Raw genomic sequence first — 56,998 nt, forward strand, 5'->3', positions numbered from 1 at the left:
CGGAGTCTCTGTTGATGTCCTTTCCTCCAGGTACTTAGATGTTTCAGTTCCCTGGGTTTGCTTGAAACCTCCTATGTATTCAGAAGTCTCATACCTTCTCTTGATAACCGGAAATCCAAAACCTCTTCGATCGAAATCTAAAGGTCTGGCTTCTCACATTATCTGATCGAACCCCACACCGATGTCTTTCGACAAAGGTCTTGGAGTTCCGGCTATCGAAGGTGGGTTTCCCCATTCGGAAATCCATGGATCAAAGCTTCTTCGCAGCTCCCCACGGCTTATCGCAGCGTAGCACGTCCTTCATCGCCTCTCAGCGCCAAGGCATCCACCGAACACCCTTAAGGCACTTGATTGCTCTCATTATCAATGTCCACACACTCGGCAGAATGTTGTCTGCAGAATTACCTTGCGGCACGCGCCCTCGATGAACGCTATCTGCAGCCGGACAATGATTAGAAAGACCAGCTTGCTTCGTAAGATCGTTCCGATAGCGAGGCGGTCAAGCTTCGCTAAAAGGATCATTTACAACTTGCTCGTCTCTCAGAAGCAACCCGAGGGCTGCCTTTGAAAGGCGCGCAAGCGCCGAAATGATCCGGAGATAATGGAGTACCGCGCAGATATTCTCTGCACGATCCAACTCGGATCGATCTCCTCTTTACAATGTCAGAAAACACGCAGCTCACTGTCCATCCGGACTAGCAAGTGCGAAGTGATGTTTCGCGGACGATTTTGGTGCAAGCTGCGCCGGCAATCAAACCATCTGGTGGAGCCAGACGGGATCGAACCGACGACCTCATGCTTGCAAAGCACGCGCTCTCCCAGCTGAGCTATGGCCCCGTAACCAGAAGACGAATGCTCACTCGATGAGTGTGGTGGGCCTGGGAAGACTTGAACTTCCGACCTCACGCTTATCAAGCGCGCGCTCTAACCAACTGAGCTACAAGCCCCTAACGCATATCCAGTCAAGGACCAGGGATCTGCAAGGTTGCAGCCCCAGCGCGTGTTCGTCCGCGAAGAAAGAGAAACGTAGACGGCGAAATCCCGCCAATGCAGCTCAACGATCCTGACGACCGTTGGCCACTGATGTTTCTAAAACGGTTCGATAGAAGCAAGCTTCTGAAGAACCATCCTTAGAAAGGAGGTGATCCAGCCGCAGGTTCCCCTACGGCTACCTTGTTACGACTTCACCCCAGTCGCTGACCCTACCGTGGTTAGCTGCCTCCCTTGCGGGTTAGCGCACTACCTTCAGGTAAAACCAACTCCCATGGTGTGACGGGCGGTGTGTACAAGGCCCGGGAACGTATTCACCGTGGCGTGCTGATCCACGATTACTAGCGATTCCAACTTCATGGGCTCGAGTTGCAGAGCCCAATCCGAACTGAGACGGCTTTTTGAGATTTGCGAAGGGTTGCCCCTTAGCGTCCCATTGTCACCGCCATTGTAGCACGTGTGTAGCCCAGCCCGTAAGGGCCATGAGGACTTGACGTCATCCCCACCTTCCTCGCGGCTTATCACCGGCAGTCTCCTTAGAGTGCTCAACTAAATGGTAGCAACTAAGGACGGGGGTTGCGCTCGTTGCGGGACTTAACCCAACATCTCACGACACGAGCTGACGACAGCCATGCAGCACCTGTGTTCCAGGCTCCGAAGAGAAGGTCACATCTCTGCGACCGGTCCTGGACATGTCAAGGGCTGGTAAGGTTCTGCGCGTTGCGTCGAATTAAACCACATGCTCCACCGCTTGTGCGGGCCCCCGTCAATTCCTTTGAGTTTTAATCTTGCGACCGTACTCCCCAGGCGGAATGCTTAAAGCGTTAGCTGCGCCACTAGTGAGTAAACCCACTAACGGCTGGCATTCATCGTTTACGGCGTGGACTACCAGGGTATCTAATCCTGTTTGCTCCCCACGCTTTCGTGCCTCAGCGTCAGTACCGGGCCAGTGAGCCGCCTTCGCCACTGGTGTTCTTGCGAATATCTACGAATTTCACCTCTACACTCGCAGTTCCACTCACCTCTCCCGGACTCAAGATCTTCAGTATCAAAGGCAGTTCTGGAGTTGAGCTCCAGGATTTCACCCCTGACTTAAAAACCCGCCTACGCACCCTTTACGCCCAGTGATTCCGAGCAACGCTAGCCCCCTTCGTATTACCGCGGCTGCTGGCACGAAGTTAGCCGGGGCTTATTCTTGCGGTACCGTCATTATCTTCCCGCACAAAAGAGCTTTACAACCCTAGGGCCTTCATCACTCACGCGGCATGGCTGGATCAGGGTTGCCCCCATTGTCCAATATTCCCCACTGCTGCCTCCCGTAGGAGTTTGGGCCGTGTCTCAGTCCCAATGTGGCTGATCATCCTCTCAGACCAGCTACTGATCGTCGCCTTGGTAGGCCATTACCCTACCAACTAGCTAATCAGACGCGGGCCAATCTCTCGGCGATAAATCTTTCCCCGTAAGGGCTTATCCGGTATTAGCACAAGTTTCCCTGTGTTGTTCCGAACCAAGAGGTATGTTCCCACGCGTTACTCACCCGTCTGCCGCTGACGCATTGCTGCGCCCGCTCGACTTGCATGTGTTAAGCCTGCCGCCAGCGTTCGCTCTGAGCCAGGATCAAACTCTCAAGTTGGACTTGAACTTTGAACCGGCTGATCACAACGTTTTGACGAGGTCCCACCATTTTCCGCCGACCGAAGTCGACGAGCTGCCCGCGATTCACATCGCTGGCAACGATGGTGTAACCTTAAAACGTGTACCGCCGAAGTCTTTCGTCCGGTCCCGATCCGAAAAGCCGAAGCTCTTCAAATGCGAGACCCGCAAGGACTCCGCCGTCCACGTTTCTCTTTCTTCATCTTCACTTGTCAAACAGCCCGGGACCATGTGGCCCCAACCTTCCAGAGTGGAAGGGTTCCGACACCCTTACCGGCGATGAATGAACTCCAATCGACTTACGTCGACTGTTGTGTCACTCAACAAGGTGAGGAGCATCAGTGGCGCGTTCGCTCGCCTTGGTCAGTGACCCGGCGGCGCCGCGCTCAGTGGTCGGGTTATAGGCTCCCCCGCTCGGGATTGTCAACGGCCATTGTCAACAAATCGTCGCACGGTGGATTGTTGAAAAAATTAACGTGTTTACAGTGGGTTAGAGAGGGCGGTGGCGCGCGGACCGAACCTGGGCGGTGAAAAAATCCAAAAAAAGTTTGGGTCTGAGGGGGCTCCGGAAGCGGCTTCTGGCGCCCCTCACGACAGGGCCCAGGCGCCGGCCCGTTCAGGAAACTTTTTCCATATTGGGCGCCGTACTAGAGCCACAATCCCGCGGCGTTCTGATAAGAGACAAGCTTGAATCGTTGGATGCCAGTGGGGGCTGCCGGCGATTTTGATGGGGTCACAGGAAGGCGATCTGACGATGACGCGGCCTTCCTTGGACATTCGAGAGACATCGAGAGACCTTTACCCGCTTAGCTGTTCGTAATTTCGGCCGGGCCCTCCATCGGGCCTTCTGAAGCGCGAACGCCTATGCGGCATGGCTTTTCCCGCGATCCCCCTTCAAGAGGGCGACCAGGGAGGAGCGCGAGACAAGGCATTTCGGGTCGTTGATTGGGGGACTTGGGTTGAACCACAGGACGTCACGCGGCGCTTACGGGCGTGAGACCGGGATCATCGATCTCGGCCACGAGCCGCCGCTGTCCGTCGATGGTTCGGAAGCCGCCGTCATCGACCGCCGTCGCGTCTCGGTGCAATGGTTCAGCGGCACAATTCTGACCGGACTCTGCGGCGCAGCCTTGATCGGCGGCGCCGTTTTCGCATCTCTGGACGGCGAAATGACCTTCGCCAAGGTGCCGGAACGGGTCGAGGGCGCGCTGCGCGGTGCGTTTGGCGCGGCCGATCGCGCCGCCACGCTGCACAAGAGCGACCGCCTGCCGCCGCCCAATGAATCCACGGCCTCGCGCAACATTATGCGCGTTTCCACCGTGGCCCGCGTCGGCAACCGCGACGTGATGCGCGTGCGTCCCTTCATCCGGATTGCCGGCAATTTGTCGATGACGACGAGCGACCTGTCGGCGAAGATTCCGCCGTTCAACGCGCAGCGCCTGCTCACCGATGTCGGCTCCGACCCGAAGGCCGCCGCCGACGATCCCAACAATCCCGAAGCCGTCGAGCCCGACGCCGAGGTCTCCTTCGTCACCAAGGACCTGTCGCCGGTGCTGCCGAAGGCCAAGATTTCCGCCGTGGTGGCGCTCGACGACATCCTGATGCGGGTGCGCGATGCCGCCAATTGGCGCGGCAATGGCGGGGTGCGTTACGCATCGCTCGCCAATGCCGCAGCCGACGTCTCCGGCGCGACCGGCCCGTCCGACATCAAGATGGCCTATGCCACCGAAGTGTCGCCGTCCGATCCCTATGCCGGCTTCGAGACGCGCGTGGTGCCGGAAAACGTCACGCTGCTGCCCAAGACCAAGGAGCAGATCACCGGCGGCAATCCCAATGGCGAGCGCGTTCACGTCGTCAAGAAGGGCGACTCGGTCTCCTCCGTGCTGCGCGATCTCGGCGCCACGCCGGACGAGATCAAGGCGATCGTCGCGACGCTCGGGCCGCGCGGCCGCGACGGCGGCCTGAAGGACGGCGAAAAGCTTCGCATCCTGATGGCGCCCTCAAGCCCCGGCGCCCGGCTCCAGCCCTACCGCGTCGTCGTCGCCAACGACACCATGGTCGAGGCAATCGCGGCATTGTCCGATCTCGGCAAATACGTCGCGGTCGACGTCTCCAGCATGAACACCGTCGCTGATGCCACGGCAAACGCCAACAGCGACGATGATGACGATGACGACGGCACCGGCGTGCGGCTCTACCAGAGCATTTACGAGACCGCGATGCGCAACAAAGTGCCGATGCCGGTCATCGACGACATGATCAAGATCTACTCCTACGACGTCGATTTCCAGCGCAAGGTGCAGCCGGGCGATTCCTTCGACGTGTTCTACGCCGGCGAGGACGAAGGCGTGACGGCGACCGAAAAGAACGACGTTCTGTTCGCGTCGCTCACGGTCGGCGGTGAGACCAAGAAATATTATCGCTACCAGAGCCCCGATGACGGCGTCGTCGACTACTATGACGAGACCGGCAAGAGCGCGAAAAAATTCCTGGTCAGGAAGCCCGTCAACAGCGCCATCATGCGCTCCGGCTTCGGCGGCCGCCGCCATCCGATCCTCGGCTATGTGAAGATGCACACCGGCGTCGATTGGGCCACCGCCTACGGCACGCCGATCTTCGCCGCCGGCAACGGCGTGATCGAGAAGGCCCAGCTCGAAGGCGGCTACGGCAAGTACGTCCGCATCAAGCACAACAACGGCTACGAGACCGCGTACGGCCACATGTCGGCCTTCGCCAAGGGCATGGAGCCGGGCAAGAAGGTGCGGCAGGGCCAGGTGATCGGCTTCGTCGGCTCGACCGGCCAGTCGACCGGCCCCCACGTCCATTACGAAATCCTGGTCAATGGCCGCTTCGTCGATCCGATGCGCGTGAAACTGCCGCGCGGCCGCTCGCTGGAAGGCCCGATGCTGACGGGCTTCGAGAAGGAGCGCGACCGCCTCGACGGCATGATGAGCGGCCGCAATGGCGCCATCGCCCGCATGTCGGACGCGACCGGCGGGCCGTTGCAGGTCACCAACCGGTAGTTTCTCAGATCAGACGACGTTGAAAGAAACGCCCCGGAGAGGCATGACCTCCCGGGGCGTTTTTCGTTTTGCAGTTAGCTCTACGTTCAGTTGAGCTTGCGCTTTGACACTGGCGCCTCGAACTGCGCGATTTCCGCGGTCTGCGGCGACTTGCCGTTGAAGGTCAGCACGTTGCCCTCGGACGAGATCGCAACCGTATCGCCGTCCCTGACGTCGCCGCCGAGGATCATCGCGGCGAGCGGATCCTGGACGTAGCGCTGGATCACCCGCTTCAGCGGCCTTGCGCCGTAGGCGGGATCCCAGCCCTTTTCCGCGAGCCAGTCGCGCGCCTTGCCATCCAGCGTCAGCACGATCTTGCGATCGGTCAGCAGCTTCTCGAGCCGTGCGAACTGGATCTCGACGATCCGGCCCATCTCGCTCTTCTGGAGACGATGGAACAGGATGATCTCGTCGACGCGGTTCAGGAACTCCGGCCTGAAATGCATCCGCACCATTCCCATCACCTGCTCGCGCACGGCTGACGTGTCTTCGCCTTCCGGTTGATTCACCAGAAACTCCGAACCGAGGTTCGATGTCATGATGATCAGCGTATTGCGGAAATCGACGGTACGGCCCTGACCATCGGTCAGGCGACCATCGTCGAGCACCTGCAACAGGACGTTGAACACATCCGGATGCGCCTTCTCGACTTCGTCGAACAGCACCACCTGGTAAGGCCGGCGCCGCACCGCCTCGGTCAGTGCGCCGCCCTCGTCATAGCCGACATAACCCGGAGGCGCGCCGATCAGCCGCGAGACCGAATGCTTCTCCATGTATTCGGACATGTCGAGGCGGACCATCGCGGTCTCGTCGTTGAAGAGGTACTCCGCCAAGGCTTTGGTCAGCTCGGTCTTGCCGACGCCGGTGGGCCCCAGGAACATGAACGAGCCCATCGGCCGGTTCGGGTCCTGGAGGCCTGCGCGCGAGCGGCGCACGGCGGTCGCGACCGCACGCACGGCCTCAGCCTGTCCGACGACACGGGTGCCGAGCTGCTCCTCCATCTTCAGGAGCTTCTCTTTCTCGCCTTCCAGCATCTTGTCGACGGGCACGCCGGTCCAGCGCGAGACCACCTGCGCGATGTGGTTGGCGGTGACCGCCTCCTCCATCATCTCGCCGGAGCCCTCACGCGCCTCGATGTCCGCAAGCTGCTTCTCGAGCTCCGGGATCCGGCCATAGGCCAGCTCGCCGGCGCGCTGGAATTCGCCGCGCCGCTGGGCATTGGCGAGATCGACACGCAAGCCATCGAGCTCCGCCTTCAGCTTCTGGGCGTCGGAGAGCTTGTTCTTCTCCGCGCTCCAGCGCGTCGTCAGCGCCGCCGACTTGTCCTCGAGGTCGGCAAGCTCCTTTTCCAGCGTCTGGAGACGGGACTTGGAGCCGAGATCGGTTTCCTTCTTCAACGCTTCCTGTTCGATCTTCAGCCGGATGATTTCCCGATCCATCGAATCGAGTTCCTCCGGCTTGGAATCGACCTGCATCTTCAACCGCGCGGCGGCCTCGTCCATGAGGTCGATCGCCTTGTCCGGCAGGAAGCGGTCAGTGATGTAGCGGTTGGACAGCGTCGTGGCCGCTACAAGCGCGGAATCGGTGATCCGCACGCCATGGTGCTGCTCGTACTTGTCTTTCAGCCCGCGCAGGATCGAGATGGTGTCCTCGACCGAGGGCTCGCTGACGAAGATCGGCTGGAACCGCCGCGCCAGCGCCGCATCCTTCTCGACATGCTTCCGGTACTCGTCGAGCGTGGTCGCGCCAACGCAATGCAATTCGCCGCGCGCAAGCGCCGGCTTGAGCAGGTTGGACGCGTCCATCGCGCCGTCGGCCTTGCCGGCGCCGATCAGCGTGTGCATCTCGTCGATGAACAGGATGATACCGCCTTCGGCAGAAGTTACCTCCTGCAACACGGCCTTCAGCCGCTCCTCGAATTCACCGCGGTATTTTGCACCCGCAATCAGCGCGCCAAGGTCGAGCGAGAGCAGCTTCTTGTCTTTGAGGCTTTCCGGCACGTCGCCATTAACGATGCGCAGCGCAAGGCCCTCGGCGATGGCCGTCTTGCCGACGCCGGGCTCGCCGATCAGGACAGGATTGTTCTTGGTCCGGCGCGACAGCACTTGAATCGTGCGGCGGATCTCTTCGTCGCGGCCGATGACCGGATCGAGCTTGCCGTCGCGCGCAGCCTGGGTCAGGTCGCGGGCGTATTTCTTCAGCGCGTCATAGGCGTTCTCGGCGGTCGCGGAGTCCGCGGTGCGGCCCTTGCGCAGCGCCTCGATCGCCGCATTGAGGTTTTGCGGGCTCACACCGGCCTTGCTCAGGATCGCGCCGGCGTCGCTGTTCTTTTCCAGCGCGAGGCCGAGCAGCAGCCGCTCGACGGTGACAAAGCTGTCGCCGGCCTTCTCGCCGGCCTTTTCGGCGGCGTCGAAGGTGCGGGCAAGCTCAGGCGCCAGATAGATCTGCCCGGCGCCACCGCCGGAGACCTTGGGAACCTTGTTCAGGGCGTCCTCGGTCGCTTTCAGAATTGCCCGGGAATTGCCGCCGGCGCGGTCGATCAGGCCGCCGGCCAGCCCCTCATTGTCGTCCAGCAGGACTTTCAGGAGGTGCAGGGTCGAAAACTGCTGGTGCCCCTCGCGCACCGCAAGCGACTGCGCGGACTGGATGAAGCCCCTGGAGCGTTCGGTATATTTGTCGATGTTCATGTCTTTTCTTTCCCTCGGCCTGCCCCTGGAGCCCTCTAAGGCACTCCAAATGGCATCTTCATTGGGTTTCCGCCGGCTGCATTGATGATCCTCAACACCGCAAGCGGTCGTTATCAGCCAGCGCTGGCGCCGGCCTGATCCTGATGTGGGAAGCGTGCCCTCGGACTGGAAGAGGCGCGATCACAAATTCGTGCGCGAAATGGCCGGCTTGGCGCGGCCCGGTCGAATCCCCTAAGTAACCTCATGACAGCCAGCCAGACCGCCGAAATCACCGGCATTTACCGCTACCCGATCAAGGGCCTGACGCCGGAGCCCCTACCCCGAATTCCCTTGCGGCGAGGCGAGACCCTGCCCGCCGACCGCCGCTACGCCATCGAGAACGGCCCAAGCGGGTTCGACCCCGAAGAGCCCCAGTGGAAACCAAAAATCCAGTTTCTGATGCTGGCGCGCAATGAGCGGCTGGCTTCCCTCGACAGCCGGTTCGAGGAGGCGACCAACCGCCTGACCATCCGCAGGGACGGCCAGATCGTCGCCAGCGGCGATCTCGAGACCGCCGCCGGGCGCGCCGCCATCGAGGGCTACTTCACGGAGAATTTTCAGCCGGAGCTGAAAGGGCCGCCGAAGGTGCTGTCCGGCCGCGACCACAGCTTCTCCGACGTCGCCCGCAAGGTCGTGTCGATCATCAATCTCAACAGCGTCCGCGCCATCGAGACCATGCTTGGCGGGACCGCCGTGCATCCGCTGCGCTTCCGCGCCAATCTGTACGTCAAGGGCTGGCCGGCCTGGTCCGAGCTCGACCGCGTCGGCCAGACACTCGCGATCGGGCAGGCTCGACTGAAGGTGGTCAAGCGCATCGTCCGCTGCCCAGCCGTCAACGTCGATCCGGAGACCGCAGCGCGCGATCTCGAAATCCCGCCGACGCTCTCGCGCAATCTCGGCCACATGGATTGCGGCATCTATGCCGAGGTGATCGCCGACGGCGAGATCGGTGTGGGTGACGCGATCGCGGTGGAAGAGCCGACGCTGGTGTGACGGGTCGCTGGCGCGACAACCTCCGTCATTGCGAGGAGCGAAGCGACGAAGCAATCCAGACTATTTCCGCGGAGGGATTCTGGATTGCTTCGCTTCGCTCGTAATGACGAGGCTGCGTCCTCAGTTCGGCATCACATACGCATAGATCCGGCCGCGCGATATCGGCGCCTCGCGGACGCGGTTGCCGTTGTTGCCGGAGATCATGATCGGATTTCCCTGGGCGTCGATGCCGGTGATGATGCCGACATGGCCGCCGCCGCGCCGCCCCATCACCGCGATGGCGCCGACCTGCGGACCGGAGACGCGCGTGCCGTAACGCGCGAACGAGCTCGCCATGTCGGAGCCGGTGCCCTGATGACCGGTATGCTGAAGCACCATGTTCATGAAGCGCGCGCACCACAGGCTGCCGCGACCGGTCGGATTGCCACCGACATAGCGGCGCGCCTCGGAGACGAGGCCCGACCCGCCGCCGAAGCCGCCGCTCATGCTCGCACCGCTCGCACTGGCGTTCGGATCATAGCTGGCCTGGGTGTCGGCAAAGCCACTCGCCTGCAACTGCGCCGCACTGCGCTCGAAGCGCGAACTGCGGGCATGGTGGCGATAATGATGATGTCTGGCGTGATGCACGTAAGCGTGCCGCTCGGCGCTATGACGATGATGTGGCCGCGCTGAGGCCGGAGAAACGAACACGGCGACCGCCGCGAAGAAGAGCGCCAGCGCGACAACACAACGCGACAGGCGAGACGCAAACAACTCGAACATTCTTCATCCTTCGTTACACCCCACTTCCCAGTCGGCCCGTGCACAGCCGACATCGATCAGGCCGTTAAGCCCCCCGATGTGGCGAGAAAAAGACACCACGTCGGCGAATAGCTGCGATGATTTTGTGTCGGTGCTGGTCCGATGCTGCCGCATTGCGAACAACAGCGTTAACTGCGATCCTGCAAAGGCGGCTTGAAGAGAGGGAAACAGTTAATGCCCCACGCCACGACCAGGGACGAGGTCCGCATCTATTTCGAGGAAGCGGGTCAGGGAACGCCGATTATTTTTCTGCACGAATTCGCAGCCGACTACACCAATTGGGAGCCGCAGATGCGCTATTTTTCGCGCGGCCACCGTTGCATCACCTATTCGGCACGCGGCTACACGCCGTCGGATGTGCCTGATGGCGAGGTCTACAGCTACACGCATTTCTACACCGACGCGCTCGCCGTGCTCGATCATCTCAAGATCGATCGCGCCCATCTCGTCGGTCTCTCGATGGGTGCCTATTCATCGCTCCAGATCGGATTGAACGCGCCGCGGCGTGCGCTGTCGATGACGCTCGCCGGCGTCGGCTCAGGCTCCGAGCTCGAGACTCTCGACGCCTGGCGCAAGCAGTGCCGCGCCAATGCCGACCAGTTCGAGACGCTCGGCTCCGCCGAGGTGGCAAAGGTCACGCGCGAGGCGCCGAGCCGGATTCCCTTCCTGGTGAAAGACCCGCGCGGCCACGCCGATTTCTACGCCGCGCTGGCGCGGCATGATTCAAAAGGATCGGCGAACACGATGCGCGGCTTCCAGGGCGGCCGCCCCTCGATCTACAATTTGACGGACGCTATCAAGAAGGCCTCCACGCCGGCGCTGATCATCTGCGGCGACGAGGACGATCCGTGTGTCGGGGCGAGCCTGTTTCTGAAGAAGCACCTGCCGGCGGCGGGGCTCGCGATGTTCCCGAAGTCGGGCCATGTGCTCAATCTGGAAGAGCCCGCGCTGTTCAACGCGACGGTGGAGCGGTTCGTGACGCTGGTGGAAGCGGGGCGCTGGCCCGTGCGCGATCCGCGGTCGCTGGCGGCGCATTAAAGCGACGGCGCCACCACATACTCCGTTATTGTGAGCGCAGCGAAGCAATCCAGAATCTTTCCGCGGAGGGATCCTGGATTGCTTCGCTGCGCTCGCAATGACGAAGGATAGACACAGCTCCTCATCTTGAGGAGCAATGACGAGAAACTATTTCCCCTGCCCGCGCGTGAGCAGAAACACTCCCTGCTCGCCGAACAGATTCCAAACCCACCACGGCATCCGCAGCCGCAGCGGGCGGCCGTAGAGATCGAGCGCTTCGGCGCGCTCCATCTTGACGCCGATGGCGTCGCAGAGCTCGATGAAATCCTTGATGGTGCAGAAATGGATGTTGGCGGTGTCGTACCAGCTTGCCGGCAGATTCTCCGTGCGCGGCATGTGGCCGCCGATCAGCAGCTGGAGCCGCATCTTCCAGAAGCCGAAATTCGGGAACGACACGATCGCGCGCCGGCCGATGCGCAGCAGATTCTCCAGCACGACCTTGGGCTGGCGCGTCGCCTGCAGCGTTTGCGACAGGATCACGTAGTCGAAGGCATCGTCGGGATAGTTGACGAGGTCGGTGTCGGCATCGCCTTGCACCACCGCGAGGCCTTTGGCCACGCAGCGGTTGACGCCCTCGCGCGACAGCTCGATGCCGCGCCCGTCGATGCCGCGAGTCTCCAGCAGCTGAAGCAGATCGCCGTCACCACAGCCGACGTCGAGCACTTTCGAGCCCGGCTTGACCATCTCGGCGACCAGCAGATGGTCGGCGCGAAAATGACCGGACTGTTCCGATGCAACACCGCCCAGCGGCAGCACTTCCTGTACAGACATCGCTAGCCGTCCTCGTTAGTCATTCTTGGCGGTGAGCCCGCGCGCCTTGCCGGCCGATTGCAGGAACGCGCGGGAGATATCGAAGAATTCCGGCACGTCGAGCAGGAAGGCGTCGTGGCCGCGGTCGGTCTCGATCTCGGCAAACGACACCCGCGCGCTCGACGCGTTCAGCGCATGCACCAGCGCGCGCGATTCCGAGGTCGGGAACAGCCAGTCGCTGGTGAAGGAGACCACGCAGAAGCGGGTCTGGATGCCAGCGAACGCCTTTGCCAGCACGCCGCCATGGTCCCCGGCGATGTCGAAATAATCCATCGCGCGGGTCAGATAGAGATAGGTGTTGGCGTCGAAGCGCTCGACAAAGGACGAGCCCTGGTAGCGCAAATAGCTCTCGACCTGGAAGTCGGCGTCGAATGAGAAGGTCGGCAGCTCGCGGTCCTGCATGCGCCGTCCAAACTTGCGATGCAGCGCGGCGTCCGAGAGATAGGTGATATGCCCGGCCATCCGCGCCACCGCGAGGCCGCGATGCGGATGCGTCGCCTGATCGACATAGCGCCCGCCGTGCCAATCCGGATCGGCCATCACCGCCTGCCGCCCGAGCTCGTGGAACGCGATGTTCTGCGCCGAATGGCGCGTGCTGCACGCGGTCGGAAGCGCAGAGAACACGCGATGCGGATAGGCCGCGGTCCATTGCAGCACCTGCATGCCGCCCATCGAGCCCCCGACGACGCAGAGCAACGTGTCGATGCCAAGGCGATCGAGCAGCATGGCCTGCGCGCGCACCATGTCGGGGATCGTAATGATCGGGAAATCCAGTCCCCACACCTTGCCGGTCGCCGGATTGGTCGAGGCCGGGCCGGTCGAGCCCATGCAGCCGCCGATCACGTTCGAGCAGATGATGAAATACTTCTCGGTATCGAGCGGGCGGCCGGGGCCGACCATGATTTCCCACCAACCCGGCTTGCCGGTCAGCGGATGCACATTGGCGACGTGCTGGTCGAGCGTCAGCGCATGGCAGATCATGATCGCGTTGGAGCGATCGGCGTTGAGTTCGCCGTAGGTCTGGTAGGCGATCTGGAACGGGGTGAGATCGATGCCGCAATCGAGCCGCAGCGGCTGATCGGCGCCGAAATGCGCGACCGGCGAGCTCGGATGATCCACCTCATGCGACCGGTCGTCGGCACTGATCGCGGGACTCGGAATCGACTTGACGCCAACCATCTCTGACCATCGTCCTGTTTGCGATCGGACTTTCAGACCGCTACTGACATCAGGCCACAAAAAACCCGGCCTGAACGATAGGTTCGGCCGGGATCGAAAACGTCCCCGGCCTGTTTAGCGAGTTTTTTAACGTGGCTGCAAGCCGGCCGGCTCAAATGACCACGGAACAGGCAAATTCTACTGGCTCAGGCTGTTTTCGTCAAGCCACGGTCCGGATTGACCAAATTCGCCCCCGCGCTGCCAGCCGAAACGGCCTAGTTTCTCTTTGCATTTCTCTTTGCTTTCGCCGCCCATCCTGCCTAATCAGAACCTTGACCGCAGCGGATCCGGCGCTTGCCGATCCGCATTGGAATGCCTCTCAACAGTCCTTGTCAGCTATGTCCCAACGTCCGCCCGCGCCACCATCGTTGCAGGAATTGCGCAAGGAGATCGACGCAATCGACGAGGGCATGCATCGCCTGCTGATGCAGCGTGGCGACATCATCGACCGCCTAATCCAGGTGAAGCAGACCCAGGAGGTTGGCTCCGCGTTCCGCCCGGCGCGCGAGGCCTCCATGATGCGTGACATCGTCGAGCGCCATCGCGGCATTCTGCCGCTCGACACGGTGGAGAGCATCTGGCGCGTCATCATCGCGACGTTCACCTACGTGCAGGCGCCATTCTCGGTGCATGCCGACATCGCGGTGAGCGAACCCGCGATGCGCGATTCCGTGCGCTTCCATTTCGGCTTCACCGTGCCGTACGTCGCGCATTTCAGCGCGCAGGCCGCGGTCGAAGCAGTGGCAAAATCCAAAGGCGACCTGGCGCTGGTCTCGGCAACCTCCAGCCGCACGCCGTGGTGGCTGGAGCTGGAAGCAGCAGGCGCGCCAAAGATCATCGCACGGCTGCCTTTCGTCGAGCGCGCCGACCATCCGGCAGCACTGCCCGTGTTTGCGATCTCGCGCGTCGCCGACAGCGCCCTGGTGACGGAGGTCGAGACCTTCAGCGTGCGCGTCTCGGGGTGGAACGCCGAGGTCGCGCGGGCGCTATCGCCGCTCGCCGAGATCGTGGCGGTGCCCGATACCGCCTTCGACGGCGCGGCCCTGCTGGTCTCGGTCACCGCGGCGAGCAGCCTCGACAAGATCAAGGCTGCCCTGATCGAAGCGGGGGCCTCGGTGCGCTCCGCGGCCCTCGTCGGCAGCCACGCAACGCGCTATACGGTGCCCCCAACCGGGTCGAAATCGTAAATCGCGAACCTAGCCTGCCATTCCGGAGTTGAAGATGTCCCGCCCCGTGCCGAACCCCGGCATTCTCGATATTGCGCCCTACACGCCCGGCAAGACCCCGGTGGCGGAGCCGGGCCGCAAGGTGTTCAAGCTCTCGGCCAACGAGACGCCCTTCGGACCCTCGCCCAAGGCGATCGAGGCCTTCAAGCACGTGGCTGATCATCTGGAGGACTATCCGGAAGGCACCTCGCGCGTGCTGCGCGAAGCGATCGGCCGCACTTTTGGGCTCGATCCCAACCGCATCATCTGCGGCGCCGGCTCGGACGAGATCCTCAATCTGCTGGCCCACACCTATCTCAGCCATGGTGACGAGGCGATCTCCACCACGCACGGCTTCCTGGTGTACCCGATCGCGACCATGGCGGTCGGCGCCAAGAATGTCGTCGCAGCGGAGACGAACCTCACCTCGGATGTCGATGCCATCTTGAAATCCGTGACGCCGCGGACAAAACTGGTCTGGCTCGCCAACCCGAACAATCCGACCGGCACCTATCTGCCGTTCGACGAGGTCAAGCGCCTGCGCGCCGGCCTGCCGTCGCATGTGTTGCTGGTGCTCGACGCCGCCTATTCCGATTACGTTTCCCGCAACGACTACGAGATGGGGATCGAGCTCGTCGCCACCACCGAGAACACGGTGGTGACGCACACCTTCTCCAAGATCCACGGCCTTGCAGCGCTGCGCGTCGGCTGGATGTTCGGCCCCGAGCACATCATCGATGCCGTGAACCGCATCCGCGGCCCTTTCAACGTGTCGACGCCGGCGATGTACGCCGCGGTCGCCGCGATCGAGGACACCGCACACCAGGCGATGTCGAAGCAATTCACCGAGACTTGGCGCAACTGGCTGGCCGAGGAGATCACCAAGCTCGGGCTCAAGGTGACGCCCGGCGTCGCCAATTTCGTGCTGATCCATTTTCCGACCGACAAGGGCAAGACCTCGGACGACGCCGACGCCTATCTGACCAAGCGCGGCCTCGTGCTGCGCGGGCTGAAGAATTACGGTCTGCATCATTCGCTGCGCATGACCATCGGCACCGAGGAGGCCAACCGCCTCGTCGTCGACGGCCTGCGTGACTTCGTGGCCGGCAAATGAACGCCGAAGCGCACTTCCAGCGCGTTGCGCTGATCGGCTTCGGCCTGATCGGCGGCTCGATCGCGCGTGCTGCGAAGCTCCAGGGCTTGGCTTCCGAGATCGTCACCACCGCGCGCTCGGAGAAGACACGCGCGCGGGTGCTCGAACTCGGTATCGTCGACCGGGTCGTCGCGACCAATGCGGAAGCGGTGAAGGATGCCGATCTCGTCATCCTCTGCATCCCCGTCGGCGCCTGCGGGCCGGTGGCGCAGGAGATCGCAGGCTATCTGAAGCCGGGCGCGATCGTCTCCGACGTCGGCTCGGTCAAGGGCGCGATCGTCAGGGACATGGCGCCGCATCTGCCGAAGGGCATTCATTTTATTCCAGCGCATCCCGTTGCGGGCACCGAGCATTCGGGACCGGATTCCGGCTTCGCCGAGCTCTTCATCAACCGCTGGTGCATTTTGACGCCGCCGGAAGGCACCGACACCGCCGCCGTCGCGCACTTGCGCGCCTTCTGGGCCGCGATGGGCGCCAAGGTCGAGGTGATGACGCCGGATCATCATGATCTCGTACTCGCCATCACCAGCCATCTGCCGCATCTGATCGCCTACACCATCGTCGGCACCGCCGACGAGTTGCAGCAGGTGACGGAGTCCGAAGTCATCAAGTTCTCTGCCGGCGGCTTCCGCGACTTCACCCGCATCGCGGCGTCCGATCCGACGATGTGGCGCGACGTGTTCCTCGCCAACAAGGACGCCGTGCTGGAGATGCTCGGCACCTTCACCGAGGATCTCGCAAAGCTCACCCGCGCCATCCGCCGCGGCGACGGCGAGGCGCTGTTCGACCACTTCACGCGCACCCGCGCCATCCGTCGCGGCATCGTCGAGATAGGCCAGGATTCGGCCGCGCCCGATTTCGGCCGGCCGCATGCACAACTCGGCAAGAAGCCGGACTAATTATTTGAGCATGATCTTTTCGGAAAACCGCGGCACACTTTTCCGGATCATGCTCTAGCGGCGATCCTTGATCCTCGCGGTGCGGAGGCGGCCGGCTAGACCGGCGCCGATCTGCATGCACACGCCGAGTGCCCATGTGATGCCGAACATCAGATTGCCGGTCGCGTCCGAGGTTTCGTCGAACACGAAGGCGTAGAGCGCGAGCAGGCCTGCGCCCGCCGCGAGGAACGTGCCAGTTGCGCTGGCGAGACCGATCGCTGCGGATTGGTGTGCGGGCTTCGCCCGAAGCTGCGGCCAGCGCGGGATGTCGATCCCGAGATAGGCGCCGCTCATTCCGAGCACGATCAGCACGGCGGTGAATTCGACCGTGTCGAACCAGGGCAGCTCGACCCGCATCAACAATGCCGCGACGAAGGTCGCGCCGACCGCACCCGTCATCGCCAGGCCAAGCCGGGCGACGACGTGCGCGAGCCGAAGGATCAGAAGACCGTCGGACAACTGTCCCTCTCGGAAGACTAGAACGGGTAGTAGCGGATCTGGGTCATGACGATATTGTCGTCGGTCTTGGGCGCGCCACCGACACCGTCGAAAGCGATCCGCTGGGTGTAGGAGTACTGCACGCCGGCTTTGAGCGTGCCGTAATTGCCCTCATAGATGGTGTCGTAGATTCCGGCGGTGATTTGCCGGACCTCCTTTGTGTTGCCATTGCAGGTCGCCGCCGGCGAGTTCTCGATGCCACAACCGGCGTTGTTGTAGAGCGGATTTCCGTAGCCGAACGGGACCGTTCCGACATTGGCGAAATTGGCCTTGGCCTTTTCCAGGCCCGCATAGGAGTAGACATCGAGTCCCGGCGTCGCATGCCAGACCAGGCCGACCGTGGCCGCCGTGATGGTCAGCGGGAGGATGGTGCCGTCCTGCGCGAGTGCCGCGTCGGGGAACGGCGTCTGCGTGAAGCGCCCGAGCACGCCGTGGGAGCCATAGAGCTGGAGGTCGAGCGTTTTCGGAATCAGCTCGGCGAAGACGTGGCCGCCGAAACTCCCGGTATCATAGGTGTGATTGGCGTTGTTGAAGCGATCGAACAGCTGGCGATAGAGCGCCCAGGCCTCGACATGCAGCTTGTAGGGCCCAAGCCTTGGATCCCACGCCGCCTTGACGGTGACGTCGGGCACCTGGTTCAAGCTGACATTGTTGAGGTTGTTGAAGAAGCTCCCGCCCGGCCCGGTCAGATTGACTTGCAGGTTTGGGTTCAGCACACCCTGCGGGCCGACGGCGGGGGTGCCGACCGACGGGACGTTGCCGCCGAAGAAGGCTGTCTGGGCATTCTCGACCGACGCAGCGATCTTGAATTCGGGCCCAATGTCCTGCCAGACGCGCAGACCGGGTTGCCGCGCGGAGATAAATCCCGGAACGGATTCGAAGTCGATCACGCCGGGCGCATCGACGCCGTGCGAATCGATGCCCGCCCTGCCTGGGGAGTTCAACGACCATGATTGCCCGGCGAGGAAGTGGAGACCGAGATCGCTGCGGTCGACCTCCACGCTGAGCTGCCGCATGCGTGGATTGAACGAGTTGGTCGCAACCGAGCTCGCCGTCTGCGCCGCGCCTTCGAAGTCGATTTCACCGTAACCAGCAAGATGCGTGTCGGCGTCGACATTGCCTTCTGCCAGCACCGAGAACCTGCTCTGGCGCGCGGAGAAGCGCGTTTCCGGAATGTTGAAGTTTCGGCTCTGCTGGTAGGGGATGAAGTTGTAGACCGAGCCGGTGTCGGAAGCGAGATTGCGGGACCGGTAGATGCCGGTGAGATCGACCCAGCCGCCGAATGTCAGCGTGACGCCCTTGTAGCAGACCTTGCCGCCCGCACATGCCTCAACGGGCAGCGCCTTGTAGGTCCCCGGCATCGGCATGACTTTAGCCTGCACCGCTTCGACCTGGCGCGTCTTACGCGCCTCCGAATCCACCTTCTGCTGAAGCTCCTTCAGCTTCGCCTTCAGCGCCTGGATTTCGGTTGAGACATTGTCGTCGGCACGCGCCTGTCCCGAACAGGCAGCGAGTAGTCCTAGCATCAGTCCGCAATTGATGATCCGCACGTAAGCATCCCTCCACTGGGGAAGCAGGTGCTATTGGTTGCGCCCCCGGCGCGTGCATGCTTCCCTGGTGAGGAGTGATGCGAATGCGGCTGTGGTTATTCGCGGGCTCGCGCATCTTCTGCATCACGTTTTCCTGACGATCATGGTCGGAATATTTTCGTCGCTTCGCCGATCCGCACGCGCGCAATTGTCGCGCATGGACCAAGGCAGCCGCGCATTGGGCCCGACCGAGACATGGCCGGGCCCAACTCCGCGACGCGCAATGTCTCAAGGGGGATGGCGGCTATTTGCCCTTGGTCACGCGGATCACCGTGGGGCGCGGTGATTTCGCAGAAGGCACGTAGGCCATGGAATCGCGCGTAACGGGGCTCGACATGTTGCGGTCGCCGTTCGGATACTGGGCCTCGAAGGCAGCCGGCTCCTGCGCCTGCCACTGCGCGAGCGCGGGCGTCGCGAGTGCGGTCGAGATGGCGATGGCGGCAACGAACAGCTTGGACGTCGTCATGGGTTTCTCTCCTGCCTGGGCGGACCGCCTCATCGTGCGGTCGACATAGAGAGAGAGCGGACTTTGCGGCTCCGCATTCCCGATGCGAAGCCGCCTCATCATCACGTTGGCGCGAAGGCGCCGTGAGCGCCGATCAATACAGCGGCGGAATCTGGCCGACATTGACCGGGCCGAGCAGCACGGCGCCGTCGACGAACTTCAATGGGAAGCTGCGGGCCTTCTTGCCTTCCAGTGTGCTCTCGGTGCCGATCGAATTGATGCCGGCGGCAACGCCGGCATTGGCGTTCTGCTTGATGACCTTGCCGAGGCCGGGAACGGCGCGGTCGAGCGCACCAAAGAGATTGTTGAGGTCCTTTGACTTCACGCCCGGCGCGACGCGATCGAGGGTTGCCTGCGGCACGCCCTCTTCCAGCATCTTCTCGATGCCGAGCGCCGGGATCACGCGCTCCAGCCCGGTCACCGTCATCTGCAATTCGCCGTCGAGCCGGCCATTGACCGAGAGGCCGAGCGTGCCGGCGGCGACCGCGATCATCTCGCCCTGCTGGATCCGCGACTGCACGATCTCGATATGGCCGCCGACGGCCTGGATCTCGCGGAAGCGCTGCGGCCAAGGCTTTGGCGTGAGGTCCGAGAGCCCCGTGATCTTCGCGCGCGTGTCGGCCTCGAACGGCTCGGCGAGCAACGGATGCACGCCCTGGATACTACCCTGCGCGACGTGGAGTACGGTCTCGATGATGGGATGATCGGATGGCGATCCGTCGGCGAGGCGCCCGTGCAGCTCGACCTGCTTGGCTCGCGCGAGCGGCACCTGCGCGCTGCCATCGAGCCGGTTGATGCTGGGATCGTCGAACACGATGGAGGCGCGGTCCGGAATGGCCGGCAGGCCAATCACGCTGCTTCGGCCCTTGCTCCAGTTCACCACGAAGGTGTTTTGCGTGACGCCGTCCGTCAGCGTTGCCGGTGCCGAGAACTCGGCGATCACGTGCTTGGGATCATAGACCTGGGCGACCACCAGGATGTTGTCGAGCTTGGCCGTGAACGGCGTCTTGCTCGCGTTCTGCGAGATCAGGGCGACGCTGGCACCGGAACACTGGACCTCGAAGCGGAACGGGAAGCCCGCGATCGAGCGCTTGGCGCAATCATAGAGGCGGCCCGATTTGGCCTCCTGCGCGCGCCAGGCGTCGGCCGCCACTTCGGCCTGCGAGGCCGCATAGAACCAGAAGCCGCTCCAGGCGACGGCGAGGATCAGGAGGAGAACGGGGGGGATGAAGAGCCCCCAACGGGAGCGCCGGCCTGCGGCAACGGTCTTATCGGACATGCGGCGACCCTTTGACCCCAGATTTTGTCAAATGTAAGCGAGGCCGGCCTGCGGCGAAAGGCGGAGAATTCACTTCGCTTGGGGGCACGGTTCTGGTAGCCGTGCCCGAAATGTCGGAAATCACCCTCCCCTCCGTCACGACAGCCAAGGGCGACCTCTGGGTGTTCGGCTATGGCTCGCTGATGTGGCGGCCGGGCTTCGAATTCGAGGAACGTGTCCCGGCACGGTTGGTCGGCGAGCACCGCGCGCTCTGCGTCTATTCCTTCGTACATCGTGGCACGCCGGAGCAGCCCGGCCTGGTGCTCGGGCTCGACCGAGGCGGCGCCTGCCGCGGCATCGCCTTCCGCGTCGCCGAGAAAACCCGCGCCGACGTGGTCGCCTATTTGCGGGCGCGCGAGCAGGTGACGTCGGTCTATCGCGAAGTGATGCGCTCGGTGTGGCTGGAGAACGAGGCGCGCCAGCGCGTCTCCGCACTTGCCTATGTGGTCGACCGCGGTCATGTGCAATATGCCGGCCGGCTGTCGCTCACTGAGCAGCACCGCCACGTGCTCCAGGGCCACGGCCAGTCCGGCGCCAACCGCGACTATGTGACGGCGACCGTGAAGGCGATCGAGGCCGAAGGTTTTCGCGACACGCAATTGCATCAGCTCGCGACGATGCTGCATGGAGAGGCGCATTCCCTGCACACGCCGGCTCCGACTGACGACCGCGAGAATCGCTAGCTGCCCGAGGCCGCGTAGCTCGGCGCGGAGCCGATCAATCGCTCCTGCTCCTTCCGCCCTGCTTCGATGATGCGGCGAGTCGCGGCCTCGATCTCGTCGCGCACGCGCGCGATGTACTCGTCCTTGGGCAGGCCCGGCGGCAGCGGATCGAGGAATTCCACGACCAGCGTTCCGGGATAGCGCATGAAGGTGCGGCGCGGCCAGAACAGGCCGGAGTTGAGCGCGACCGGAAGGCTTTGCACGCCGCATGCGGAATAGATCTGGGCAAAGCCGGTCTTGTAGTCCGCCGCCGCACCGGCCGGCCGGCGCGTGCCTTCCGGGAAGATCACGAGCTGGCAACCGCTGCGCACCGCCGCGCGCGCCCGTCGTGTCATGTCTAGGAGCGCCTTCACGCCGGCGCCGCGGTCGATCGAGATCATGCCCATCTTGACCAGGAACTGACCGAAGACGGGAATGTGCATGAGCTGGCGCTTGAGGATGAAGATCGGGCGATCGAACAACGGCATTAGCGCGAACGTTTCCCAGAACGACTGGTGCTTGGCGACCACCACCAGAGGACCTGACGGAATCTTCTCGACGCCGCGGAATTCCACGTTGATGTTGCAGATCACGCGCATCAGAAACTGCGTCGCCTTAGCCCACCATCCCGCGACCGTTCGCAAGGCACGCGGCGGCATCGCGAAGGTCGGCAGCGCAACGATCGCGAGGCACACCAGCACCGCGTAAAACAGCACGTTGAAGACGAGCGAACGCAGGAAAATCAAAAACATCCGGAAAATCCGATCGATTGGCTCTGTCAGTTGGCCTGTGCCGTGGCGGGCCGCTTCGATTGCATGCCCGCAGGCTGCTCCAACACTTCGGGCGAAAGGTCAATCCCGAAATCCTCCAGCCGGACCCTGAGCTCGGCGGCGACGTACTTGACATATTCCGACAGCAACAGCCGCAGCGTCGAGGCCGAGGTCCACCACGGCTCCTCGCGCCATTTGTCGCCAACCACGACGAACGGGACCAGCGCCGTCTCCGGCATCGCGTGCGAGAATTCCACCAGCGCGCGCGGCATGTGATAATTCGAGGTGACCACGATCAGCGATTTGAAGCCGCGCCCCTCGGCCCAGCGCCGCGCCTCTGCCGCGTTGCCGCGGGTCGAGAGCGCGGTGCGGTCGAGATCGACGCAGCAGGTCATGAAGGACAGGTTCTCAGGCAGGGTCCGGGAAATGTCGCTTGCCGTGGAGGTCGGGTGCACGCCCGAGATCAAAAGCCTCTTGCCATAGCCGGCCGCGAGCAGCTCCATCGCATCCGACACCCGCGAGGAGCCGCCGGTCAGGACCACGATGCCGTCAGCCTTGCGGTCCGGCGCGATCTCGGCGCCGCGCAACTGCGCCAGGAACGCGACGAAGCCCGCCGCCGCGCCGACGAAAACAAACGCAACCGTCCACGCCACGGCCGCGCGCAGCCAGCCGCGCGGCAGGTTCGGCGATCGATCGTCGGTCGGCGAGGTCATGCGATGTCGGTGATCCCTTCCCCGGATGATTTTAGGACGTTTTGAGGCGAAGTGGAGTCCGGTTTTATAGGGCTCTCGAACGCAGTGGACCACTACTCTATCCGCGTCGGCGGTGTGCTCCCTGGCCCCGCCTGCGGGGGGAGGCGAAGAAGCCTCAATCGACATCATTCAATGTCGCAAACAGCGTCTGGCGCGAGGCGACTGCGGTGATCGCGCCGATCAGGACGGCCTGCACCGCGAGCACGACATAGCCGGACGGCCGCAGCGAGAAGGTGCCGAGCAGGGCCGCAAACTGGTCGCCGACAGGGGTGCCGGAGAACCAGCCGGCGATCGACTCGGAGAAGCCGAACAGCAACATGGCGACGCCGCCGCCGATCACGCCGCCTTCGAGGCCGAGCCTGAGGAAATGCCGCAAGAAGCGGTTGGCGATGTAGCGGTCGCCGGCGCCGACGAAATGCAGCACCTCGACGATCGGACGGTTCGCCGCCATGGCGCCGCGGGTCGCGAACGAGACCGAGATGATGGTCGCGACGATGACGAGCGCGAGGATGCCGATGCCGGCGAACACGGTGGCGTTGGTCATCGAGCGCATCCGCTCGATCCAGGCGCGGTGATCGTCGACGCTGGCGCTTGGCGCAACCTGTGTCACGCGAGCACGCAAGGCACCGAGATCGAGCGCCGTGCCGGGCTGCACGCGGGCGATGATCATGCGTGGCACCGGCAAATCGTCCATCGAAAGCCCGGTGCCGAGCCAGGGCTCGAGCAGCTTGCCGCTCTCGTCCTTGGTGAAGGGCTTGACCTCGACGATGCCGGCTTGCGCGCGCATCGCCTCGGTCACCGCCGCGGAGTCGCGCTCGATGTCGCGTCCGGATTGCGGGCGGACCTGGATGGTGATTTCGCTCGCGACATCCGACTGCCATTCCGCGGCCGAGGCGCTGACCAAGAGCACCGTGCCCGTCGTCATCGAGGCAAGGAAGGTCATGATGGCGACGACGGCGACCAGCGCGCGGCCGTGGATCGAGGCGCGCGGCACGATCGGCGACATGTTGCGCGCCCTGGCCGGAAGCTGCGGACGTTCCTGTCCGAGGTCGACCAGCACGCCGCGCTCGTCGGTCCTATTCATAGACGTGCAACCGTCCCTGATGCAGCACGAAGCGGCGCGCCTCGTACTGGTCCATCAAGGCAATATCGTGGGTCGCGATGATGACGGCGGTGCCGGACTTGTTGAGCTCGATGAAGAGCCGCAGCAACCTTCGCCCGAGCGTCGGGTCGACGCTGCCGGTCGGCTCGTCCGCGAGCAGGAGCTGCGGCCGCGAGATCACCGCGCGCGCGATCGCCGCGCGCTGCTTCTCGCCACCCGACAGGATCGGCGGCAGCGCATCCATGCGCTCGCCGAGGCCAACCCAGCGCAGGAGGTCGATGACTTCTTTCCGATAGCTCGACTCGCTGCGGCCCATGACGCGGAACGGCAGCGCCACGTTCTCATAGGTCGTCATGTGGTCGAGCAGGCGGAAATCCTGGAGCACGATGCCGATGCGTTTGCGCAGGTCGGCGATCTCGTCCTTGCCGAGCTGTGAGATGTCGTGGCCGAACAGATTGACGAGGCCGCGCGTCGGCCGGTGCGACAGGAACAACAGACGCAGCAACGACGTCTTGCCAGCGCCGGACGGGCCGGTGAGGAACTGGAAGGAATGCGCCGGGATATGGAAACTGAGGTCGCGCAGGATCTCCGGCCCCAGGCCGTAACGCAATCCGACATTTTCGAACCGAACCAAGCTCAGCTCCGTTCGAGGGGGGATTCGGCGCGCGCTGCGAGGTTTCGCCGCATGCGATCAAGGGGTTGTGCGACCGTTATGGTTTCCGGTTCGTTAACGGTCGCCCTGTAGCATTCAGGCCGCCCGGTTTCCAATGACTGGGGCATCGCCAAGATTCTCCATGCATCAAGGCTCGTCCATGCATATCGTCTGCCCCCATTGTACGACATCCTACGCCATCAAGCTTGCGAGCCTTGGGGCCAATGGGCGGACGGTCCGCTGCTCCCGCTGCAAGGAAACCTGGATGGCGCATCCCGAGGATGCCATCGAGGAGGTGGCCGTACCGGCCATGGCGGCGGCCAGCCAGGCCGACGACGAGGCCAGCCTCGCGGAGCAGTGGAACTCGTACGCCAAGGACGACGGCGCGGCCGAGACCCCGGTGGTCGAGAGCCCCTCGATCGCCAGCGACTGGCCCACCGAGGATGCCCAGGAGACCGAAGACGCGACCGAAGACGATTGGTCGGCTGCAGCCCGGTCCACTGAAGACGATGGCGCCGGCGAACCGCACCAATCCTGGTTCCGCGGCCTGTTCCAGCGCCGCGGCGCGCGGGTCCGCCGCCCGGTCGCCGCCACGGCACGGCGCAAATCCCATTTCGGCCTGCCGACCGCCTGCGCCGCCATGGGCGCGCTGGTGCTGGCGCTGGTGATCTGGCGCGGCGACATGGTGCGGCTGCTGCCGCAGACGGCGGCGTTCTACAAGATGGTCGGGTTTGATGTGAATCTGCGCGGGCTCGCCTTCAAGGACGTCAAACTGTCGAGCGAGACCGTGGACGGTAAGCAGGTGCTGGTGATCGAGGGCGTGATCGTCGGCCAGGGCAAGAGGGCGCTCGATATCCCGCGGCTGCGCTTCGCGGTGCGCGATGCGCAGGGCGCGGAGATCTACGCCTGGAATACGGTGCTGGAGCAGACCGTGCTCCAGCCCGGCGAGCGCGCCTTCTTCAGGTCACGTCTGGCATCACCGCCGCCGGAAGGCCGCAATATCGACGTTCGCTTCTTCAACCGGCGCGACATTGCCGGCGGCAGCGTATAATCGGTCCCGCGCGGGAGATTGGTCCCAAGGTTGGTCTCATGCCAAAAGTCTTGATCGCCGATGACGAGGATTCGATGCGCCTGCTCGTGGCGCGCGCCATCGCCATGGACGGCCACAAGACCGTCACCGCGCAGGACGGCGCCGAGGCGCTGGAGATCCTGACCCGCGAGGACGGCGCGTTCGATCTGTTGCTCACCGACATCCAGATGCCGGTCATGGACGGCATCGCGCTGGCGCTCTCCGCCGCGCGCGACTTCCCCGACCTGACCATTTTGCTGATGACCGGCTATGCCGACCAACGCGAGCGCGCGTCGAATTTGAACGCGCTGGTGCATGACGTCGTGACAAAACCGTTCTCGGTCGCCGACATCCGCACGGCGGTCGCGGACGCGCTCGCGGCGAAGAAGACCTGAAGCCCCAACTTAGCCGAACCTGATCCGTCAACCTTGTAGGTCACGACTCGCTGGATCGGCTAGATTGGCCGATGCGGTGACGGAGGACGGGGCGAGAGCGTAGCCCTCAGAAATCCTTCAGCAGCCGCTCGATGTAGTCGAGTTCGATCTGCGGACGCGAGGGGTCGCCGAGGCGGCGGCGGAGCTCTTCGAGAATGCGGCGGACGCGCTGGACGTCGATCTCGCCGGGGATCTTGACCGTATAGTCGTCGCCGAATTCGCGGCCGTGCAGCGGACGGCCGAGCGGGTCGGTCTGGTTGCCGCCGCTCTGCTGGCGGCCGGCGCGATTGCCGGGACCGTCGCCCTGGCCGTCGCCGTCGCCCTGCTGCATCGCCTCGGCCATCTTCTGCGCGCCCTTGCGCATTGCATCCAGCGCCTTGCCCTGGGAGTCCACGGCGCCGTCGGCATTGCCTTCGCCGAGCTTGCCGCCGGCATCGCCCATGGCGCCGTCGGCAGCGTCAAGCCCGCCATCATCGTCGCCCTGGTCGGCGTCCTGATCGCCGTTCTGCCCCTGGTCGCCTTGCTGACCCTGCTGGCCCTTCTGTCCCTGCTGTCCCTGCTGGCCTTTCTGACCCTTCTGCGCGAGGCCGCGCTTGGCCATTTCGTCCTGCAGCTTCCTCAGGCGGTCGCGCAGCCCCTGCTGGTCCTGCTGGAGATCGGACATCGACTGGTCGCCCTGCTGCTTGCCGCGCTGGCGGTCGCGCCGGGAATCCTGGCCCTGCTTGTAGGTCTTGTCGCGCAATTGCTGCTGCTTGCGGATCATGTCGCCGAGCTCGTTGAGCGCCTGCTCCATGTCGCTCTCGCCGGACTGCCCCGGCTGCGCCATCTGAAGACCTTCCAGCATCTGCTGGAGCTGGTCGAGCAGTTGCTTGGCGGCATCCTTGTCGCCGGAGCGCGACAGACGCTCCATGCGGTCGATCATGTTCTGGAGATCCTGCTGGCGCAGGATCTTGGTGTTGGGATCAAGCGGACGAGCGAGCTGCTGAGCATCCTTGTTGTTGCGGAACTGCTCGGCGAGCTGGCGCATGAAATTGTCCAGCGCCGCCCGCAGATCCTGCGTGAGCTTCTTGATCTCCTCGTCGCTGGCGCCGCGCTCCAGCGCCTGCTTGAGCGCGTCCTGCGCCGCGCGCAACGCCTTCTCGACGTCGGAGATGTTGCCGTCCTCGATCGTCACCGCAAGCGCCCAGAGGCTCGCCACGACATCGCGCATGGCGTCGTCGGTGCGCGCAGCCTCGAGCTGGCGCGCGACGTTGTAGAGGCCGAGATATTGACCGGTCTCCTGCGTGAACAGTTCAGGCGCGATCATCAGCGCGTCGAGCGCGGTGTAGACGTCGGAATTCTTGTTGGCGTCGAGCGCAAGGATGCGACGCTGCTCGATCAGGGCGCGCGCCAGCGGCTTCGTAAACAGCCGCTCGGGCAGACGCATGTTGAACGGCTCGCTCTTCGCTTCGTTGCCGGCCTCGTCCTTGGCGGTGAGCGTCAGCGTGATATCAGCGCCGGCATAGGGATCCTCGCTGAGATCCTTCACCGTCTGGCCGACGCCGTTGCGGGTGCGCGCGTTCGGCAGCACCAGCGGAAACTGCGGCGGCTGGAACAGCGGCCTTGCGGCAGTCTTGGCGGCGGCCTTGGTGTCGCCGTCCTTGCTGGCGTCGTTGGAACGCGTAGCAATTTGCGCCTCGGCGCCGGTGACGCCGTAATCGTCCTCGATCTTGTAGACGAGCTGGAGCGCGCCCCGCGCCTGGCGCTCCGGATCCTTGGCGAGCGCGATCGTCGGCGGGCGGTCGGGCGTCGCCGCAAACGCCCATTGCGGCTGGCCGGAGGGCGCGCGGACATGGGCGGTGCCGTCACCGGTGATGGTAAAATGCTTCTCGTTGGTGCCTTTGGGCGTGGCTTCCGCGGGCGCGACCTCCTTGAGGCCGCCGGACACGGCGACATCGAGACTGCCACCGGAAGAGCGCACGATCAGGGTCGAGCCCGCGGGCACGGCGAGCGGACCGCTGGCGGGCAGTGCGGCGGCCTCCTTGTTCGCGGCCGACAGGATGACCGGCGGCTTTCCGGTGTAGAGCGGCGGCGTCACCCAGGCATCGACGCGCACATTCGTGGGCGCCAGCACGCCGTTCCAGTCGAAGGCGGCCCCTAACCGCATCACACGCTCGTCACCGGCGGCGAAGAAAGTTGCGACCAGCATCACCATGACCAGCGCGCGCAGCGCCCAGGGATCGTGGATCGCGAGCCGCGGCTGCGGCAATCCGGCGCGGATGCGCTTGAGCGAGGCCAGCGTGCGCTCGCGCTGCGCCTGCCACAGCGCCTTCGCGACCGGGTCCTGGGTGGTCAGCGTGTCCGTGAGCGTGGTGGCGGGACGGTGACGGATGCCCGAACCGCGGTCGAGCCGGGCGAGCCCCTCCTCGCGGCTGGGCCAGCGAAAACGAATCAGCGGGAAAAGGGCGGTCGCGGCGATGCCAGCGAAAACGACGAGACCGATGGCGCGGACGACGGAGGGGAGGGCCAGCCAGAGACCGGCCCAGGACACCACCAGAAACAGGCCGACCACGGTCAGAACGCGCGCGAGATTCGGCCAGGCACGCTCCCATGCGATGGCATAGATGGCCCGATCGAGGGCCTGCGCCAGCTTCAGCCGCGACAGAGCGTCGCCATCGCGGATCGGGTCTGACGGGTCGGGGGTGCCGCCGTTCAATAAACTCTCCAGGTTACCCGGGCGAGCGAAGCCTATCACAACGGCAGCACTGAGGCATCCGTTCCTGTACGGGACATCCCCCTTTTCCCGCATAACACGAGGACGTGACTGCTCCGGCTCAACCCCGTAGTTTCCGCGGCGCCACCTGCGAGAAATGCAAGGGAAGTAGAGGAAACGCCATGGACAAGAAAATGCACGACAAGGGCCTGGAAGTCCGCAAAGCGGTGCTGGGCGAAGCCTATGTCAACAACGCGCTGAAGAACGTCGATGATTTCAACCGTCCGTTCCAGGAGATGCTCAACGAATATTGCTGGGGCACGGTGTGGGGTCGCGAGGAGCTGCCGCGCAAGACCCGCAGCATGCTCAACATCGCGATGATCGCCATCCTCAACCGCCAGCACGAGTTTCGCGCGCATCTCAAGGGCGCGCTGACCAACGGCGTCACCCGCGACGAGATTCGCGAGATCCTGATGCAGGTCGCGATCTATGGCGGCATGCCGGCCGCGGTGGATAGTTTTCGGATTGCGCGCGAGGTGTTCGCGGAGCTTGATGGGAAGGCCTGAGGGGGCAAGCCCTCTCAACGTCGTCCCGGCGAAGGCCGGGACCCATAACCACCGTTGGATGTGGTTATGGGGACTCGGAGTTACCGCCTTCACACAACGACTCCTCCCTGGGGTTATGGGTCCCGGCCTTCGCCGGGACGACAGTGGGGGATTTGGCGCGCACTTCTTCCAACAACGAATAAGCAAGACAAGGAAACACCATGGACATCGGATTCATCGGCCTCGGAAACATGGGTTTCCCGATGGCGCGGCGGCTGGTCGAGGCTGGACACAAGCTCGTCGTGTTCGACACGCGCAAGGAGGTCGTCGATAAGCTTGTCGCGCGCGGCGCGACGGCCGCGACGTCACCGAAGGACGTTGCCGACCAGGTCGAGACCGTGATGGCAAGCCTGCCGTCGCTACAGGCCTCGCTCGCGGTCGCGACGGGGCCGAACGGCGTGATCGAGGGCAGCCGCGCCAAGCGCTTCATCGATCTCTCCACGGTCGGCTCGGCGATGGCGGCAAAGATTCACGGCCTGCTGGCAAAACGCAACATCGTGCAGATCGACTGCCCGGTGTCCGGCGGCGTCGGCGGCGCCGAGAAGGGCACGCTGGCGGTGATGGTCTCAGGGCCGAGGGCGGAGTTCGAACTGCTCAAGCCGGCGCTCGACGTGATCGGAAAAGTCTTCTTCATCGGCGAGAAGCCAGGCGCGGCGCAGACCATGAAGCTCGCCAACAATTTCCTGTCCGCCACCGCGATCGTGGCGACGTCCGAAGCGGTGGTGATGGGCGTCAAGGCCGGGCTCGATCCCGCCGTGATGATCGACGTCATCAATTCCGGCTCCGGCATGAACACCGCGAGCCGCGACAAGTTTCCGCGCGCCGTGCTGCCGCGAACCTTCGACTTCGGCTTCGCGACGGGACTGATGGTGAAGGACGTGCGGCTGGCGCTGGAGGAGATGAAGCAGCTCGGCCTGTCGATGGAAGTCGCTGATGCCGTCGGGCGTCTGTGGGAAACCGTGATCAGCGCGGAAGGCGCGGAGTCCGATTTCACCGCGGCGATCAAGCCGATCGAGAAGAAGGCGGGCGTCGTCGTCGGCGGCAAGCCAGGTGGACTTGCCGGGAAGTAGCATCGGCGCTCAGCCATCGCTCACAACCGCGCGGTGAATTTTGTCAAACACTCGCGAAAGCGTCGGATCGCAATGCAACATCCTTGAGTTGTGATCGCACTCGGCTATCCTGTCCGCTCTACATGACTGCAAAAAATCAGGGAGGACAGAATGAAGCGTCATCGACACTTACTTGTCGGTGCGACCATGGCTCTGTTTGCCTATGTCGCCATCGACAGCTCGCCCGCAATGGCGACGCCGTGCACCAATCTTCGATCCTTGCAACTGCAGCACACGCTGATCAATTCGGCCGACGACAACACCACCGGCACCTTCGTCCCGCCAGGCTCGAGCCCGATCACTGGCCTTCCCGCCTTCTGCCGCGTCACTGCAACCCTGATTCCCAGCTCGGACTCCAGCATCAAGATCGAAGTCTGGCTGCCTGAAACCACGTGGAACGGCAGGTTCCTCGGCACCGGCGGCGGCGGCTTCCAGGGTGTGATCACCTACAACGAGCTCGCCCTTGGCATCCAGGGTGGCTTTGCCGCGACCAACAGCGATCTCGGCACGGGCTCATCGGGATGCAATCCACTATTCTGCGGCTCGGCCGGCAACATGGGCAACGTGCTGGCGGCAGAGTTCGGCGATCCGACGACGCCGTCGACGGGCCTGTTCGGGCATCCCGAGCGGATCAAGGATTTCGGCTATCGGGCGATCCATTTGATGACCGAGCGCGGCAAGGAGATCGTCAGCGCGTTTTACGGCCATCGATCACAAAGGGCCTATTTCGCCGGCTGCTCCACCGGCGGCCAGAACGCCCTGATGGAAGCGCAGCGCTTCCCCAACGACTATGACGGCATCCTGGCGGGCGCGCCCGCATTCAACCGGACCCACCTGCACATTGCGGGGCTCTATGGCTGGCAGAACACGCATGCGAGCCCGGGCCGGTTCATCCAGGCCGGCCAGATGACGTTGATCAACCAGGCCGTGATCAAGCAATGCGTCGGCCAGGACGGCGGCGCCAGCACCGATCAGTTCCTGACCGATCCGCGCGACTGTCATTTTGATCCGAAGGTCCTGCTCTGCACCGGCGGCAACGTGCCGCCCGCCTGTCTGACCGCCGACCAGGTCACGACCATGCAGAGATACTACGCCGGCACCATCGACCCGGTGAACGGACAGCTCATCAATCCGGGCTCCGAACGCGGCAACGAGACCGACGACATCCTCGCCCTCGGCCTGGCGTTGCAGGAGCGATTTCCCGAACCGGCCTTCGACGGGCTGTTCTACTGGGTATTCGGCCCGAGCTTCGGCTACCCCGCAAGCCCGGTCAATTTTTCCAACTTCGACTTCCACCGCGCCATCGACACCGTCGACGACCAGCTCGCCGCAACGCTGAACGCAACCAGCACCGATCTCGGCGAATTCCGGGAGCATGGCGGCAAGCTCCTGATGTATCACGGCTGGGCCGACCCGCTGATCCCGTCACAGAGCAGCATCAACTACTTCAATGCACTGGTCGGGAATGAAGGACGCGGGTTCCAGCAGGCCGGCTTCTTCGACGGTAGCCCGGCGCTGCGACGAACCCAGAGCTACACGCGGCTGTTCATGGTGCCCGGGATGTATCACTGCTCGGGCGGGCCCGGTCCCAACACGTTTGATGCGCTCACACCGCTCGTCAAATGGGTCGAGGGCGGGGTCGCGCCGGACACGATCCTCGCCACGAAATTCGTTGGCGACACGCCGCCCGCGGTTCAGATGACCCGGCCGCTCTGCGTCTTCCCCAAGGTCGCGAAGTACAACGGCAGCGGCAGCACCAGCATTGCGACGAACTTCACCTGCGTCACCGACGAGAACGACTTCAACCAGAAGCCGGCGCCCAAATACGGGCCATGAGGCGCGCGGCGCCGGCAAGCCCAGGCTAGCCGGCGCCCTGCTATCTTGCCGATGCTGATTTTGGTGCCACGATCAATTGGCTCACAGCCACGGCGCCGGCGTATCCATCGCGATGAGCTGCTCGACCTCGATGCGCGGACGCACCACCGCGTATTGGTCGCCCTTCACCAGCACCTCCGGCACCAGCGGCCGGGTGTTGTAGGTGCCGGCCTGCACCGCGCCGTAGGCGCCGGCGGTCATGATGGCGATGAGATCGCCCGGCTTCGGCGTCGGCAGCGTGCGGTCCAGCGCGAGATAGTCGCCGGTCTCGCAGACCGGTCCGACGACGTCGGCCGCGATCATGGCTGTGCCCTTGGCCGGCTGCGTCACCGGCAGAATGTCGTGATGAGCCTCGTACAGCGTCGGCCGGATCAGATCGTTCATGGCGGCGTCGATGATGACGAAATTCTTGCCGTCGCCGTGCTTCACATAGATCACCTTCGCGACGAGGATGCCGGCATTGCCGACGATCATGCGGCCAGGCTCGAACATCAACGTGCAGCCGAGATTGTGGCTGACGCGCTTGACCATGGCGGCATAGGCGTCCGGCGCCGGCGGCGCCTCGCGGTCCATGTAATAGGGAATGCCGAGGCCGCCGCCGAAATCGACATGCGAGATGTTGTGGCCGTCGGCGCGCAGCGTCTGCACGAATTCGGAGAGGATGCGAAATGCCGTCTCCATCTTGGAGAGATCGGTGATCTGGCTGCCGATATGCACGTCGGTGCCCGTCACCTCGATGCCGGGCAGTTTTGCCGCGCGCGCGTAGACCTCGCGGGCGTGCGCGATCGGGATGCCGAACTTGTTCTCGGACTTGCCGGTCGAGATCTTGGCGTGCGTCCCGGCATCGACGTCCGGATTGACGCGCACGGAGATGCGCGCGGTCTTGCCCATCTCGGTCGCAAGCCGCGACAGCAGCTCGAGCTCCGGCTCGGATTCGACGTTGAGGCAGAGGATGTCGGCGGCGAGCGCGGCGCGCAGCTCGTCCTCCGTTTTACCGACGCCGGAGAACAGGATCTTGCTTGCTGGGATGCCCGCGGCCAGCGCGCGCTTCAGTTCACCGCCGGAGACCACGTCGGCGCCGGCGCCAAGCTTGGCCAGCGTGCGCAGCACCGACTGGTTGGAGTTCGCCTTCATGGCGTAGCAGACCAGCACCTTCTCGCCGGCAAACGCGTCGGTGAAGACGCGGTAGTGCCGCTCCAGCGTCGCGGTCGAATAGCAATAGAACGGCGTGCCGACGGTCGCGGCCAGCTCGGACAGGTTCACCGCCTCGGCGTGCAGCACGCCGTTGCGGTAGTCGAAATGGTTCATGGCGTTGGCTCGGTTGTCGCGGCTTATTTTTTGCCGGGAGGTTCGTCCAGGAGCGGGTCGAGGATAAACGGTTTCTTCTTGCCCTTGGTCGCGGCAGGCCCCGCATCCGCACCGTAGGTGGGATTGAACACGCTCGGCGTTTTCTGGGCTTCGGTCTCGGTGTCGGTCGGCGCCGCGATATTGGCCGTCGACGCACTGGAGGCGGTCGGCGGCAGATCGAGCGGGCCCTTGCGGCCGCAGCCTGCGAGCGCAAGCGCACTCAGGCTCAAGACAATGATGGCCCACCCCGATCCGGCCGGGCGAAACTTTGACGTCACGACGAAATCCCCACTACGCGGCGCGCACCATACAGAGAATGGCGCGCTCTGGCGAGAGCCGGATGACCATGAAACATAAGCGAAATTTTGCCCTCAGCCCAATTTTCGCTCTTTTTCCAGCCGCTTCACCCAGGCCTTGGCCTGGCTTGCCACGTTCTTCGGCGCGGTGCCGCCAAAGCTGGTGCGGCTCTTCACCGACGATTCGACCGAGAGCACGCCGAGCACATCCTTGGTGATCTTTGGCTCAATCGCCTGCATCTCCTTGAGCGGCAGCTCGTGCAGCGCCACGCCGCCCTCGGCGGCTTTCGCGACGATGCGTCCGGTGACGTGATGGGCGTCGCGGAACGGCATCTTCAGCGTGCGCACCAGCCAGTCGGCGAGATCGGTCGCGGTGGAGTAGCCCTCGCCGGCCGCCGCCTTCATCTTGGCTTCGTCCGGCACGAGATCGCGGACCATGCCGGTCATGGCCCGGATCGCCAGCGACAGCGCGGCAAAGCCCTCCATGGCGCCCTGCTTGTCTTCCTGCATGTCCTTTTGATAGGCGAGCGGCAGGCCCTTCATCACGATCAGGAGACCGCTCAGCGCGCCGATGACGCGGCCGGTCTTGGCGCGCACCAGTTCGGCAGCATCGGGATTGCGCTTCTGCGGCATGATCGAGGAGCCGGTGGTGAACTTGTCGCTGAGCCGGATCATGCCGACCAGGGGCGAGGTCCAGATCACGATCTCCTCGGCGAAGCGCGACATGTGCACGGCGCAGATCGAGGCCGCCGACAGCGTCTCGAGCACGAAGTCGCGGTCTGATACCGCGTCGAGCGAGTTCGCCATGGGCCGGTCGAAGCCGAGCGCTTTGGCCGTGGCGTGACGGTCGATCGGGAACGATGTGCCCGCGAGCGCGGCGGCGCCGAGCGGGGATTCATTGAGCCGCTTGCGCGCGTCCTGGAAACGGCCGCGGTCGCGCGCGGCCATCTCGACATAGGCGAGCAGGTGATGGCCGAAGGTTACAGGCTGCGCGGTCTGCAGATGCGTGAAGCCGGGCATCACGGTCGCGGCATGTTCGAGTGCGCGATTGACCAGCGCCGCCTGGAACGTGGCGAGCGCGGCGTCAGTCTCATCGAGAACGTCGCGGACATAAAGACGGAAATCGGTCGCGACCTGGTCGTTGCGCGAGCGCGCAGTGTGCAGGCGGCCGGCGGCGGGGCCGATCAGCTCAGACAGGCGGCTCTCGACATTCATGTGAATGTCCTCGAGCGCGCGCTTGAATTCGAAGCCGCCCTTGCCGATCTCTGACAAAATCGTGTCTAGACCCTTGCCGATATTTTTCGCATCAGAGGCCGTGATGATGCCCTGCGTGGCAAGCATCGCGGCGTGGGCCTTGGACGCGGCAATGTCCTGGGCAAAGAGGTGACGATCGACGTCGATGGAGACGTTGATCTCTTCCATGATCTCATCGGGACGTTCCGAGAACCGGCCGCCCCACATCTTGTTGCTCATGATCCCCTGCTCACGCCTTGCTGTGCCGCACGTTTGCTGGCTGGCGCCAGCCGTATTAAGAGGCCTCTGATAGCCGTATCTGCGACCGGATGACAAACGATATGCTCGACCCCAAGCCCTCCGCCACGCGCCTGATCCCCCTCGTCATCGCCACCGTGGCAATCGGAGGGCTGGCCGGCTTCGCCGCGCTATACGGGCTGGGCCTGAGCCGGGCGCCTGCCGGCGATCCGGCCTGCCGGTCGGCGGTCGCGACCGCCGCGAGGATCGCCCCGCTCGCCCGTGGCGAGGTGGCGGCGCTGACCATGGCGAGCGCACCCTTGAAGCTGCCGGATCTCGCCTTCGAGGACGCCGACGGCAAGCCGAGGAAGCTGTCGGATTTCCGCGGCAAGACGCTGCTGGTCAACCTCTGGGCCACCTGGTGTGTGCCCTGCCGCAAGGAAATGCCAGCGCTGGACGAGCTCCAGGCCAAGCTGGCGGGCCCGAATTTCGAGGTCGTCGCGATCAATATCGACACCCGCGACCCCGAGAAGCCGAAAAACTTCCTCAAAGACGCCAGCCTGACCCGGCTTGGCTATTTCAACGACCAGAAAGCCAAGGTTTTTCAGGATCTTAAGGCGATAGGTCGAGCCCTGGGCATGCCGACCTCGGTGCTGGTCGATCCGCATGGCTGCGAGATCGCGACGATCGCGGGACCGGCGGAATGGGCGAGCGACGATGCGCTCAAGCTGATCCGGGCGACGCTGGGCCCGGCCGCCGCGTCGCTTTAGGCGCTGATATTGATATTGCCGCCGACGCCCGCGCCGACATTGGCGAGCGAGGGCTGACCGGCGCCCATCAGCGTCAGGACGGCGGATTTCTCCGCGTCTGCGTTCTGCTTCATCAGCGTCGCCGAAATGTTCGACTGAAGCGCGCCTTGCTGAGAGGCCAGCATGGTGCTGACCATCGCCATCGTGTCCATTACGCAAACCCTCGTACCGGCGAGAGCCTAGGCGGGGTCGGTTAACACGACATGAATTGTCACAAGATGGATCAGCGCGTCGGAACCGGCTTGGCGCCGCGGTAGTCGTAGAAGCCGCGTTGCGTCTTGCGGCCGAGCCAGCCGGCTTCGACGTATTTCACCAGCAGCGGGCATGGGCGATATTTGGAGTCGGCCAGGCCCTCATGCAGCACCTGCATGATGGAGAGACAGGTATCGAGGCCGATGAAATCGGCGAGCTCGAGCGGGCCCATCGGATGGTGGGCGCCGAGCTTCATCGCCGCGTCGATCGCCTCAACGTTGCCGACGCCTTCATACAGCGTGTAAATCGCCTCGTTGATCATCGGCAGCAGGATGCGGTTGACGATGAAGGCCGGGAAATCCTCGGAGACCGCGACCTGCTTGCCGAGCTTGGCAACGAATTCCTTGGACGCCTCGAACGTCGAATCGTCGGTGGCGATGCCGCGGATCAGCTCGACCAGCTCCATCAGCGGCACCGGATTCATGAAGTGAATGCCAATGAAGCGCTCGGGCCGGTCGGTGGCGGCGGCAAGCCGCGTGATCGAGATCGAGGACGTGTCGGAGGCGACGATCGCCTCCGGCTTCAACACCGCGCAGAGCTCGTGGAAGATCTTGCGCTTGACCTCTTCCTTCTCGACCGCAGTCTCGATCACGAGGTCGCAGTCGGCGAGGTCATCAAGCTTTTCGGCGAGCTTGATGCGCCCGATCGCCTTCGCCTTGTCGTCCTCGGTGACACCCTTCTTGGAGACCTGGCGCGCCAGATTGCCGTGGATGGTGGCCATGCCCGACTTGAGACGGTCGGCCGAGACATCGTTGAGCACCACGTCGAAGCCAGCCAGCGCCGCGACATGCGCGATGCCACTGCCCATCTGCCCCGCGCCGATCACGCCGACCTTCTTGATCACTGCCGCCATAATGTCATCCACCGGAACGGCGCGCATGTCGCGCCTGCCTAATCCCCCGAGCCGGGAGGACTGATTTGATCAGAAGCTTGATTTAATCAGAACCTTGGCCCGAAACCTAGATTGGATCGCTCCCCCGGCGTGCCCCACGCCAAAGAAAACGCCTCGAAAAAGAAACACCGGCCGGAGTTTATACCTCCGGCCGGTGTTTTGAACGCGTTTTACTTGCCGAGCTTGCCGAGTTCGGCCGTCAGCTCCGGAACCGCCTGGTAGAGATCGGCGACCAGGCCGTAATCGGCGACCTGGAAGATCGGCGCGTCTTCGTCCTTGTTGATCGCGACGATCACCTTGGAGTCCTTCATGCCGGCCAGATGCTGGATCGCGCCGGAAATGCCGACCGCAACATAGAGCTCGGGGGCCACGACCTTGCCGGTCTGGCCGACCTGCCAGTCGTTCGGCGCATAGCCGGCATCGACCGCCGCGCGCGAGGCACCGACGCCGGCGCCGAGCTTGTCGGCGAGCGGCTCGATGTACTTGGCGAAGTTCTCGCGGCTCTGCATGGCGCGACCGCCGGAGACGATGATCTTGGCCGAGGTCAGCTCGGGACGGTCGCTCTTGGCAACTTCCTCGCCGACAAAGGACGACAGGCCCGGATCGGCCGCTGCCTGAACGCTCTCGACCGGCGCGCTGCCGCCGGCAGCCGCAGCCGCGAAGGTCGAGGTGCGGACCGTGATGACCTTCTTGGCGTCCTTCGACTTCACCGTCTGGATGGCGTTGCCGGCATAGATCGGACGCTCATAGGTGTCGGGCGCGACCACCTTGGTGATCTCCGAGACCTGCATGACGTCGAGCAGAGCTGCGACGCGTGGCATCACGTTCTTGAAGCGCGAGGTCGCGGGCGCGACGATCGCGTCGTAGGACGGGGCCAGCGAAACGATCAGCGCGGCCAGCGGCTCGGCGAGATCGTGCGCGTAGGGCTCGCCTTCAGCGACCAGCACCTTGGCAACGCCCGTGAGCTTGGAAGCAGCCTCGGCCGCAGCCTTGGTGCCCTGCCCGCCACCGGCGACCAGCACGTGAACATCGCCGCCAAGCTGGGACGCCGCAGTGAGCGCCTTGTTGGTGGAGTCCTTGAGGACCTCGTGTTCGTGTTCGGCAATCAGCAACGTCGTCATCAGAGCACCCCGGCTTCGTTCTTGAGCTTCGACACCAGCTCGGCGACGTCCTTGACCTTGACGCCTGCCTTGCGGCCCGCGGGCTCCGTCGTCTTCAGAACTTCGAGGCGCGCGGTGACGTCGACGCCATAGTCGGCGACGGTCTTGTCCGCGATCGGCTTCTTCTTGGCCTTCATGATGTTGGGCAGCGACGCATAGCGCGGTTCGTTGAGACGAAGATCGGTGGTGACGATCGCCGGTCCCTTCAGCTTCACGGTCTGGAGGCCGCCGTCGACTTCGCGGGTGACCTTGAAGTCGCTTCCTTCGACCTCGAGCTTCGAGGCGAACGTCGCCTGCGACCAGCCGAGCAGTGCGGCCAGCATCTGGCCGGTCTGATTGCTGTCGTCGTCGATCGCCTGCTTGCCGAGAATGATGAGACCCGGCTGCTCTTCGTCAGCGATCTTCTTCAGGATCTTGGCGACAGCGAGCGGCTCGACGATGCCGTCGGCCTTTACCAGGATGCCGCGATCGGCGCCCATGGCGAGACCGGTACGGATCGTCTCCGACGCCTGCGCCGGTCCGATGGAGACCACCACGACCTCGGTGGCCTTGCCGGCTTCCTTCAGACGCAGCGCTTCCTCGACTGCGATTTCGTCGAACGGGTTCATCGACATCTTGACGTTGGCGAGTTCAACGCCCGATCCATCGCTCTTGACGCGAACCTTGACGTTGTAATCGACCACCCGCTTTACCGGTACTAAGACCTTCATCGATCCTCTTTCACTCAATTTGGGAGGGGGGTATTTCAACTGGCGCGGAACCTAAAGGCCTGATCCGGCCCGGTCAACGCGCGAAGGGCCTAATTTTAGACCCCTGAAATGCTGATCTCAATGGGTCAGCGATTCTGGCCCGGAACCCAGAGCACGTCGCCGGCGCCATTATGGTTGGCGGCGCGGCTTGCCACGAACAGGAAGTCCGACAGGCGGTTCATATATTGGATACCAGCCGCGCCGACCGTCTCGCCGGGCTGGGCCGCCAGTTCCACCATCACCCGTTCCGCCCTGCGGCAAATCGTACGTGCAACATGAAGATGGGCCGCCGCCGGCGTGCCGCCCGGCAGCACGAAGGAGGTCAACGGGGCGAGCTTGTCGTTGAGCCCATCGATGTCGCGCTCGAGCCGTTCGACCTGGCTTGCCACCACCCGCAGCCGATCCGCTTTGCCTTCCCGCTCGGGCACTGCGAGATCGGCACCGAGATCGAACAAATCGTTCTGAATCCGGCCGAGCATCGCATCGAGCTCAGGCGCATCTTTTGTGTGAAGCCGTACCACGCCGATCGCCGCATTGGTCTCGTCGACCGTGCCATAGGCCGCGATGCGCAGATCATATTTCGGACGGCGCTCACCCGAGCCGAGCGCTGTCGTGCCGTCGTCACCGGTCTTGGTATAGATGCGGTTGAGCACGACCATGGTTTAACGCCCCATCGCCCAGACTGCGGTCATGGCGATGACGATCGCGATGAACTGAAGCAGCACGCGCCAACGCATCAGCTTCTGCGAGGTGTTGGGCGAACCGCCTCGCATCATGTTGACGAGACCGAGCAGCAGCACGATCGCCACGGCGCCGGCTGCCACCGGCAGGATAAAAGTACTCAAAAGGGATGCCATGGGGGGTAGATAACACCGTGTGCGCCGGTCCGCTATCGTGTTCGCGATCTGGCTTTTAGGCCAATAATATCAGATGGTAGCCCAATGATTTCCGATTTGCGCCAATTGCCTGCCTTGTTCGCCTCTCCCCGCAAGCGCGGTGAGGGATCGGCAGCAGCGGTGTAGGTGGGCGCGTGAAAGCAATCCGCACCATCTACATCGTCGTGATGGACGCGTTCTACACGTTCCTGGCCGATGACGGCTGGGCGATCGCAAGCCACATCGCGCTGTCGACGCTGATGGCGCTGTTCCCGTTCCTGATCGTGCTGACCTCGCTTGCCGGCTTCTTCGGCTCCAAGGAACTCGCCGACCAGGCGGCCGGGCTGATGCTCCAGGTCTGGCCGAAGCAGGTGGCGGACTCGCTCTCCGGCGAGATCCACGACGTGCTGACGACCACCCGCAGCGGTGTGCTGACCATCGGCGCCGTGCTCTCGGTCTACTTTGCCTCCAATGGCGTCGAGGCGCTTCGCGTCGCGCTCAACCGCGCCTATGCGGTGGTGGAGATGCGGCGCTGGTACTGGCTGCGGCTGGAATCGATCGGCTACACGCTGGTCGCGGCCTTCACTGCACTCGCCATGGCATTCCTGATCGTGCTCGGCCCGCTCTTCATCGAGGCGGCGCGGCGCCACATTCCGCTGTTCGTCGAGTCCAACGAGAGCATCCTCACCTGGCTGCGCTACGGCATCACCGTCGGCGCGCTGGTCGTGGCGCTGCTGATCCTGCATGCCTGGCTGCCGGCGGGACGACGCGGCTTCCTCCAGATTTTGCCCGGCATCGTCTTCACCATCGTGGCGTCGCTGATCTCAGGCATCGTGTTCGGGCAATATCTGGCGCGCTTCGCCAACAATTACGTGACGATGTATGCGGGACTCGCCTCGGTGATCATTGCGCTGGTGTTTCTGTATTTCATCGCCGCGATCTTCGTTTACGGCGGCGAGCTCAACGCCGCGATCATCAAGTTGCGGCTTCCTCACGGCGTCTCGCTTCAAGCAGCGCAGTCGCTAAAGCCCGCGGAGACACAGGCTTGACCAGGAAGGCGTCGGCGCCGGCTTCGCGGGAGGCCGCTTCGTCCTCGCCGCGCCCGGAGACCCCGATAATGGGGATTTGAGCCAGCGGCGTCTGCATATTGCGGATTTGCCTGATCGCCTCGACGCCGTCGATGCCCGGCAAGACCATGTCCATCAGCACTGCGTCGAACGCGCCTTTCGCAAGCCGGTTCACGGCATCCTCGCCGCGCCCGATGAACTCGGCATGATGGCCGAGTTCGGTCAAAATGGTGTTGAGCACGACACGACCGAACGGATTGTCCTCGACGCTGAGCACGCGTAGCGCCGCCAGAACATCCGCCTCAGCGCCGCCTGACTTGCGGGACTTCGTCGGTCCTGCCGCATCAAGAGAGACCGTTAGCGTGAAGGTGGCGCCGCCGCCGCGCCGTGGCGCGACCGTGATGTCGCCGCCCATCCCGCGCGCCAGCTGCTTCACCGAGGACAGCCCGAGGCCAGCGCCGCCGAAACGCGAGGCAATCGTGACATTGGCCTGGGTGAAGGGACGGAACAGCCGCTTGATCTCGACCATGGTCAGGCCGATGCCGCTGTCGGACACCGCAAAGGCAACACCGACCTTGCGCTTGTCTTTCGCCTTGTCCTTGACCTTGCCGCTTCCTTTGCCTTTGGCGGGGCGCCAGGGCATGGCCGAGATCGCCACGCCGCCCTGGTCGGTGAACTTCACGGCATTGTCGATCAGGTTCTCGAGCGCGGCGCGCAGGCGGACGGAATCGCCGACCACGAGACCGGGGAGCTTTTCGGAGATCTCGACCTCGGCCTGGAGGCCCTTAGCCGCGGCACGACCGGCGAGCGAATCGCCGGTGCTGCGGGCGAGCGCCCGCAGGTCGAACAAATCCTGCCGCAACGAGCTGCCGCTCTTCGCGGCCCCTCTCCCGGTTTTGGCGGCGTCGACGAACAGGGTGGCAAGGTTCGCCAGATGTTCGGCGCCGGCCTTGATGGTGTCGGCCCAGCGCCGTTCCCGCTCGCCGAGATCGGAAGTCGCGAGCAGGTCGCTGATCGCCAGGATCCCGGTCAGGGGTGTGCGGACCTCGTGGGCAAAGGCGGCAAGCGCGGCCTGGACTACGTCCGGCGCAGGGGGCCTGGTGCTGCGCTTGCGCACCTTGCCGGCCGCCCCGGACCGCTTCCGAGGCGGTCGCGTGGACTTCTGCGTGGTGCGCGCTGCGCGCGTTTTCGCCGCCATAAATCCCCTGCGAAGTATCCCCTTCGAACCCCAGGCTCTCGGTCAAGCATGGCACGGCGGAACCCCCGGAGTCACGGCGGCGTTTTGCTAACCCCCAGAGAAACTTAACCTAATCCCACCAACCTGCGGATACCGGCAGGCGAGGCACCGGCCGCGCGCAACTCTCGCAGGCCGGTGGAGCGGGTCGATTTCGACAGCTTCCGGCCCTCGCCGTCGCGAATCAGGCGGTGGTGGCGGTAGGCGGGCTCGGGCAAGCCGAGCAGGACTTGCAGCAGACGGTGGACCGAGGTGGTGTGAAACAGATCCTGCCCCCGAACCACCTCGCTGATGTCCTGGAGCGCGTCGTCGACCACCACGGACAGATGGTAGCTGGTCGGCGTCTCCTTCCGGGCCAGGATCACGTCGCCCCAGGCCTCGGGGCGCGCCGGGACGAGGCCATGCTCGCCGTCGGGACCCTCCCCGAGCTCGTTCCAGGTCAGGCTGGCCATGTGGCGGCAGGCGGCGGCCATGTCGAGCCGCAGCGCGTAAGGCACGCCCGAGTCGATCAGCCGCGCGCGCTCGGCGGCGGACAGCGATTTCGCAATCCCCGGATACAGCGGCACGCCATCGGGATCGCGCGGCCAAAGCCCCTCGGCCTCGCGCGCAGCCACCAGCCTTGCAATCTCGGCGCGGCTCTCGAATGCGGGATAGACGAGACCGAGCGCGGAGAGTTTTTCGAGCGCCGCGCCATAATCGGCCAGATGCTCCGACTGCCGCCGCACCGGCGTCTCCCAGGCAATCCCGAGCCAGCGAAGATCCTCGTCAATCGCCGTCTCGAACTCCGGCCGGCAGCGCGTGGCGTCGATGTCCTCGATGCGCAGCAACAGCCGGCCGCCGGTCTCGCGCGCGCGGTCGAAATTGAGCAGCGCCGAATAGGCGTGGCCGAGATGCAGAAGGCCGTTCGGGCTGGGGGCAAATCGGAAAACGGGTGGCATCGCTTTCATGGTACTCGTCATTGCCCAGCTTGACCTGGCAATCGATCTTCCAAGACTCTGTTACGATAGGAGATGGATGCGCCGGTCAAGCCCGCGCATGACGAGTAGAACCACCATGACCATCCACCTCGAAACCCAGTCCGATCTCGAAGAAGCTGTCCACGCGCTGGTCAAGCGCGACCCCCGGCTCAAACCCGTGCTCGCGGTCGCGGGCATGCCGGCGTTGCGGCGGCGCGAGCCGGGCTTTGCGGGGCTTGCCCATATCGTCTGCGGGCAGCAGCTTTCGACCGCGAGCGCTGGGGCGATCTGGGGGCGGCTCTCCACCGCCTTCGATCCGTTCGACCATGAGGCGGTGCGCCGCGCCCGCACCGACCGACTGGGCCGCCTCGGCCTTTCCGCCGCCAAGATCAAGACGCTGAAACATCTCGCGCGCGAAATCATCGCGGAGCGACTGAACCTCGACGTGCTCGCCGAAGAAGACGCCGACGCCGCGCATCATACGCTGATCGCGCTGCCCGGTATCGGACCGTGGACGGCCGATGTCTACCTGCTGTTTTGTCTCGGCCATGGCGACGCCTGGCCGGCCGGCGACCTCGCCGTGCAGGAGGGGATCAAGATCGGCCTGGGCTTGCAGGCGCGGCCGACGGAAAAGCAGATGGCGCCGCTCGCCGAACCCTGGCGTCCCCTGCGCGGCGCCGCCGCGCATCTGTGGTGGAGCTATTATCGCGCGGTGAAGAAGCGCGAGGGCGTGATCACGGCCTGAGCAGCCGAACAACGTTTAAAACTATGTTGCTGTTGCAAACGACGCGTGCGTCACCGATGAGATGCCGGCGCGGGCAGGAACCGGGATCAACATGATGACAGCCATCGACTTCATTGTTGCGCGAGACAATTTCGAAATCTGCAAGACGATCGCGACTGCGCTTCCTGACAGCGATGCGCTGCCGCAAGATGCGCTGCTGGTGAAGGTCGACCGCTATGCGCTGACCGCCAACAACATTACCTATGCCGTGCTCGGCGACGATCTGAAATACTGGCAGCTGTTTCCTGCGCCGCAAGGCTTCGGCAATATCCCGGTGTGGGGCTTTGGCGAGGTGATCGCCTCGAAACACCCAAACGTGCCTGTCGGCGAACGGCTGTTCGGCTACTTCCCGATGGCGACGCATCTCGTCATCGAGGCCACCGACGTCAGCAAGCGCGGCTTGCGTGACGGCGCCGCGCATCGGCAGGGCGTCGCACCGGTCTACAACGCCTATGCGCGCGTCAGCGGCGATCCCGCTTATGCCGGACGGCAGGGCGATTACCAGGCGCTGCTGCGGCCGCTGTTCATGCTGTCGTTCCTGGTCGACGATTTTCTCGCCGAGAACGACGATTTCGGTGCGCGGGCCGTGCTGCTCTCGAGCGCCTCGAGCAAGACCGCATTCGGGCTCGCCCATTTGCTGCACACGCGCGGCCGCAAGGTGATCGGCCTGACGTCGGCGGGGAACACCGGCTTCGTCACCTCGCTCGGCTGCTACGACGATGTCATCACCTATGACCGCGTGACGTCGCTGCCGTCCGGTGCGCCCGTCGCGTTCGTCGACATGGCTGGCAACAGCGCGCTACGCGCCGAATTGCACCGGCATTTTGGCGATCAGATGAAATGCTCGGTAAGCGTCGGATTGACCCATCGTGCGACCGAGCCCGACGAAGCCGCGCTGCCCGGCGCAAAGCCGCGCTGGTTCTTCGCCCCCGACCAGATCCGCAAGCGCGCCAAGGAATGGGGACCGGGCGGCATCGAGCAGCGTTTTGGCGCGGCATGGTTCGGTTTCACACCGATGTTGCAGAGATGCCTGACCGTGGTCGAGAGCAGCGGACCCGAGTCTGTGCGGCAGGTTTATCTCGATACGCTGAAGGGGCGTATTCCGCCTGAGCAGGGCCACATGCTGTCACTGCTCGGGTAAAGCGCTTTCGAGCATCTTCGAACCAGTATAGCGTTCAATCTCAGAGGAAACGCCGCGAAGACGGCCACGAGGTCGCGCATGCTGGACAGGACGAAGGATATTGCCGTCACCGCACAAGCCTGGCTCGACGAGTTTGAGCGCACGCTTGGCAAGCCCGATCGCAATGCGCTGGATCGCTTGTTCGTTGCCGAATGCTTCTGGCGCGACGTGCTGGCGCTGAGCTGGAACCTGCAAACGATCGCCGGCCACGCCGAAATTGCGCAAGCGCTGACCGTGCTCACGCCCAAGGCCGCGCCGGCGAATTTCAAACTCGCGCCGAACCGCGCGGCGCCGCGCTGGGTGACGCGCGCCGGCACCAACACTATCGAAGCGATCTTCGACTTCGAAACCGCGCTCGGCCGTGGCAGCGGCATCCTGCGGCTGGTGCCCGACGTCGCAGACGGCGACCTGTTGAAGGCGTGGACTCTCCTTACCGCGCTCGACGAGTTCAAGGGCTTCGAGGAGCAACTCGGCACGTCGCGGCCACGCGGACAAGCCTATTCGCGCGACTTCCGCGGGCCGAACTGGCTCGATTTGCGCAACGCATCGCGCGACTATTCGGATCGCGATCCGGCCGTGCTGGTGGTCGGCGGCGGCCAGGCCGGGCTTGCGATTGCGGCCCGGCTGAAACAGCTGAAGGTCGACACGCTGATCGTCGATCGCGGGGCGCGGATCGGTGACAATTGGCGCAAGCGCTATCACGCGCTCACCCTGCACAATCAGGTGCAGGTCAATCACATGCCCTACATGCCGTTTCCGCCGAACTGGCCAACCTATATCCCCAAGGACAAGCTCGCGAACTGGTTCGAGACTTACGTCGACGCCATGGAGCTGAACTTCTGGACCGGCACTGTGTTCGAGGGCGGCGCCTATGACGAGGCGAACAACCACTGGTCCGTTACGCTAAGCCGTGCCGACGGCACCAAGCGCACCATGCATCCGCGCCATGTGGTGATGGCGACCGGCGTCAGCGGCATCGCCAATTTGCCGGACATTCCGACCCTCGACAATTTCGAGGGCACGCTGCTGCATTCGAGCCGCTACGAGGACGGCGAGAACTGGCATGGCAAGCGCGCGATCGTCATCGGCACCGGCAACAGCGGCCACGACATCGCGCAGGATCTCTACTCCAGCGGCGCCGAGGTGACGCTGGTGCAGCGTTCGCCGACGCTTGTCACCAATATCGAGCCGTCGGCGCAGCTTGCCTATGCGACCTACAACGAAGGCACGCTCGAGGACAACGACCTGATCGCGACCTCGATGCCGACGCCGCTGGCCAAGAAGACTCATGTGATGCTGACGGAGCAGTCGAAGGAGCTCGACAAGGAGCTGCTCGACGGCCTCCGCCGCGTCGGCTTCAAGCTCGACTTCGGCGAGGCCGGCACCGGCTGGCAGTTCAAATACCTCACCCGCGGCGGCGGTTATTATTTCAACGTCGGCTGCTCCAACCTGATCGTCGAGGGCGCGATCGAGCTGAAGCAGTTTTCCGACATCGAAAGTTTCGTCACTGAGGGCGCACGGATGAAGGACGGATCGACCATCGCCGCCGATCTCATCGTGCTCTCGACCGGCTACAAATCGCAGGAATACCTGGTGCGAAAGCTGTTCGGCGACGGCATCGCCGACCGCGTCGGCCCGGTCTGGGGCTTTGGCGACGGTTTTGAGCTGCGCAACATGTATACGCGCACCGGGCAGCCCGGCCTGTGGTTCATCGCCGGCAGCCTCGCGCAATGCCGGATCAACTCGAAATATCTCGCGCTCCAGATCAAGGCGATCGAGGAAGGGGTTTTGGGGCGCAAGGTGGGCACGGCTTGAGCCTCTCGGCCTTGCGAGCGCAGCGAAGCAATCCAGGGTTTTCCGCGGAAACAGTCTGGATTGCTTCGCTGCGCTCGCGATGACAGTGTGGGATGATTGCGCCGGAAACCAAAAAAGGGAAAAACCAATGCCAGCCATTCTCGGCACCGGCGAGCACCGCTACCGCGTCGTCGAAAACTTCGCAAAACTGCCGGACGGCTGGACGCTGACCGACGTCGCCTCCGTCGCCGTCGACAGCAAGGACCGCGTTTACGTCTTCAACCGTGGCGCCCATCCGATGGTGGTGCTGGACCGCGACGGCAATTTCCTCCGCAGCTTTGGCGAAGGCCTGTTCTCGCGCGCGCACGGGCTGCACATCGACGCCGATGACAATCTCTACTGCACCGATGACGGCGACCACACCGTGCGCAAATGCACCACCGACGGCAAGGTGCTGCTGACGATCGGCATTCCGCAAAAGCCCGCAGCCTTCATGAGCGGCGATCCCTTCCACCGCTGCACTCACACCGCGCTGTCGCCGAAGGGCGAGATCTACGTCTCAGATGGCTATGGCAACGCCCGCGTGCACAAGTTCACCCCGGACGGAAAGCTGATGAAGAGCTGGGGCGAGCCGGGCACCGATCCCGGCCAGTTCAACATCGTGCACAATATCGCCACCGACGCCGACGGCTTCGTCTACGTGGCCGACCGCGAGAACCATCGCGTGCAGGTGTTCGACGGCGAAGGCAAATACGAGACGCAGTGGAACAATCTGCACCGGCCCTGCGCGCTATGCTGTTGCGGCGGGGCTAAGAGCCCGACCTTCGTGATCGGTGAACTCGGCCCTGGCCTTGCCGTCAACCGCAAGGTGCCCAATCTCGGGCCGCGGCTGTCGATCGTGGACGCCAAGGGAAAGCGCATCGCGCGGCTCGGCGGCGAGGACGGTCCGGGCGTCGCCAGCGGAAAATTCCTGGCGCCGCACGGGATCGCGCTGGATTCGCGCGGCGACATCTATGTCGGCGAGGTTGGTGTCACCAACTGGGAGACCAGCTTTCCCGACGAGGAGATGCCAGCCGTGGTGCGCGCGACGCGGTGCTTGCAGAAGCTGGAGCGGGTGCGGGAGTAGTCCAACCCGTCGTTTCCGGGCACGGTGGTTCCCCGTCTCTCTCGCTCGCCTCCCAAATCGCGGCGTTTTTGCGCGCTTGGCCACCCCGCGGCCGCATTGCCTTCGCCTGAATAAGTCGCTCAACGGGCTTCACAATCCCGTCACGCTGCATGTAGTATGTCAGTACATGCTGCTTCGCAGCGTAGGGTTGGAGGCCGGGAGCGTTACTTGAACGCACATGTCTCACAAGGCCATTGGCCGGTGTTGGTGCTGAATGCGGACTTCCGGCCGCTGAGTTACTACCCACTGTCTCTGTGGTCGTGGCAGGACGCGATCAAGGCGGTGTTCCTCGACCGCGTCAACATCGTCGCGCATTACGATCAGGCTGTCCGCAGTCCCACGCTGGAAATGCAATTGCCGAGCGTGGTCTCGCTCAAATCCTTCGTCAAGCCGACCACCCATCCTGCCTTCACCCGATTCAACGTCTTCCTGCGCGATCGCTTCAATTGCCAATATTGCGGCTCGCCCGAAGACCTCACCTTCGATCACATCATCCCGCGCAGCAAAGGCGGCCAGACCACCTGGGAGAACGTGGTGGCGGCGTGCTCGCCCTGTAATTTGCGCAAGGGCAACCTCACGCCGGTGCAGGCCAAGATGTTTCCGCGCCAGCACGCCTTCGCGCCGACCGTGCATCAGCTCCACCGCAACGGTCGGCTGTTCCCGCCGAACTATCTGCACGATAGTTGGCTGGACTATCTCTACTGGGATACGGAGCTGGATCCGTAGGGGCAGAGCGCTTCGTGTCGTTTGCCGCGGCCTTGGATGACCCCGCAGTCCCCTGATCGTCAGGTGATGGCGTCGCGATCGAGGCCCCTGCCGCTGTAGTTGAGGCAATTGCCCAAGACACGCTCTTGCCACGGATCATCGATATTCGACCAAGATCGGAAGATCTGGAAGATGGCGATGAGTACGCCCAGTTGGTTAAGAGTAGCGTCGCTTGTTTTTGCGTTCGCGCATGGCGCGGCTGCGCAGGATGTACCATCCGAGCTCACCCCTGTCGGCAAGACCATCCTTCAAGCCGTCCTCGCGCGCGATGGTCGACCGCTTTACGACCGCCCGGGGCCGACCATACTGGTCGAGCCGAAATTTCAGCGAGCTTGCTGATCGCGACGAAATTTGACGCGGCGCGAATTCGGACAGACGGCACCGTCTTTGTGTCGATCTCCGGCGCAAACCCGGAATCCTGCGGCTGTCGGATCATTCCTGGGTGGTGCAGCCACGCCCGAGCGTTTCGTGCGACATTGGACACGCGATCATGTCGCAGGTCAGGCTTTCGCTTCGAATGCAAGGTCGAGCCGTGACCTCGCCAGCCCGGCGCGCTCGCTCTCAGAACCGTTTTGCCAAGACCGTAAAACTCTGACGCATGTTGGAAACAATGCAAGGCTCTCTCCAGACAGCCAAGCTATTTGAGCGCCACAAGCTAAAGGAGTCCGCACCGACGAGGAATACTACGTCAATTTGGCTCCGCTCTGTGCACGACCTTGCGCAAAAAATAGGCCAAACGCATATCGCGTAGGGATTGTATTATTCCTTCAGCACAGTCAATAATTATGCGCGTCAGCTGCAAACCTGACACTTTCGAACTGCACTTTATTGCTCGATATTCCCGCTCAGAGTTGTTTGGCCTTCTCAAACTCAATGGGGGCGAGGCGTGGCTAGTGCTCTTGTTTTGCGATCGACCAAGTTAAGCCAGCTCTGCAATTGTTCACCGCTCTCTATCGGATCGTTCGTCATCGGGGGCAGCCTTCGGTACGGCTTCCTCCGATTTGTATGCGGGTTGCTCATGCTGAGGCACGTACGAATTGCTCACAGGCGAGCCTTCGTCACCATCGCGTTCAGCATTTGTGGGCTCTTCACGGCCGCGGATGCTGTAGCACAAACTCCCGTTCTCACTCGCTCATATGACAACGCCCGAACGGGCGCGAATATGAAGGAAACGGCGCTCACTCCCGCTGCTGTCTCAGCCAAAGGCCTGCGACGCGTTCGGAGCTTTATCGTTGATGACGACAAGCGGATCGAGGCTCAGCCGCTTTACGTTCCGCATCTCATGATGCCGGACGGAAAGTTGCACGACGTGCTCTTCGTCGCTTCAATGGGCAATCATATCTGGGCATTTGACGTAGACGGCAACGGATCCTGGAAAACGCCCCAACTCGGCGCCCCGTTCGTGCCACCTGAAGTCCCCAATCAGGGGCACCGATCCACAACGATAGACAGCTGGGGCATCAACGTCGCTTGGGGCATCCTGAGCACGCCAGTGATCGACCTCGACGCAAACCGGATCTACTGCGTTAACTGGATGTTGCAGAACGGCAAGCCGGCCCTGTTCGCCCACCGCATCGATATCGCCACCATGGCTGAAATCGGCACGCCCGAGCCGATCGAGGCGAGCCTCGGCTCGCAGGTCGACGCATTTGGCAAACCGGTGAAACTCCAGCCGGATCAGAAGCAACGTGCCGCTCTCCTGCTGGTACCCCTGAGGGGCGAGCACAAGACACTGTTCTTCGCGACAACCGGCGGCGAGAATCCTGGCTCTCCGCATGGGTGGATGATCGCTTTTGACGTCGACACATTCAAGCAAGCGGCCGCTTGGGTCTCCACGCCATCCAGTTTCGGAGGCGGAATGTGGCTTGGTTCGCAGGGGCCCGCAGCAGACGATAGCGGCAATGTGTATGTGAGCACTGGCAATGGAGGCTACATCAAGCAGCATCCAAATGGAGTGCACGATTTCAACGGCACTACCGATTTCGCCGAGGCCGTTGTGCGCCTGAAATATGAGAAGACCGCAAACAGCGCCGCGCTCGCGCTTGATGACTGGTTCATTCCGTTCCGGGACAGCGATCGGAGCACAACGGTCGGCTATGATTATCGCGATCAGGATTTCGGTTCGGCTGGACCAATCTTGCCGCCCGGGAGCGACCTTCTTTTGGCAGGCGGCAAGGATGGCATTCTCTACGTGCTCAACCGCAAGAATCTAGGCAAGAAGGTTGGCGACATGAGCGTGCTGAAATCGCCGCCGATCTATGTGACGTACAATGGCGTCGGGCTACCGGTGACGGGTGATATCGATTTTCCGCTCGGCAACCCCACGCGTAACCCGAGCAAGACCCACCATTTGCATGGTTCTCCCGTCTTCTGGAACGGCTCCAAGGGGCCCATGATTTTCACATGGGGGGAGAACGAGTCACTCCGGGCCTGGACACTTAATCTTCAAACGGGCGTCGTCTCGTTCGTGGGCAAGGGAGCAGAGGTAGCATCCGCCGCGCTTGCTCTCAGCCCGACGGGCGTGGGAGGCATGCCGGGTGGGATGCTGGCCGTCTCGTCAAATGGGCAAGACCCCGGCACCGGCATCGTCTGGTCGCTCGCGCCCGTTGATGGCGATGCGAACCATGGCGTCGTTGAAGGAATTGCCAGGGCTTACGACGCTGCGACGCTGGATCCAACGCCTATCGACCCGCAAACGCCCAGATTGAAACTACTGTGGGACAGCCACCGAAGCGGCGTGACCTTCGACCACGCCAAGTTCGTTCCGCCGGTCGTGGCTGATGGCCGATTGTTCGTTCCAACTTATGACGGCCGGGTCGACATGTACATGCTGCCCCCCTGATATTCGTGCCCTACGGACATAACCGACCCAGGACTCGGCCCCACCGAGCGCAACGACACAGATTTCGAAGGGACTGTTTGTAGTTCCCTCACACCCCGATCGCGTTCCGCGCGATCACGTCCCGATAGAACGCCGCACTCAGCTTCGGCACCCTCGCCTGCGTCTCGAAGTCGACCCGGTAGAGACCGAACCGCTGCCCATAGCCGAAGATCCATTCGAAATTGTCCATCAGGCTCCACAGGAAATAACCGCGGATCGGCACGCCCTCGGCGATGGCGCGCTGCATCTGGGTCAGATAGTTGCGCAGGAACATGATGCGGTCGAGGTCGTAAACCTGGCCATCGGCGGCGATCTTGTCTTCAGACGAAGTGCCGTTCTCGCTAATATAGATGGTCTCGATATTCCAGATTTTTGCGGCGATGCGCGGCGCCCAGTAGATCACCTCGGGGCCGACCCGCAGCCATTCCGAATTCATGTGCGGGAACGAGGCCGGGAACGGCAGCACGTTGAAGCCCGGCGCGCGGTCTGACGCCGTTACGTAGAACTGCGGCGCGTAGATGTTCAGCCCGACGAAATCGTTCGGCGTCCCTATGATCTTCAGCTCTTCGGCGGTGAATTTCGGCGCGTCGGCGCCGGCATAGGCGAGGAAACCGTCGGTGTATTTGCCCTCCAGCACGACGCCTAGGAAGCCGGCGTTGAGCTCACGCGTGGCGATCTCGGCAGCGCGGATGTTCTCCGGCGTCGCGATTGCCGGCACGCAGGCCGCGATGTTCTCGGCCGCGCCCACACGTGTGCCGGCGCGCCCGGAGGCCCGGATCGCCTGCACGGCGAGGCCGTGCGCCAGCGCGACATGATGGCGCGCCTGGTTCAACTGCGCCGTCGGCAGCTTGAGGCCGGGCGCGTCGATGCCCCAGCCGTAGCCGAAATTCACGAAGCGCCCGACCTCGTTCACGGTGAAGATATTTTTGACGCGATCGGTTAGTCGCGCAGCGACATAGGCCGCGTAATCGGCAAAGGCCTTCGAGGTGTCGCTCGACTGCCAGCCGCCGACGCGGTCCTGGAGCGCCTGCGGCAGGTCCCAGTGATAGAGCGTGGCGTAGGGCTCGATGCCGTTCGCAAGCAGTTCGTCGACGAGACGGTTGTAGAAATCGAGCCCTTTTGGATTGGGCTGCCCCGTTCCGTCCGGAAACACCCGCGGCCACGCGATCGAGAAGCGGTAGGCCTTGACGCCGAGATCCTTGATCAGCCGAACGTCGTCCTTGTAGCGGTGATAGTGCTCGTTGGCGCGATCGCCCGTGGTGCCGTCCTCGATCTTGCCGGGCGTGTGGCTGAAGATATCCCAGATCGACTTGCCGCGGCCGTCCTCGTCGACAGCGCCTTCGATCTGGTAGGACGAGGTTGCCGTACCCCACAGAAAATCCTTCGGAAAGCGCGCGGGCGCAGGCGGCACGATCTCGGCAGCGCGGGCGCGCGTCGACAGGCCGAGCGCAGCAAAGCCGGCGAGCCTGGCAAAGGAGCGGCGCGAGACGTCAGACATCATCACCTCTGCGCTTGTTCCATGTCGATCTGATAGGCGGAAATCCGGTCGATCTCGAACGCAACGGTCGGCGGCGATTCCGCGTCGACAGGACCGACGCCGACAAAGAATTTCGAGCCAATCGCGAGATTGACGATCATGTACATGGGATCGTCGAAGCCGATCGGCACCTTGATGTCCGAGACCGGCCTGCGGTCGATGAAATAGACCAGGCGATCCTGCTCCCACAGCACACCGTAATTGTGGAATGTGCCCGACGCGTCGCCGACCGCAAAGTCGAAGCCGCAGGACTGGATCTTCTGAGTCGACGGAATTCGCCAATGCGTCGTCATCACCATGTCGCCCGGCCGTTCGCCGCGGCCTTCCAGCACGTCGACCTCCGGCGGCCAGCCGCCGTCATCCGCCAACATCCAGAACGCGGGCCACACCGCATGGCCGACCGGGATCTTGGCACGGATCTCGAAATAACCGTGCTTTTGCGAAAAAGTGCCCTGCGTGGTCAGGATGCCGGAGACGTACTCGTTGTTGAACAGCACGGGTTTCAAATCCGGTGGCGTGCGGCTTGCGACGATCGACAGCACGCCGTTCTTCACCCTGAACGGATCGAGCCCGAGCGGTGTCGCGGCGCGGCCTGAATAGCGCGGATCGACATAGATCTGCTGCTCGCCATTGGAGCTGGTCTTGCGCTTGAAGTCCGAGCCATCACCGCCCCAATAGCGCGCCTCCGGCCACGCGGCACCGCCGGCGTAATGCGGCACCCAGCGTCCGTTCGACAGCGGATGCTCGTCAAAATCCTCGTTAAAAGTCCGCCGCAGCGGCAGGAAGATCAGCGAGGCCGGATTAACCGTCTCGAGCTTGCGGCATTCGATCGTGGAGGGATCAGTCGTCACTTGCAGGGACATGCTGGCTGGCGCGCCATCGAGATCGTCCTGCGCGACACCCGGCGCCGACACCACGAGCAACCCGGTCGCGACCACAACGCTCCTCGTCCAACGGTCGATCATCATCGCACATCGAGGTTGCGGGGAAACAAACCGAGGATAGCTCGCCTGTCTTCCAGCGGGCAAGTGCGACGCTTCGGCCCTCAAGGATATCGAATTCGGTCCGGAACAGGCCGATTTGCCGTTGGCTCCCTTGAAAACCTTTCCCACTCGTTACCGTCCCTTAAGGCTCGCTCGGCAATCTGGACTGCAGAAGCGAAAGCCGCGTCGTCTCGTCGTAAGGTCGTCATCCCATGCTCACCGCAACGTTGGAGCAGCTCCAGGCCTCGCCGCGGAAGCGAACGATCTATGTTCGCGTCATTCTCACGCTGCTGGCAGCCGTACTCGTCTTCAAGACCTTCCGGTTCTTCGAAGACGGACTCTGGTATGGCGGCCAGACGACGGACTTCGCTGCCTTCCATATAGTCGCGCAACGGATCTGGCTTGGCGATCTCGACCTGACCTACCAATTCGCGTCGTTCACGAAGATGCAGCTCGTGGCAGCCGGCGGCACGACCGGCGTCATGCCCTGGACCTACCCGCCGCAATTCGACCTGCTGCTGGCACCCTTCGCATTGCTGCCGGGCTGGGCCGCCTATTTTGTCTTCACGACGATCACGCTCACAGCCTATCTGATGACGCTTCGCACGATTGCCGGAAACAATTTTGCGCTGGTGCTCGTCATCTTTTTCCCGGCCATCGCGATCACGATCGCCGGCGGCCAGAACGGCTTGCTGACGGCCGCGCTGATCGGGCTGCTCTGCATCAGCGCGGAACGCCGCCCGGTGCTTGCCGGCCTCGCGCTCGGCGTGATGGTCATCAAGCCACATCTGGCAATTGCAGCTGGCGTCTACATACTGTTGACGCGCCGCTGGCCGGCGGTGCTGATGGCTGCGGCGGTGGTGGTTGCGAGCTCGCTTATCTGCACGCTCGTGTTCGGTCCGCAGATCTGGATGGCGTGGCTCGGCAGCATCAGGGAAGCCGCGGGCTATCTGGAGGAAGGCCGCTACCAGCTGTTCCGGATGATCTCGGCGTATGCGGCACTGTACCAGGCCGGCCTCCCCGCCGCCGGAGCGTTCTGGGGGCAGATCGCAATGGCAGGTCTCGCGCTGGTCGCAGTCGCACTCGCCGTCGCGCGCGGACCGTCTCCCCGTTTCGCGCTCGGCGTCGTCGCGGTCGCGTCCGTGATGATCAGCCCCTACGCCTATGACTACGACCTGCCGATCGTCGGGATCGGCCTCGCACTGCTGCTTCCCGATCTTGCCAGCCTGGCGAGCCCGCGCGAACGCGGCGCGATCTACGGGCTCATCCTGCTCGCCAACGCCTACGGGCTGCTGCAATCGGCGCGGCTGTCTGCCGAGAACGGCGGCGCGAGCGGCCTGCAGCGCTACATGACGCCGGCCGTCGGCGGCTTCGCGCTCATGGTCGTGCTCGCGATGCTGTTGTGGTTGCTGCTGCGCGACGCCAAGCCTGCGGCGGTCCGCCTGCACGGCGAGCCTGCGTAACCTCGCGCACGTCCGGCACCTGCCCTGGAGTGATTAAGCGGCTGGCGCATGCGCACGATGGAACCGGAAAGGCTGGCGCTCGTTCAGTTAGGAGGCCACGCGGCGGCGTGCGCCGCAGCGCAACCGAGGGAGCTCACCATGCCCACAGCCGAGAAGGATCACGTCTACAAGATCCTGGAACTGGTCGGATCGTCCGACAATTCGATCGAGGATGCGATCAAGAATGCGGTCAGCCGCGCCGCCAAGTCCGTTCGCGAGATGAAATGGTTCGAGGTCGTGCAGACGCGAGGCCACATCGAGAACGGCACGGTGCGGCACTACCAAGTGACGCTCCGCGTCGGCTTCACGCTGGAAGCGTAGCGTCAGGCGAGATGACACGCCACGAAGTGCCCGCCCGCCCCCTCCTTCAGCTCCGGTGCGACTTCCGCGCAGCGCGGCTGGGCGATCGGGCAGCGGGTGTGGAAGTGGCAGCCTGATGGCGGCTTCATCGGGCTCGGCACGTCGCCTTTGAGACGAACGCGGTTGCGCTTGAGTTTTGGATCCGGCACCGGCACCGCGGAGAGCAGCGCCTTGGTATAGGGGTGCTGCGGATTGCGATAGAGATCGTTCGCCTTCGCAAGCTCGACGATGCGGCCCAGATACATCACCGCGACGCGATCGGAAATGTGCTCGACCACCGAGAGGTCGTGCGCGACGAAGAGATAGGTGAGGTTCAGTTCGGCCTGGAGATCTTCCAGCAGGTTGATGACCTGCGCCTGGATCGAGACGTCGAGCGCGGACACCGGCTCGTCGCAGACGATCAGCTTCGGTTCGACCGCGAGCGCGCGCGCGATCACGATGCGCTGGCGCTGGCCGCCGGAGAATTCGTGCGGATAGCGGCGCATGTGCTCGGCCTTGAGGCCGACCTTCACCAGCAATCCAGCGACGCGCTCCTCGCGCTCCTTGGTCGATGATGCGAGATTGTGGATCGTGAAGGCTTCGCCGAGGATGGAGCCGACAGTCATGCGCGGATTGAGCGAGGCAAACGGGTCCTGGAACACGA

General features: G+C 63.6%; 49 protein-coding genes, 2 tRNA genes, 2 rRNA genes and 1 riboswitch (2 of these 54 only partly in view). Of the genes, 22 read left to right on the top strand and 31 right to left on the bottom strand.

What is annotated here, in order from left to right; translation table 11 throughout:
• From ACPPVR_RS38700 to ACPPVR_RS38715, 4 genes are all read right to left on the bottom strand, one after another.
• A 23S ribosomal RNA gene (locus tag ACPPVR_RS38700) occupies positions 1-353 on the bottom strand (it extends 2,520 nt beyond the left edge of the window).
• A gap of 408 nt (positions 354-761) precedes the next feature.
• A tRNA-Ala gene (locus ACPPVR_RS38705) sits at positions 762-837 on the bottom strand.
• A gap of 33 nt (positions 838-870) precedes the next feature.
• Positions 871-947 (bottom strand) — tRNA-Ile (locus tag ACPPVR_RS38710).
• Positions 948-1,134: 187 nt separating this feature from the next.
• Positions 1,135-2,623 (bottom strand): 16S ribosomal RNA (locus ACPPVR_RS38715).
• The 16S and 23S rRNA genes sit together here with 2 tRNA genes alongside, the layout of an rRNA operon.
• Before the next feature lie 979 nt (positions 2,624-3,602).
• On the opposite strand from ACPPVR_RS38715, the gene ACPPVR_RS38720 reads away from it, so the two are divergent.
• Positions 3,603-5,666 (top strand): peptidoglycan DD-metalloendopeptidase family protein, encoded by a 2,064-nt coding sequence (locus tag ACPPVR_RS38720; protein ID WP_426611731.1) that lies wholly within the window; start codon positions 3,603-3,605, stop codon positions 5,664-5,666.
• 86 nt (positions 5,667-5,752) lie between these two features.
• On the opposite strand, the gene clpB is transcribed toward ACPPVR_RS38720, so the two are convergent.
• The gene (gene clpB, locus ACPPVR_RS38725) at positions 5,753-8,392 is read right to left on the bottom strand and encodes an ATP-dependent chaperone ClpB (protein ID WP_426611732.1); all 2,640 of its coding nucleotides are present in this window, start codon (positions 8,390-8,392) and stop codon (positions 5,753-5,755) included.
• A gap of 243 nt (positions 8,393-8,635) precedes the next feature.
• Between clpB and ACPPVR_RS38730 the strand changes: the two genes are divergently transcribed.
• Positions 8,636-9,424 (top strand): MOSC domain-containing protein, encoded by a 789-nt coding sequence (locus ACPPVR_RS38730; protein WP_426611733.1) that lies wholly within the window; start codon positions 8,636-8,638, stop codon positions 9,422-9,424.
• A 120-nt stretch (positions 9,425-9,544) separates the two neighbouring features.
• Here the strand turns inward: ACPPVR_RS38730 and ACPPVR_RS38735 are convergent, their stop codons facing one another.
• Positions 9,545-10,186 carry a TIGR02594 family protein gene (locus tag ACPPVR_RS38735; RefSeq protein ID WP_426611734.1) on the bottom strand — a complete coding sequence of 214 codons (642 nt, stop codon included), beginning with the start codon at positions 10,184-10,186 and terminating at the stop codon, positions 9,545-9,547.
• Between the two features lie 213 nt (positions 10,187-10,399).
• On the opposite strand from ACPPVR_RS38735, the gene ACPPVR_RS38740 reads away from it, so the two are divergent.
• Positions 10,400-11,263 (top strand): alpha/beta fold hydrolase, encoded by an 864-nt coding sequence (locus ACPPVR_RS38740; RefSeq protein ID WP_426611735.1) that lies wholly within the window; start codon positions 10,400-10,402, stop codon positions 11,261-11,263.
• Positions 11,264-11,410: 147 nt separating this feature from the next.
• On the opposite strand, the gene metW is transcribed toward ACPPVR_RS38740, so the two are convergent.
• Positions 11,411-12,073 carry a methionine biosynthesis protein MetW gene (gene metW / locus ACPPVR_RS38745; protein ID WP_426611736.1) on the bottom strand — a complete coding sequence of 221 codons (663 nt, stop codon included), beginning with the start codon at positions 12,071-12,073 and terminating at the stop codon, positions 11,411-11,413.
• 15 nt (positions 12,074-12,088) lie between these two features.
• The gene (gene metX / locus ACPPVR_RS38750) at positions 12,089-13,291 is read right to left on the bottom strand and encodes a homoserine O-acetyltransferase MetX (RefSeq protein WP_426611737.1); all 1,203 of its coding nucleotides are present in this window, start codon (positions 13,289-13,291) and stop codon (positions 12,089-12,091) included.
• 93 nt (positions 13,292-13,384) lie between these two features.
• Positions 13,385-13,464: riboswitch (SAM riboswitch) on the bottom strand.
• Between the two features lie 204 nt (positions 13,465-13,668).
• Between metX and ACPPVR_RS38755 the strand changes: the two genes are divergently transcribed.
• The 3 genes from ACPPVR_RS38755 to ACPPVR_RS38765 are packed head-to-tail and all read left to right on the top strand — an operon-like array spanning position 13,669 to position 16,587.
• Positions 13,669-14,517 (top strand): chorismate mutase, encoded by an 849-nt coding sequence (locus tag ACPPVR_RS38755; protein ID WP_426611738.1) that lies wholly within the window; start codon positions 13,669-13,671, stop codon positions 14,515-14,517.
• Positions 14,518-14,551: 34 nt separating this feature from the next.
• Positions 14,552-15,649: a pyridoxal phosphate-dependent aminotransferase gene (locus ACPPVR_RS38760; RefSeq protein ID WP_426611739.1), complete on the top strand. Its 1,098-nt coding sequence runs from the start codon at positions 14,552-14,554 to the stop codon at positions 15,647-15,649.
• A complete protein-coding gene (locus ACPPVR_RS38765; protein WP_426611740.1) occupies positions 15,646-16,587 on the top strand; it encodes a prephenate/arogenate dehydrogenase family protein in 942 nt (313 codons plus the stop codon). Before ACPPVR_RS38760 ends, ACPPVR_RS38765 begins: the two co-directional genes overlap by 4 nt.
• A gap of 54 nt (positions 16,588-16,641) precedes the next feature.
• Here ACPPVR_RS38765 and ACPPVR_RS38770 read toward each other — a convergent pair whose 3' ends face one another.
• From ACPPVR_RS38770 to ACPPVR_RS38785, 4 genes are all read right to left on the bottom strand, one after another.
• Complete coding sequence (locus tag ACPPVR_RS38770; RefSeq protein ID WP_426611741.1) at positions 16,642-17,085, bottom strand: hypothetical protein; 444 nt, start codon at positions 17,083-17,085, stop codon at positions 16,642-16,644.
• A 17-nt stretch (positions 17,086-17,102) separates the two neighbouring features.
• The gene (locus tag ACPPVR_RS38775; protein ID WP_426611742.1) at positions 17,103-18,674 is read right to left on the bottom strand and encodes a hypothetical protein; all 1,572 of its coding nucleotides are present in this window, start codon (positions 18,672-18,674) and stop codon (positions 17,103-17,105) included.
• Positions 18,675-18,957: 283 nt separating this feature from the next.
• Positions 18,958-19,179: a hypothetical protein gene (locus ACPPVR_RS38780; protein ID WP_426611743.1), complete on the bottom strand. Its 222-nt coding sequence runs from the start codon at positions 19,177-19,179 to the stop codon at positions 18,958-18,960.
• 133 nt (positions 19,180-19,312) lie between these two features.
• Positions 19,313-20,497, bottom strand: coding sequence for a DUF2125 domain-containing protein (locus tag ACPPVR_RS38785; protein WP_426611744.1), 1,185 nt, complete (start codon positions 20,495-20,497; stop codon positions 19,313-19,315).
• Between the two features lie 110 nt (positions 20,498-20,607).
• On the opposite strand from ACPPVR_RS38785, the gene ACPPVR_RS38790 reads away from it, so the two are divergent.
• Entirely contained in the window at positions 20,608-21,219 is a 612-nt protein-coding gene (locus ACPPVR_RS38790; RefSeq protein ID WP_426611745.1) for a gamma-glutamylcyclotransferase, read from the top strand.
• On the opposite strand, the gene ACPPVR_RS38795 is transcribed toward ACPPVR_RS38790, so the two are convergent.
• The 4 genes from ACPPVR_RS38795 to ftsE form a co-directional block, all read right to left on the bottom strand.
• On the bottom strand, positions 21,216-21,989 hold the full coding sequence (locus ACPPVR_RS38795; protein ID WP_426611746.1) for a lysophospholipid acyltransferase family protein: 774 nt from the start codon (positions 21,987-21,989) through the stop codon (positions 21,216-21,218). The two genes, ACPPVR_RS38790 and ACPPVR_RS38795, sit on opposite strands and share 4 nt — an antisense overlap.
• Positions 21,990-22,015: 26 nt before the next feature.
• Complete coding sequence (locus tag ACPPVR_RS38800; RefSeq protein ID WP_426611747.1) at positions 22,016-22,720, bottom strand: YdcF family protein; 705 nt, start codon at positions 22,718-22,720, stop codon at positions 22,016-22,018.
• A 154-nt stretch (positions 22,721-22,874) separates the two neighbouring features.
• A complete protein-coding gene (locus ACPPVR_RS38805) occupies positions 22,875-23,843 on the bottom strand; it encodes a cell division protein FtsX (RefSeq protein ID WP_426611748.1) in 969 nt (322 codons plus the stop codon).
• Positions 23,836-24,495, bottom strand: coding sequence for a cell division ATP-binding protein FtsE (gene ftsE, locus ACPPVR_RS38810; RefSeq protein WP_426611749.1), 660 nt, complete (start codon positions 24,493-24,495; stop codon positions 23,836-23,838). Before ftsE ends, ACPPVR_RS38805 begins: the two co-directional genes overlap by 8 nt.
• 178 nt (positions 24,496-24,673) lie before the next feature.
• Between ftsE and ACPPVR_RS38815 the strand changes: the two genes are divergently transcribed.
• Positions 24,674-25,564: an MJ0042-type zinc finger domain-containing protein gene (locus tag ACPPVR_RS38815; RefSeq protein ID WP_426611750.1), complete on the top strand. Its 891-nt coding sequence runs from the start codon at positions 24,674-24,676 to the stop codon at positions 25,562-25,564.
• Positions 25,565-25,602: 38 nt separating this feature from the next.
• A complete protein-coding gene (locus ACPPVR_RS38820) occupies positions 25,603-25,977 on the top strand; it encodes a response regulator (protein ID WP_426611751.1) in 375 nt (124 codons plus the stop codon).
• Positions 25,978-26,083: 106 nt separating this feature from the next.
• Here ACPPVR_RS38820 and ACPPVR_RS38825 read toward each other — a convergent pair whose 3' ends face one another.
• Positions 26,084-28,711, bottom strand: coding sequence for a TIGR02302 family protein (locus ACPPVR_RS38825; RefSeq protein WP_426611752.1), 2,628 nt, complete (start codon positions 28,709-28,711; stop codon positions 26,084-26,086).
• 179 nt (positions 28,712-28,890) lie between these two features.
• On the opposite strand from ACPPVR_RS38825, the gene ACPPVR_RS38830 reads away from it, so the two are divergent.
• From ACPPVR_RS38830 to ACPPVR_RS38840, 3 genes are all read left to right on the top strand, one after another.
• A complete protein-coding gene (locus tag ACPPVR_RS38830; protein WP_045005367.1) occupies positions 28,891-29,274 on the top strand; it encodes a carboxymuconolactone decarboxylase family protein in 384 nt (127 codons plus the stop codon).
• 200 nt (positions 29,275-29,474) lie between these two features.
• Complete coding sequence (locus tag ACPPVR_RS38835) at positions 29,475-30,383, top strand: NAD(P)-dependent oxidoreductase (RefSeq protein WP_426611753.1); 909 nt, start codon at positions 29,475-29,477, stop codon at positions 30,381-30,383.
• Positions 30,384-30,533: 150 nt separating this feature from the next.
• On the top strand, positions 30,534-32,258 hold the full coding sequence (locus ACPPVR_RS38840) for a tannase/feruloyl esterase family alpha/beta hydrolase (RefSeq protein WP_426611754.1): 1,725 nt from the start codon (positions 30,534-30,536) through the stop codon (positions 32,256-32,258).
• Positions 32,259-32,339: 81 nt separating this feature from the next.
• On the opposite strand, the gene lysA is transcribed toward ACPPVR_RS38840, so the two are convergent.
• From lysA to argH, 3 genes are all read right to left on the bottom strand, one after another.
• Positions 32,340-33,605 (bottom strand): diaminopimelate decarboxylase, encoded by a 1,266-nt coding sequence (lysA, locus tag ACPPVR_RS38845; RefSeq protein ID WP_426611755.1) that lies wholly within the window; start codon positions 33,603-33,605, stop codon positions 32,340-32,342.
• A gap of 23 nt (positions 33,606-33,628) precedes the next feature.
• Positions 33,629-33,922 carry an LPS translocon maturation chaperone LptM gene (lptM, locus tag ACPPVR_RS38850; protein WP_426611756.1) on the bottom strand — a complete coding sequence of 98 codons (294 nt, stop codon included), beginning with the start codon at positions 33,920-33,922 and terminating at the stop codon, positions 33,629-33,631.
• Between the two features lie 93 nt (positions 33,923-34,015).
• On the bottom strand, positions 34,016-35,413 hold the full coding sequence (gene argH / locus ACPPVR_RS38855; protein WP_426611757.1) for an argininosuccinate lyase: 1,398 nt from the start codon (positions 35,411-35,413) through the stop codon (positions 34,016-34,018).
• Between the two features lie 101 nt (positions 35,414-35,514).
• Between argH and tlpA the strand changes: the two genes are divergently transcribed.
• Positions 35,515-36,180 carry a thiol:disulfide interchange protein TlpA gene (tlpA, locus tag ACPPVR_RS38860; RefSeq protein WP_426611758.1) on the top strand — a complete coding sequence of 222 codons (666 nt, stop codon included), beginning with the start codon at positions 35,515-35,517 and terminating at the stop codon, positions 36,178-36,180.
• Here the strand turns inward: tlpA and ACPPVR_RS38865 are convergent.
• The 6 genes from ACPPVR_RS38865 to ACPPVR_RS38890 all read right to left on the bottom strand — a co-directional run bounded on the left by ACPPVR_RS38865 (position 36,177) and on the right by ACPPVR_RS38890 (position 40,129).
• Entirely contained in the window at positions 36,177-36,371 is a 195-nt protein-coding gene (locus ACPPVR_RS38865) for a hypothetical protein (protein WP_426611759.1), read from the bottom strand. The genes tlpA and ACPPVR_RS38865 overlap by 4 nt on opposite strands.
• Positions 36,372-36,442: 71 nt before the next feature.
• Positions 36,443-37,324 carry a 3-hydroxybutyryl-CoA dehydrogenase gene (locus ACPPVR_RS38870; protein ID WP_426611760.1) on the bottom strand — a complete coding sequence of 294 codons (882 nt, stop codon included), beginning with the start codon at positions 37,322-37,324 and terminating at the stop codon, positions 36,443-36,445.
• A gap of 209 nt (positions 37,325-37,533) precedes the next feature.
• On the bottom strand, positions 37,534-38,484 hold the full coding sequence (locus tag ACPPVR_RS38875) for an electron transfer flavoprotein subunit alpha/FixB family protein (protein ID WP_426611761.1): 951 nt from the start codon (positions 38,482-38,484) through the stop codon (positions 37,534-37,536).
• On the bottom strand, positions 38,484-39,233 hold the full coding sequence (locus tag ACPPVR_RS38880) for an electron transfer flavoprotein subunit beta/FixA family protein (RefSeq protein WP_426611762.1): 750 nt from the start codon (positions 39,231-39,233) through the stop codon (positions 38,484-38,486). The genes ACPPVR_RS38875 and ACPPVR_RS38880 overlap by 1 nt, the downstream gene beginning before the upstream one ends.
• A 125-nt stretch (positions 39,234-39,358) precedes the next feature.
• Positions 39,359-39,931 carry a cob(I)yrinic acid a,c-diamide adenosyltransferase gene (locus tag ACPPVR_RS38885; protein ID WP_426611763.1) on the bottom strand — a complete coding sequence of 191 codons (573 nt, stop codon included), beginning with the start codon at positions 39,929-39,931 and terminating at the stop codon, positions 39,359-39,361.
• A 3-nt stretch (positions 39,932-39,934) separates the two neighbouring features.
• Complete coding sequence (locus ACPPVR_RS38890; RefSeq protein ID WP_426611764.1) at positions 39,935-40,129, bottom strand: twin transmembrane helix small protein; 195 nt, start codon at positions 40,127-40,129, stop codon at positions 39,935-39,937.
• A 173-nt stretch (positions 40,130-40,302) separates the two neighbouring features.
• Here ACPPVR_RS38890 and ACPPVR_RS38895 point away from each other — a divergent pair, with 173 nt between their 5' ends.
• On the top strand, positions 40,303-41,196 hold the full coding sequence (locus ACPPVR_RS38895; RefSeq protein WP_426611765.1) for a YihY/virulence factor BrkB family protein: 894 nt from the start codon (positions 40,303-40,305) through the stop codon (positions 41,194-41,196).
• On the opposite strand, the gene ACPPVR_RS38900 is transcribed toward ACPPVR_RS38895, so the two are convergent.
• A complete protein-coding gene (locus ACPPVR_RS38900) occupies positions 41,123-42,412 on the bottom strand; it encodes an ATP-binding protein (protein WP_426611766.1) in 1,290 nt (429 codons plus the stop codon). The two genes, ACPPVR_RS38895 and ACPPVR_RS38900, sit on opposite strands and share 74 nt — an antisense overlap.
• Before the next feature lie 104 nt (positions 42,413-42,516).
• Positions 42,517-43,386, bottom strand: a complete 870-nt coding sequence (gluQRS, locus tag ACPPVR_RS38905; RefSeq protein ID WP_426616274.1) for a tRNA glutamyl-Q(34) synthetase GluQRS — start codon at positions 43,384-43,386, stop codon at positions 42,517-42,519.
• Between the two features lie 115 nt (positions 43,387-43,501).
• Here gluQRS and ACPPVR_RS38910 point away from each other — a divergent pair, with 115 nt between their 5' ends.
• The 6 genes from ACPPVR_RS38910 (at position 43,502) to ACPPVR_RS38935 (ending at position 51,934) form a co-directional block, all read left to right on the top strand.
• Positions 43,502-44,149, top strand: coding sequence for a DNA-3-methyladenine glycosylase family protein (locus ACPPVR_RS38910; RefSeq protein ID WP_426611767.1), 648 nt, complete (start codon positions 43,502-43,504; stop codon positions 44,147-44,149).
• Between the two features lie 94 nt (positions 44,150-44,243).
• The gene (locus ACPPVR_RS38915) at positions 44,244-45,329 is read left to right on the top strand and encodes a DUF2855 family protein (RefSeq protein WP_426616275.1); all 1,086 of its coding nucleotides are present in this window, start codon (positions 44,244-44,246) and stop codon (positions 45,327-45,329) included.
• A gap of 78 nt (positions 45,330-45,407) precedes the next feature.
• Positions 45,408-47,183, top strand: coding sequence for a flavin-containing monooxygenase (locus tag ACPPVR_RS38920; RefSeq protein ID WP_426611768.1), 1,776 nt, complete (start codon positions 45,408-45,410; stop codon positions 47,181-47,183).
• 127 nt (positions 47,184-47,310) lie between these two features.
• A complete protein-coding gene (locus tag ACPPVR_RS38925; RefSeq protein WP_426611769.1) occupies positions 47,311-48,288 on the top strand; it encodes a peptidyl-alpha-hydroxyglycine alpha-amidating lyase family protein in 978 nt (325 codons plus the stop codon).
• Positions 48,289-48,495: 207 nt separating this feature from the next.
• A complete protein-coding gene (locus tag ACPPVR_RS38930; protein WP_426611770.1) occupies positions 48,496-49,053 on the top strand; it encodes an HNH endonuclease in 558 nt (185 codons plus the stop codon).
• A gap of 1,201 nt (positions 49,054-50,254) precedes the next feature.
• Complete coding sequence (locus ACPPVR_RS38935) at positions 50,255-51,934, top strand: hypothetical protein (protein ID WP_426611771.1); 1,680 nt, start codon at positions 50,255-50,257, stop codon at positions 51,932-51,934.
• A gap of 88 nt (positions 51,935-52,022) precedes the next feature.
• Here the strand turns inward: ACPPVR_RS38935 and ACPPVR_RS38940 are convergent, their stop codons facing one another.
• Entirely contained in the window at positions 52,023-53,474 is a 1,452-nt protein-coding gene (locus tag ACPPVR_RS38940) for a GH1 family beta-glucosidase (RefSeq protein ID WP_426611772.1), read from the bottom strand.
• A complete protein-coding gene (locus tag ACPPVR_RS38945; protein WP_426616276.1) occupies positions 53,474-54,475 on the bottom strand; it encodes a glycoside hydrolase family 16 protein in 1,002 nt (333 codons plus the stop codon). Before ACPPVR_RS38945 ends, ACPPVR_RS38940 begins: the two co-directional genes overlap by 1 nt.
• A gap of 230 nt (positions 54,476-54,705) precedes the next feature.
• Here ACPPVR_RS38945 and ACPPVR_RS38950 point away from each other — a divergent pair, with 230 nt between their 5' ends.
• Together ACPPVR_RS38950 and ACPPVR_RS38955 are read left to right on the top strand one after the other, a co-directional pair.
• Complete coding sequence (locus ACPPVR_RS38950; protein ID WP_426611773.1) at positions 54,706-55,956, top strand: glycosyltransferase family 87 protein; 1,251 nt, start codon at positions 54,706-54,708, stop codon at positions 55,954-55,956.
• Between the two features lie 138 nt (positions 55,957-56,094).
• Positions 56,095-56,316 carry a dodecin gene (locus ACPPVR_RS38955; protein WP_426611774.1) on the top strand — a complete coding sequence of 74 codons (222 nt, stop codon included), beginning with the start codon at positions 56,095-56,097 and terminating at the stop codon, positions 56,314-56,316.
• Positions 56,317-56,318: 2 nt separating this feature from the next.
• On the opposite strand, the gene ACPPVR_RS38960 is transcribed toward ACPPVR_RS38955, so the two are convergent.
• A protein-coding gene (locus tag ACPPVR_RS38960) for an ABC transporter ATP-binding protein (protein ID WP_426611775.1) crosses the window boundary here: on the bottom strand, positions 56,319-56,998 show its 3' portion. Its footprint extends 289 nt past the window's final position; only the last 680 of its 969 coding nucleotides appear in the window; its start codon lies off the right edge, out of view — the gene reads right to left on this strand; it ends in the stop codon at positions 56,319-56,321.

Origin of the sequence: Bradyrhizobium sp. McL0616 (genome assembly GCF_049993385.1) — a bacterium.
In the GTDB taxonomy this organism is placed as follows: Bacteria; Pseudomonadota; Alphaproteobacteria; order Rhizobiales; family Xanthobacteraceae; genus Bradyrhizobium.

Excerpts from the sequence above, each read along its gene's own strand:
- clpB (WP_426611732.1), bottom strand. The coding sequence starts at position 8,392 with ATGAACATCGACAAATATACCGAACGCTCCAGGGGCTTCATCCAGTCC.
- ACPPVR_RS38730 (WP_426611733.1), top strand. The coding sequence starts at position 8,636 with ATGACAGCCAGCCAGACCGCCGAAATCACCGGCATTTACCGCTACCCG.
- ACPPVR_RS38735 (WP_426611734.1), bottom strand. The coding sequence starts at position 10,186 with ATGTTCGAGTTGTTTGCGTCTCGCCTGTCGCGTTGTGTTGTCGCGCTG.
- ACPPVR_RS38740 (WP_426611735.1), top strand. The coding sequence starts at position 10,400 with ATGCCCCACGCCACGACCAGGGACGAGGTCCGCATCTATTTCGAGGAA.
- metW (WP_426611736.1), bottom strand. The coding sequence starts at position 12,073 with ATGTCTGTACAGGAAGTGCTGCCGCTGGGCGGTGTTGCATCGGAACAG.
- metX (WP_426611737.1), bottom strand. The coding sequence starts at position 13,291 with ATGGTTGGCGTCAAGTCGATTCCGAGTCCCGCGATCAGTGCCGACGAC.
- ACPPVR_RS38755 (WP_426611738.1), top strand. The coding sequence starts at position 13,669 with ATGTCCCAACGTCCGCCCGCGCCACCATCGTTGCAGGAATTGCGCAAG.
- ACPPVR_RS38760 (WP_426611739.1), top strand. The coding sequence starts at position 14,552 with ATGTCCCGCCCCGTGCCGAACCCCGGCATTCTCGATATTGCGCCCTAC.
- ACPPVR_RS38765 (WP_426611740.1), top strand. The coding sequence starts at position 15,646 with ATGAACGCCGAAGCGCACTTCCAGCGCGTTGCGCTGATCGGCTTCGGC.
- ACPPVR_RS38780 (WP_426611743.1), bottom strand. The coding sequence starts at position 19,179 with ATGACGACGTCCAAGCTGTTCGTTGCCGCCATCGCCATCTCGACCGCA.
- ACPPVR_RS38785 (WP_426611744.1), bottom strand. The coding sequence starts at position 20,497 with ATGTCCGATAAGACCGTTGCCGCAGGCCGGCGCTCCCGTTGGGGGCTC.
- ACPPVR_RS38790 (WP_426611745.1), top strand. The coding sequence starts at position 20,608 with ATGTCGGAAATCACCCTCCCCTCCGTCACGACAGCCAAGGGCGACCTC.
- ACPPVR_RS38795 (WP_426611746.1), bottom strand. The coding sequence starts at position 21,989 with ATGTTTTTGATTTTCCTGCGTTCGCTCGTCTTCAACGTGCTGTTTTAC.
- ACPPVR_RS38800 (WP_426611747.1), bottom strand. The coding sequence starts at position 22,720 with ATGACCTCGCCGACCGACGATCGATCGCCGAACCTGCCGCGCGGCTGG.
- ACPPVR_RS38805 (WP_426611748.1), bottom strand. The coding sequence starts at position 23,843 with ATGAATAGGACCGACGAGCGCGGCGTGCTGGTCGACCTCGGACAGGAA.
- ACPPVR_RS38815 (WP_426611750.1), top strand. The coding sequence starts at position 24,674 with ATGCATATCGTCTGCCCCCATTGTACGACATCCTACGCCATCAAGCTT.
- ACPPVR_RS38820 (WP_426611751.1), top strand. The coding sequence starts at position 25,603 with ATGCCAAAAGTCTTGATCGCCGATGACGAGGATTCGATGCGCCTGCTC.
- ACPPVR_RS38830 (WP_045005367.1), top strand. The coding sequence starts at position 28,891 with ATGGACAAGAAAATGCACGACAAGGGCCTGGAAGTCCGCAAAGCGGTG.
- ACPPVR_RS38835 (WP_426611753.1), top strand. The coding sequence starts at position 29,475 with ATGGACATCGGATTCATCGGCCTCGGAAACATGGGTTTCCCGATGGCG.
- ACPPVR_RS38840 (WP_426611754.1), top strand. The coding sequence starts at position 30,534 with ATGAAGCGTCATCGACACTTACTTGTCGGTGCGACCATGGCTCTGTTT.
- lysA (WP_426611755.1), bottom strand. The coding sequence starts at position 33,605 with ATGAACCATTTCGACTACCGCAACGGCGTGCTGCACGCCGAGGCGGTG.
- argH (WP_426611757.1), bottom strand. The coding sequence starts at position 35,413 with ATGAGCAACAAGATGTGGGGCGGCCGGTTCTCGGAACGTCCCGATGAG.
- tlpA (WP_426611758.1), top strand. The coding sequence starts at position 35,515 with ATGCTCGACCCCAAGCCCTCCGCCACGCGCCTGATCCCCCTCGTCATC.
- ACPPVR_RS38865 (WP_426611759.1), bottom strand. The coding sequence starts at position 36,371 with ATGGACACGATGGCGATGGTCAGCACCATGCTGGCCTCTCAGCAAGGC.
- ACPPVR_RS38870 (WP_426611760.1), bottom strand. The coding sequence starts at position 37,324 with ATGGCGGCAGTGATCAAGAAGGTCGGCGTGATCGGCGCGGGGCAGATG.
- ACPPVR_RS38875 (WP_426611761.1), bottom strand. The coding sequence starts at position 38,484 with ATGACGACGTTGCTGATTGCCGAACACGAACACGAGGTCCTCAAGGAC.
- ACPPVR_RS38880 (WP_426611762.1), bottom strand. The coding sequence starts at position 39,233 with ATGAAGGTCTTAGTACCGGTAAAGCGGGTGGTCGATTACAACGTCAAG.
- ACPPVR_RS38885 (WP_426611763.1), bottom strand. The coding sequence starts at position 39,931 with ATGGTCGTGCTCAACCGCATCTATACCAAGACCGGTGACGACGGCACG.
- ACPPVR_RS38890 (WP_426611764.1), bottom strand. The coding sequence starts at position 40,129 with ATGGCATCCCTTTTGAGTACTTTTATCCTGCCGGTGGCAGCCGGCGCC.
- ACPPVR_RS38900 (WP_426611766.1), bottom strand. The coding sequence starts at position 42,412 with ATGGCGGCGAAAACGCGCGCAGCGCGCACCACGCAGAAGTCCACGCGA.
- gluQRS (WP_426616274.1), bottom strand. The coding sequence starts at position 43,386 with ATGCCACCCGTTTTCCGATTTGCCCCCAGCCCGAACGGCCTTCTGCAT.
- ACPPVR_RS38910 (WP_426611767.1), top strand. The coding sequence starts at position 43,502 with ATGACCATCCACCTCGAAACCCAGTCCGATCTCGAAGAAGCTGTCCAC.
- ACPPVR_RS38915 (WP_426616275.1), top strand. The coding sequence starts at position 44,244 with ATGACAGCCATCGACTTCATTGTTGCGCGAGACAATTTCGAAATCTGC.
- ACPPVR_RS38920 (WP_426611768.1), top strand. The coding sequence starts at position 45,408 with ATGCTGGACAGGACGAAGGATATTGCCGTCACCGCACAAGCCTGGCTC.
- ACPPVR_RS38925 (WP_426611769.1), top strand. The coding sequence starts at position 47,311 with ATGCCAGCCATTCTCGGCACCGGCGAGCACCGCTACCGCGTCGTCGAA.
- ACPPVR_RS38935 (WP_426611771.1), top strand. The coding sequence starts at position 50,255 with ATGAAGGAAACGGCGCTCACTCCCGCTGCTGTCTCAGCCAAAGGCCTG.
- ACPPVR_RS38940 (WP_426611772.1), bottom strand. The coding sequence starts at position 53,474 with ATGATGTCTGACGTCTCGCGCCGCTCCTTTGCCAGGCTCGCCGGCTTT.
- ACPPVR_RS38945 (WP_426616276.1), bottom strand. The coding sequence starts at position 54,475 with ATGATCGACCGTTGGACGAGGAGCGTTGTGGTCGCGACCGGGTTGCTC.
- ACPPVR_RS38950 (WP_426611773.1), top strand. The coding sequence starts at position 54,706 with ATGCTCACCGCAACGTTGGAGCAGCTCCAGGCCTCGCCGCGGAAGCGA.
- ACPPVR_RS38955 (WP_426611774.1), top strand. The coding sequence starts at position 56,095 with ATGCCCACAGCCGAGAAGGATCACGTCTACAAGATCCTGGAACTGGTC.